The sequence below is a fragment of the Methylobacterium oryzisoli genome (assembly GCF_046557895.1).
Classification (GTDB): Bacteria; Pseudomonadota; Alphaproteobacteria; order Rhizobiales; family Beijerinckiaceae; genus Methylobacterium; species Methylobacterium oryzisoli.
Map to the genome: position 1 here is coordinate 1 of NZ_JBKIBX010000027.1, position 54590 is coordinate 54590.

53 protein-coding genes (1 of these 53 running past the window's edge) are annotated in these 54590 nt (G+C 73.3%); 29 read left to right on the forward strand and 24 right to left on the reverse strand.

The window, feature by feature from the left end:
- Positions 1-234 precede the first annotated feature (234 nt).
- Positions 235-921 carry a phage tail protein gene (locus ACKUB9_RS22120; protein WP_407526691.1) on the reverse strand — a complete coding sequence of 229 codons (687 nt, stop codon included), beginning with the start codon at positions 919-921 and terminating at the stop codon, positions 235-237.
- 638 nt (positions 922-1559) lie between these two features.
- Between ACKUB9_RS22120 and ACKUB9_RS22125 the strand changes: the two genes are divergently transcribed.
- Both ACKUB9_RS22125 and ACKUB9_RS22130 read left to right on the forward strand, forming a co-directional pair.
- Positions 1560-3434 (forward strand): Hint domain-containing protein, encoded by a 1875-nt coding sequence (locus ACKUB9_RS22125; RefSeq protein WP_407526694.1) that lies wholly within the window; start codon positions 1560-1562, stop codon positions 3432-3434.
- A gap of 38 nt (positions 3435-3472) precedes the next feature.
- On the forward strand, positions 3473-4369 hold the full coding sequence (locus ACKUB9_RS22130) for a class I SAM-dependent methyltransferase (RefSeq protein WP_407526696.1): 897 nt from the start codon (positions 3473-3475) through the stop codon (positions 4367-4369).
- 8 nt (positions 4370-4377) lie between these two features.
- On the opposite strand, the gene ACKUB9_RS22135 is transcribed toward ACKUB9_RS22130, so the two are convergent.
- Positions 4378-5583, reverse strand: coding sequence for a Zn-dependent hydrolase (locus tag ACKUB9_RS22135; protein ID WP_407526698.1), 1206 nt, complete (start codon positions 5581-5583; stop codon positions 4378-4380).
- 198 nt (positions 5584-5781) lie between these two features.
- On the opposite strand from ACKUB9_RS22135, the gene ACKUB9_RS22140 reads away from it, so the two are divergent.
- The gene (locus ACKUB9_RS22140) at positions 5782-5991 is read left to right on the forward strand and encodes a hypothetical protein (protein ID WP_407526701.1); all 210 of its coding nucleotides are present in this window, start codon (positions 5782-5784) and stop codon (positions 5989-5991) included.
- 10 nt (positions 5992-6001) lie between these two features.
- Here the strand turns inward: ACKUB9_RS22140 and ACKUB9_RS22145 are convergent, their stop codons facing one another.
- The gene (locus ACKUB9_RS22145; RefSeq protein WP_407526704.1) at positions 6002-6214 is read right to left on the reverse strand and encodes a hypothetical protein; all 213 of its coding nucleotides are present in this window, start codon (positions 6212-6214) and stop codon (positions 6002-6004) included.
- 75 nt (positions 6215-6289) lie between these two features.
- Entirely contained in the window at positions 6290-8485 is a 2196-nt protein-coding gene (locus ACKUB9_RS22150) for an ATP-binding protein (RefSeq protein ID WP_407526707.1), read from the reverse strand.
- Between the two features lie 254 nt (positions 8486-8739).
- On the opposite strand from ACKUB9_RS22150, the gene ACKUB9_RS22155 reads away from it, so the two are divergent.
- From ACKUB9_RS22155 to ACKUB9_RS22175, 5 genes are all read left to right on the forward strand, one after another.
- Complete coding sequence (locus tag ACKUB9_RS22155) at positions 8740-9369, forward strand: gamma-glutamylcyclotransferase (protein ID WP_407526710.1); 630 nt, start codon at positions 8740-8742, stop codon at positions 9367-9369.
- Positions 9370-9684: 315 nt separating this feature from the next.
- Positions 9685-9885 carry a hypothetical protein gene (locus ACKUB9_RS22160; RefSeq protein ID WP_407526713.1) on the forward strand — a complete coding sequence of 67 codons (201 nt, stop codon included), beginning with the start codon at positions 9685-9687 and terminating at the stop codon, positions 9883-9885.
- 261 nt (positions 9886-10146) lie between these two features.
- Positions 10147-10314 carry a hypothetical protein gene (locus ACKUB9_RS22165; RefSeq protein WP_407526716.1) on the forward strand — a complete coding sequence of 56 codons (168 nt, stop codon included), beginning with the start codon at positions 10147-10149 and terminating at the stop codon, positions 10312-10314.
- A gap of 449 nt (positions 10315-10763) precedes the next feature.
- The gene (locus ACKUB9_RS22170) at positions 10764-11354 is read left to right on the forward strand and encodes a TspO/MBR family protein (RefSeq protein WP_407526719.1); all 591 of its coding nucleotides are present in this window, start codon (positions 10764-10766) and stop codon (positions 11352-11354) included.
- On the forward strand, positions 11351-11833 hold the full coding sequence (locus tag ACKUB9_RS22175; protein ID WP_407526722.1) for a DUF3429 domain-containing protein: 483 nt from the start codon (positions 11351-11353) through the stop codon (positions 11831-11833). Before ACKUB9_RS22170 ends, ACKUB9_RS22175 begins: the two co-directional genes overlap by 4 nt.
- Positions 11834-11839: 6 nt before the next feature.
- On the opposite strand, the gene ACKUB9_RS22180 is transcribed toward ACKUB9_RS22175, so the two are convergent.
- Positions 11840-12838, reverse strand: a complete 999-nt coding sequence (locus tag ACKUB9_RS22180; RefSeq protein WP_407526725.1) for a PAS domain-containing protein — start codon at positions 12836-12838, stop codon at positions 11840-11842.
- A gap of 390 nt (positions 12839-13228) precedes the next feature.
- Between ACKUB9_RS22180 and ACKUB9_RS22185 the strand changes: the two genes are divergently transcribed.
- Together ACKUB9_RS22185 and ACKUB9_RS22190 are read left to right on the forward strand one after the other, a co-directional pair.
- Entirely contained in the window at positions 13229-14857 is a 1629-nt protein-coding gene (locus ACKUB9_RS22185) for a long-chain-fatty-acid--CoA ligase (protein ID WP_407526728.1), read from the forward strand.
- 135 nt (positions 14858-14992) lie between these two features.
- The gene (locus ACKUB9_RS22190) at positions 14993-15772 is read left to right on the forward strand and encodes a DUF1499 domain-containing protein (RefSeq protein ID WP_407526731.1); all 780 of its coding nucleotides are present in this window, start codon (positions 14993-14995) and stop codon (positions 15770-15772) included.
- A 121-nt stretch (positions 15773-15893) separates the two neighbouring features.
- On the opposite strand, the gene ACKUB9_RS22195 is transcribed toward ACKUB9_RS22190, so the two are convergent.
- Complete coding sequence (locus tag ACKUB9_RS22195; protein WP_407526734.1) at positions 15894-16679, reverse strand: glycerophosphodiester phosphodiesterase family protein; 786 nt, start codon at positions 16677-16679, stop codon at positions 15894-15896.
- A complete protein-coding gene (locus tag ACKUB9_RS22200) occupies positions 16676-17149 on the reverse strand; it encodes a RidA family protein (protein ID WP_407526737.1) in 474 nt (157 codons plus the stop codon). Before ACKUB9_RS22200 ends, ACKUB9_RS22195 begins: the two co-directional genes overlap by 4 nt.
- Positions 17150-17395: 246 nt before the next feature.
- Between ACKUB9_RS22200 and ACKUB9_RS22205 the strand changes: the two genes are divergently transcribed.
- From ACKUB9_RS22205 to ACKUB9_RS22220, 4 genes are all read left to right on the forward strand, one after another.
- Entirely contained in the window at positions 17396-18589 is a 1194-nt protein-coding gene (locus ACKUB9_RS22205; RefSeq protein WP_407526740.1) for an aspartate aminotransferase family protein, read from the forward strand.
- Positions 18589-19533 (forward strand): ornithine carbamoyltransferase, encoded by a 945-nt coding sequence (gene argF, locus ACKUB9_RS22210; protein ID WP_407526743.1) that lies wholly within the window; start codon positions 18589-18591, stop codon positions 19531-19533. The genes ACKUB9_RS22205 and argF overlap by 1 nt, the downstream gene beginning before the upstream one ends.
- Before the next feature lie 222 nt (positions 19534-19755).
- The gene (locus ACKUB9_RS22215) at positions 19756-20760 is read left to right on the forward strand and encodes an Hsp33 family molecular chaperone (protein ID WP_407526746.1); all 1005 of its coding nucleotides are present in this window, start codon (positions 19756-19758) and stop codon (positions 20758-20760) included.
- Between the two features lie 117 nt (positions 20761-20877).
- Positions 20878-21378: a PRC-barrel domain-containing protein gene (locus ACKUB9_RS22220; protein WP_407526749.1), complete on the forward strand. Its 501-nt coding sequence runs from the start codon at positions 20878-20880 to the stop codon at positions 21376-21378.
- 69 nt (positions 21379-21447) lie between these two features.
- Here the strand turns inward: ACKUB9_RS22220 and ACKUB9_RS22225 are convergent, their stop codons facing one another.
- Positions 21448-22224: an SDR family NAD(P)-dependent oxidoreductase gene (locus ACKUB9_RS22225; protein ID WP_407526752.1), complete on the reverse strand. Its 777-nt coding sequence runs from the start codon at positions 22222-22224 to the stop codon at positions 21448-21450.
- Between the two features lie 235 nt (positions 22225-22459).
- Between ACKUB9_RS22225 and ACKUB9_RS22230 the strand changes: the two genes are divergently transcribed.
- On the forward strand, positions 22460-22711 hold the full coding sequence (locus ACKUB9_RS22230; RefSeq protein ID WP_407526755.1) for a hypothetical protein: 252 nt from the start codon (positions 22460-22462) through the stop codon (positions 22709-22711).
- A gap of 273 nt (positions 22712-22984) precedes the next feature.
- Here the strand turns inward: ACKUB9_RS22230 and ACKUB9_RS22235 are convergent, their stop codons facing one another.
- The gene (locus tag ACKUB9_RS22235; protein WP_407526758.1) at positions 22985-24361 is read right to left on the reverse strand and encodes an adenylate/guanylate cyclase domain-containing protein; all 1377 of its coding nucleotides are present in this window, start codon (positions 24359-24361) and stop codon (positions 22985-22987) included.
- 108 nt (positions 24362-24469) lie between these two features.
- A complete protein-coding gene (locus ACKUB9_RS22240) occupies positions 24470-25327 on the reverse strand; it encodes a GNAT family N-acetyltransferase (RefSeq protein ID WP_407526761.1) in 858 nt (285 codons plus the stop codon).
- A 141-nt stretch (positions 25328-25468) separates the two neighbouring features.
- Here ACKUB9_RS22240 and ACKUB9_RS22245 point away from each other — a divergent pair, with 141 nt between their 5' ends.
- Positions 25469-26512, forward strand: a complete 1044-nt coding sequence (locus ACKUB9_RS22245; protein ID WP_407526763.1) for a DUF2332 domain-containing protein — start codon at positions 25469-25471, stop codon at positions 26510-26512.
- A 115-nt stretch (positions 26513-26627) separates the two neighbouring features.
- On the opposite strand, the gene ACKUB9_RS22250 is transcribed toward ACKUB9_RS22245, so the two are convergent.
- A complete protein-coding gene (locus ACKUB9_RS22250) occupies positions 26628-26795 on the reverse strand; it encodes a hypothetical protein (protein ID WP_407526766.1) in 168 nt (55 codons plus the stop codon).
- Positions 26796-27293: 498 nt separating this feature from the next.
- Here ACKUB9_RS22250 and ACKUB9_RS22255 point away from each other — a divergent pair, with 498 nt between their 5' ends.
- A complete protein-coding gene (locus tag ACKUB9_RS22255; protein WP_407526769.1) occupies positions 27294-28277 on the forward strand; it encodes an ABC transporter substrate-binding protein in 984 nt (327 codons plus the stop codon).
- Positions 28278-28345: 68 nt separating this feature from the next.
- Here the strand turns inward: ACKUB9_RS22255 and ACKUB9_RS22260 are convergent, their stop codons facing one another.
- Positions 28346-29203 carry a branched-chain amino acid aminotransferase gene (locus ACKUB9_RS22260; protein ID WP_407526771.1) on the reverse strand — a complete coding sequence of 286 codons (858 nt, stop codon included), beginning with the start codon at positions 29201-29203 and terminating at the stop codon, positions 28346-28348.
- 55 nt (positions 29204-29258) lie between these two features.
- Complete coding sequence (locus ACKUB9_RS22265) at positions 29259-29711, reverse strand: cupin domain-containing protein (RefSeq protein WP_407526774.1); 453 nt, start codon at positions 29709-29711, stop codon at positions 29259-29261.
- 245 nt (positions 29712-29956) lie between these two features.
- On the opposite strand from ACKUB9_RS22265, the gene ACKUB9_RS22270 reads away from it, so the two are divergent.
- Positions 29957-30922, forward strand: coding sequence for an alpha/beta hydrolase (locus tag ACKUB9_RS22270; protein WP_407526777.1), 966 nt, complete (start codon positions 29957-29959; stop codon positions 30920-30922).
- On the opposite strand, the gene ACKUB9_RS22275 is transcribed toward ACKUB9_RS22270, so the two are convergent.
- The 5 genes from ACKUB9_RS22275 to ACKUB9_RS22295 all read right to left on the reverse strand — a co-directional run bounded on the left by ACKUB9_RS22275 (position 30876) and on the right by ACKUB9_RS22295 (position 36807).
- A complete protein-coding gene (locus ACKUB9_RS22275; RefSeq protein WP_407526780.1) occupies positions 30876-32807 on the reverse strand; it encodes an SDR family NAD(P)-dependent oxidoreductase in 1932 nt (643 codons plus the stop codon). The two genes, ACKUB9_RS22270 and ACKUB9_RS22275, sit on opposite strands and share 47 nt — an antisense overlap.
- Positions 32808-32848: 41 nt before the next feature.
- The gene (locus tag ACKUB9_RS22280) at positions 32849-34240 is read right to left on the reverse strand and encodes an amidase (protein ID WP_407526783.1); all 1392 of its coding nucleotides are present in this window, start codon (positions 34238-34240) and stop codon (positions 32849-32851) included.
- An 11-nt stretch (positions 34241-34251) separates the two neighbouring features.
- Positions 34252-34593, reverse strand: coding sequence for a hypothetical protein (locus ACKUB9_RS22285; protein ID WP_407526786.1), 342 nt, complete (start codon positions 34591-34593; stop codon positions 34252-34254).
- Between the two features lie 15 nt (positions 34594-34608).
- Positions 34609-35175 carry a Uma2 family endonuclease gene (locus ACKUB9_RS22290; protein ID WP_407526789.1) on the reverse strand — a complete coding sequence of 189 codons (567 nt, stop codon included), beginning with the start codon at positions 35173-35175 and terminating at the stop codon, positions 34609-34611.
- A 201-nt stretch (positions 35176-35376) separates the two neighbouring features.
- A complete protein-coding gene (locus ACKUB9_RS22295; protein ID WP_407526791.1) occupies positions 35377-36807 on the reverse strand; it encodes a homospermidine synthase in 1431 nt (476 codons plus the stop codon).
- Positions 36808-37084: 277 nt separating this feature from the next.
- Here ACKUB9_RS22295 and ACKUB9_RS22300 point away from each other — a divergent pair, with 277 nt between their 5' ends.
- Positions 37085-37297 (forward strand): hypothetical protein, encoded by a 213-nt coding sequence (locus ACKUB9_RS22300; RefSeq protein WP_407526794.1) that lies wholly within the window; start codon positions 37085-37087, stop codon positions 37295-37297.
- A gap of 227 nt (positions 37298-37524) precedes the next feature.
- Here the strand turns inward: ACKUB9_RS22300 and recA are convergent, their stop codons facing one another.
- Positions 37525-38616, reverse strand: coding sequence for a recombinase RecA (gene recA, locus ACKUB9_RS22305; protein WP_407526797.1), 1092 nt, complete (start codon positions 38614-38616; stop codon positions 37525-37527).
- Between the two features lie 615 nt (positions 38617-39231).
- On the opposite strand from recA, the gene ACKUB9_RS22310 reads away from it, so the two are divergent.
- Positions 39232-40482, forward strand: coding sequence for a NupC/NupG family nucleoside CNT transporter (locus ACKUB9_RS22310; protein WP_407526800.1), 1251 nt, complete (start codon positions 39232-39234; stop codon positions 40480-40482).
- A gap of 9 nt (positions 40483-40491) precedes the next feature.
- Here ACKUB9_RS22310 and nadC read toward each other — a convergent pair whose 3' ends face one another.
- From nadC to ACKUB9_RS22330, 4 genes are all read right to left on the reverse strand, one after another.
- On the reverse strand, positions 40492-41379 hold the full coding sequence (nadC, locus tag ACKUB9_RS22315) for a carboxylating nicotinate-nucleotide diphosphorylase (RefSeq protein ID WP_407526803.1): 888 nt from the start codon (positions 41377-41379) through the stop codon (positions 40492-40494).
- Positions 41376-42884 (reverse strand): L-aspartate oxidase, encoded by a 1509-nt coding sequence (locus ACKUB9_RS22320; protein ID WP_407526806.1) that lies wholly within the window; start codon positions 42882-42884, stop codon positions 41376-41378. The genes nadC and ACKUB9_RS22320 overlap by 4 nt, the downstream gene beginning before the upstream one ends.
- Positions 42881-43906 (reverse strand): quinolinate synthase NadA, encoded by a 1026-nt coding sequence (nadA, locus tag ACKUB9_RS22325; RefSeq protein ID WP_407526809.1) that lies wholly within the window; start codon positions 43904-43906, stop codon positions 42881-42883. Before nadA ends, ACKUB9_RS22320 begins: the two co-directional genes overlap by 4 nt.
- Before the next feature lie 418 nt (positions 43907-44324).
- Positions 44325-45755, reverse strand: a complete 1431-nt coding sequence (locus ACKUB9_RS22330; protein ID WP_407526812.1) for an FAD-binding oxidoreductase — start codon at positions 45753-45755, stop codon at positions 44325-44327.
- A gap of 252 nt (positions 45756-46007) precedes the next feature.
- On the opposite strand from ACKUB9_RS22330, the gene ACKUB9_RS22335 reads away from it, so the two are divergent.
- The 3 genes from ACKUB9_RS22335 to ACKUB9_RS22345 all read left to right on the forward strand — a co-directional run bounded on the left by ACKUB9_RS22335 (position 46008) and on the right by ACKUB9_RS22345 (position 49481).
- Positions 46008-46571, forward strand: a complete 564-nt coding sequence (locus ACKUB9_RS22335) for a thioesterase family protein (protein ID WP_407526815.1) — start codon at positions 46008-46010, stop codon at positions 46569-46571.
- A gap of 132 nt (positions 46572-46703) precedes the next feature.
- Complete coding sequence (gene glcE / locus ACKUB9_RS22340; protein WP_407526817.1) at positions 46704-47894, forward strand: glycolate oxidase subunit GlcE; 1191 nt, start codon at positions 46704-46706, stop codon at positions 47892-47894.
- A gap of 135 nt (positions 47895-48029) precedes the next feature.
- Complete coding sequence (locus tag ACKUB9_RS22345) at positions 48030-49481, forward strand: pilus assembly protein TadG-related protein (RefSeq protein WP_407526820.1); 1452 nt, start codon at positions 48030-48032, stop codon at positions 49479-49481.
- Positions 49482-49656: 175 nt separating this feature from the next.
- On the opposite strand, the gene ACKUB9_RS22350 is transcribed toward ACKUB9_RS22345, so the two are convergent.
- Positions 49657-50112 (reverse strand): hypothetical protein, encoded by a 456-nt coding sequence (locus ACKUB9_RS22350; RefSeq protein ID WP_407526823.1) that lies wholly within the window; start codon positions 50110-50112, stop codon positions 49657-49659.
- Between the two features lie 142 nt (positions 50113-50254).
- On the opposite strand from ACKUB9_RS22350, the gene ACKUB9_RS22355 reads away from it, so the two are divergent.
- From ACKUB9_RS22355 to ACKUB9_RS22380, 6 genes are all read left to right on the forward strand, one after another.
- Positions 50255-50902, forward strand: a complete 648-nt coding sequence (locus ACKUB9_RS22355; protein WP_407526826.1) for a Maf-like protein — start codon at positions 50255-50257, stop codon at positions 50900-50902.
- Between the two features lie 7 nt (positions 50903-50909).
- Entirely contained in the window at positions 50910-51107 is a 198-nt protein-coding gene (locus ACKUB9_RS22360; protein WP_407526829.1) for a DNA gyrase inhibitor YacG, read from the forward strand.
- 84 nt (positions 51108-51191) lie between these two features.
- A complete protein-coding gene (locus ACKUB9_RS22365) occupies positions 51192-52418 on the forward strand; it encodes an ABC transporter substrate-binding protein (RefSeq protein WP_407526832.1) in 1227 nt (408 codons plus the stop codon).
- Between the two features lie 70 nt (positions 52419-52488).
- Positions 52489-53313 (forward strand): aldo/keto reductase, encoded by an 825-nt coding sequence (locus ACKUB9_RS22370; protein WP_407526834.1) that lies wholly within the window; start codon positions 52489-52491, stop codon positions 53311-53313.
- 140 nt (positions 53314-53453) lie between these two features.
- Positions 53454-53723, forward strand: coding sequence for a hypothetical protein (locus ACKUB9_RS22375; RefSeq protein WP_407526837.1), 270 nt, complete (start codon positions 53454-53456; stop codon positions 53721-53723).
- Between the two features lie 224 nt (positions 53724-53947).
- Positions 53948-54590, forward strand: the 5' portion of a protein-coding gene (locus tag ACKUB9_RS22380) for a hypothetical protein (RefSeq protein ID WP_407526840.1). Its footprint extends 473 nt past the window's final position; 643 of the gene's 1116 nt are visible here — the first part of the coding sequence; its start codon is at positions 53948-53950; its stop codon lies off the right edge, out of view.

The following is a 54590-nucleotide window of genomic DNA, read 5'->3' on the forward strand; positions in this document are numbered from 1 at the left end:
CGCCGAAGCCCTCTCCCCGCACGCGGGGAGAGGAGAACGTGCACGACCCGACGTGTGAATCCGCAAGCCCGCACGGGAGAGGGGTTCCCCGCGCCATCGATTTTCCCCGGACAGCCATGCCCGCACAGGAGAGGGGACCTCCGTCCCGCGCTCGTCCATCGACGGGATCCCGCGCGGCCTGCGCCAACCAGGAGAGCGAGCCCAGCCGGCCGCGGCGGCGGCGCGACGCCCGGCTCAGGGGTGCTGCGGGAAGTTGCCGGTCATCGCGATGATGAAGTTGATGGCGAGCGACGGCTGCATGTTGTTGAACGGCATCGAGCCACCCGCGGGCTGGACCGTCACGGTCCCGCCCGTCACCGTCTGGACGTTCGCCGTGTTGGCCGCCGTGGAGGCGGTGCCCGTGACGCTGGCCGAGGTCCCGCCGAGCGGCACGAGGTTGCTGGTGGTCGTGGGGCCGTAGACCTTCTGTGAGCCACTGCCGGTCGCCGACAGCATGTTGGTCCCGCTCGCCGGCGTCCCGGTCGTCGCGATGGTGCTCGTCGCGTTGACGGTGACGCCGACCTGCAGGTTGCCGGTGGTGGCCGGGATGGCGACCGACTGCGTGCCCAGGGTCGGGGCGAAGCCCGCGGTGTGGATGTGCATCGGCATGTTCGCCGTGGTCAGGGTCACCGCCTCGTTGCCGATCACGGCGCCGATCGGATAGGTGGTGCCGCTCTGCGCCCGGCCGTAGCCGAGCGGCGCCCGCCCCTGCAGGTTCGGCAGCGCGAAGTTCGTCTGCCCGTTGCCGCCATAGGTCGTGCCGAGCAGGCTGAACAGGGCCATGTTCTGGTTGACCGCGATCAACTGCCCCTGGCAGATCGAGAAATTGACGGGAGCCCAGTTGAAGGGGACGATGTAGATCATCCCGAGCATGGTTTCCATGAGATGATCCTCCCGGAATTTGTTTCCGTCATCCGCAGGCGCGTCGGCGCGGATGATGAGCGACTCGCGACACGATGTCGATTAGCAGGCAATCAGAGCGGAAACCAGAGGATTTTCGCGCCTCCGGACAGAAAATGCCGCCGCTCTGACCGAGAGACAACAAGCAATCATAAATTCGCTTTATATGGGATTATCATTTCTTCTGCCCGGTCGAGTCGCGCAGATCGCGTCCTCGTGCAGCAATTCGAGGCGCCGGAAAGGCACGGAGATCGGCGAGAGACTTGGGGAGATCGGCCGAAGGACTTGAAGGCGTGCGGAGATGGCTGGAACGCTCCGTACTAATCCGCCGAGGAGGAAGGGCCTCTCGGTCGGCACGGGGTCGTGCCCGCCCTTCCGAAGCAGCTCCGCTGCGTGGTCCGCGCCGCGCCGAACATTCGCGACGTTGTCGCGATCTGATGCCGAAACGTCACGGCGATCACGATTATTGCGCATAGGAATATCATTCTGCGGTCAGATCTTCTCACCGCCCACGACTCTGTGCCAACCTTCCGCCGTGGCTGTCAGATCTCTGAATTTGCCGGCCGCTGTGAATTCCGGTTCGCCTGCGCCCGTCACTCAGAGGCACTCAGTTCAGCGCCATGGCACAGATTCTCCTGAATTTCACGGGCTCGACTAGTTTCGGCCCTGACGACAACATCAGTATCTACGATGGATCGAGCAATTACCTAGGAACAATACTCACACCTTCGGGAGGCAACGGCCCGCAAGGGACAATAACCGGGCAGTTCACCTTTCAGTATATCGTCGATACGGCGACGTATACGATCACCAGCACGTACCGGGCCTATTCGGCTGGCGGGTCCACCTCCGTCGACGACACCGTGGGCGGCGGCGCGACGACGCAGAACGGGCTGACCTTCGCGGCCAACCAAGTGGCGGTGACCGCCGGCGCGACGGGCGCCACCGGCGCCACGGGGCCGGTCGGCCCCACCGGACCAACGGGTGCGACGGGCGCCACAGGGGCCACCGGACCGACGGGCGCGACCGGACCGACGGGGGCCACCGGCACGGGCGTGACGGGGGCGACCGGGGCCATCGGGCCGACAGGGGCCACCGGGCCGACGGGCGCGACCGGCGCAGGCGCCACGGGCGCAACAGGGGCCACCGGAGCCACGGGCGCGACCGGCGCCACGGGCACGGGGGCCACCGGCGCAACGGGCGCCACAGGGGCGACCGGCGCCGCGGGCGCGACCGGCGCCACGGGCGACACCGGACCGACGGGCGCCACCGGCGCCACCGGACCGACGGGCGCGGGGGCCACCGGCGCCACGGGGGCCACGGGCGCGACCGGCGCCACGGGAGGAACCGGGCCGACGGGGGCGACCGGCGCGACGGGCGCGGGCGCCACAGGGGCGACCGGAGCCGTCGGCGCGACCGGAGCCACGGGCGACACCGGACCGGCCGGTGCGACGGGCGCGACCGGTCCAGTCGGCGCGACGGGCGCCACCGGGCTGGCCGGGGCGACCGGCGCCACGGGCGCGGCCGGACCAGCCGGCGCGACAGGCGCCACGGGCGTCACCGGACTGGCCGGCGCGACAGGGACCACGGGCGCGACCGGACCGGCCGGCGCCACGGGCGCCACCGGTCCGACCGGGGCAGGGGCCACCGGCGCCACGGGGGCAACCGGCGCGGCGGGTGCGACCGGCGCCACAGGCGCGGGTGCCACAGGCGCGACCGGACCGGCCGGCGCCACCGGGGCCACCGGCTCGGGCGCGACCGGGGCCACGGGTCCGACCGGCGCCACCGGTCCGACCGGCGCCACGGGCGCGGCCGGTCCGACCGGGGCCACCGGCCCCACCGGCGACACCGGCCCGGCCCTCTGCTTCGCCACCGGCACCCGCATCCGCACCGCCCGCGGCGACGTCCCGGTCGAACACCTGCGCGTCGGCGACCGCGCCGTCACCGCCTCGGGCGGCCTGCGGCCCATCACCTGGATCGGCCGGCGCGCCGTGCGCTGCCCCGACCGGCCGGACCAAGACGGCCACCCCGTCGGCCTCTGGCCCGTGCGCGTCAGCGCCGGCGCCTTCGGCCACGGCCTGCCCGCCCGCGACCTGCTGCTCTCGCCCGGCCATCCGGTGCTGGTGGAGCAGCACGGCCGCGCCGTGCTGGTGCCGGTCATGTGCCTGATCAACGGCACCTCGGTCGCCCGCCTGCCGGTGCAGGCCCTGACCTACTGGCACGTGGAACTGGACGCCCACGACCTGCTGCTGGCCGAGGGCCTGCCCGCCGAGAGCTACCTCGATCTCGGCACCCGCGACTGGTTCGCGGAGGACGCCGCCCACATGCTGCACCCCGACCTGCTGCCGGCGGACGCGCCCGGGCGCTGCCTGCCGGTGGTGGTGGACGGCCCGCTGGTGGAGGCCGAGCGGCGGCGGCTGGACGGGCTGTTCGCGCTGCGGCTCGGGGCGCAGGGGGGCTGGCCCTCGCTCGACGCCCTGCCGCGGCTGGCATGAGGCGCCTGCGGCGCGCCTTGCAGGGAGTGGTGGCCCGGATGAGCGACCCGCGCGCGCTGGACGAATTCCTCGCCCGGCGCGGACAGGACCGGCGCCTCGCCCGGCTGACGCACGACGTGCCGATGCCGGCCGCCGAGGGATTGGAGTTCGGCGCGCGCGCCGCCCCGACCCGGCTCTCGCGCCTCCACGCGGTGCGCTACGTGGACGATCCCCGCGACCCCGACGCCGCGACGCCGGGCGCCGTGCCCCTCGACGTCGCCTGGACCGGCGCGGGCTCGCTCGCGGCCCTGTGCGGGCGGCGCGACCACTACGACTTCGCCATCGCCGCGGAGGTGATCCACCGGGTGCCGAACCTGCTCGGCTGGGCGCGGGCGGTGGGCGAGGTGCTGCGGCCGGGCGGCGTGCTGAACCTCGCGGTGCCGGACGGCCGCTTCACCGCCGACCTGACGCGCCCGCCGAGCACGCTCGGCGAATTGATCGAGGCCGACCTCCTGGCCTACGACCGGCCCAGCCCGCGCCAGCTCTTCGGCCACCTCGCCGGGGCCGCCGCGGTGGAGACCGGCCGGATCTGGACCGAGGACCTGAACCCCGCCGGCCTGCCGCGCCTGCACGGGCCGCAGGCCCTCGCCCTCGCCCACGCGCAGGCCCGCGCCGCCGCGGCCTCCGGCGCCTACGCGGCCTGCCCGTGCTGGGTGTTCACGCCGCTCTCCTTCCTCGACCTGATCGAGGGGGCGAGCCGGCTCGGGCTGTTTCCCTTCGTGATCAGCCAGTTCTCGGCCACCGAGCCAGGGGAGGGGGTCTTTTACGCCTGCCTGCGCCGCGACGCGGAGCGCGATCCCGAGGCCCTGCTGCGCCTGCAGCTCGGGGCGATCACGCATGTGCGCGCCATCGCCGAGCGCCAGATCCGCGTCGCCCGCCGCCTCGCCGCGGGCTGAGGGCGGGTTCAGCCGGCCGCCAGGATCCGCCGGGCGGCCTCGCCGAGGGTGCGCACGCCGAGCGCGAGGTCCGCCTCGGCGGTGTCCTCCGCCCAATGGTGGCTGATGCCGCCGATCGAGGGCACGAACAGCATCGCGGCCGGCATCACCCGGGCAACGTTCTGCGCGTCGTGCCCCGCGCCGGACGGTAGGGTCCGCCAGCCGCCGGGGCAGACCGCCTCGGCCGCCTCCGAGAGAGCGCGCATCAGCCCCGGGTCGCACAGGGCCGGCACCGCCCGCGAGACCACGGCGAGGTCGGCCGGGCAGCGCTCGCGCCGGTTGCTCTCGCGCACGGTCGCGCGCAGGGTCTCCTCCATCCGCTCCAGCACCGGCATCGCGACGTCGCGGATCTGGAAGAGCACCTCGGCCCGCCCCGGGATGATGCTCGGGGCGCCGGGCTCGAGCCGGATGCGGCCGGTGGTCCAGGTGCTGCGCTCGCCGCAGACCCGCGGCATCGCCGCGTCGAGGGCGGCGAGCAGGCGCACCGCGGTGAGGCCGGCGTCCCGCCGCTCGGCCATGTCGGTGCCGCCCGCATGGTCCTGCTGGCCCTCGACCACGATCCGGTACTGCCAGATCGCGACGATGCCGGTGACCACGCCGAGGTGCAGGCCGGCGCGTTCGAGCTGCGTGCCCTGCTCGATGTGCATCTCGAGGAAGCCGCGGTAGCGCCCCGGATCGAGCCGCCAGCGCGGCAGGCCGGCGAGGCCCGCCGCGGCGAGCGCCTCGCGCAGCGGCGTGCCGTCGGTGCGGTTGCGGCTGGCGTCGATCTCCGCCTCGCTCACCTCGCCCAGCGCCGAGCGGCTGCCGAGGAAGCCGGCATCGAAGTGCCCCTCCTCGTCCGCGAAGGCGCAGACGTCCACCGGCAGCCCGGCGCGCGCGAGCGCCACCCCGGCGACGACCCCGAGCGCCCCGTCGAGCCAGCCCGCCTCGTTCTGGCTCTCGATGTGGCTGCCGACGAGCAGGTGCGGCCCGGGCCCGGGATGGCGCCCGAGCACGCTGCCGACGCCGTCGATCGACGGCTCCAGCCCGCAGGCGGCGAGGCGGTCCATCAGCCAGCGGCGCGCCTCCATGTCGGCGGGCGAGTAGGTCGGCCGGTGCACGCCGGTGCGGAAGCGGCCGATGCCGCGCAAGTCGTGCAGGTCGCGCAGGAACGCGGCGGTGTCGATCTCGGTCATGGCGGGTCTCGTCGGGTCCGCGGGCGCTCTCTCCCTCCGAGCACGCCGCGGCCGGCTCGCGCAAGCCCGGGACCCGCAGGCGCCCGCGGCCGTTGACGGCCTGTGCGCGGACCGGCGCCCGGCCCGTCCGCCCCGAGTCCTGCTCCGCCTCAGCCGCCGCGCCGGGGGATGAGGCCCGGACGATACCGGAGGTCACCCATGGATGCGACGCCCTCGCCACGCCCCGACGTCAAGCCGCCCGTCTCCGCCAAGGGCCTCGTCCTCACGCTGCTCGGGGCGCTCGTCGGCGCGGCGGGTTACTACTGGTCCTACAAGCACCAGACCCCGCTCGGGACGATCGTGGGGATGGTGGGCATCTCGCTGTGCATCCTCGGCACCGCGGCCTCAGAGGGGCCGGTGCACCGCTGAGGCGGGCGGCTCAGGCGGGCTGACGCCCGCGCAGGGCGGGCAGGTCGAACCCGGAGCGCACCGCCGGGGGCCTGCCGGCCAGCAGCCGCGCGGCCCGCGCCATGCGCCGCTCGGCCCGGGCGCGATGCACGTCCGCCGCCTCCCGCAGGGCACCCGCCGCCTCCAGGTCGCGGTCGGCACGGCGCAGGAGCCAGCGCGCCAGAAGTCCCGAGATCAGCCGCATCGTCGTGCCCTGCCTGTGTTGCAGGCGGGAGAATGGGAGGGCGCGCGACGGTCTGCCGTGCGGCCCCGCACGGGATCAGGCGCCCGGGCGCCCGCCCAGCACCTCCCGCAGCTTCGCGGCCATCTGCGCCACCGTAAAGGGCTTGGTGATCAGGTGCGTGCCCGGATCGAGCATGCCGTTGTGCACGATGGCGTTGCGCGTGTAGCCGGTCATGAACAGCACCGTGAGGTCCGGGCGGCGGCGCAGGGCCTCGTCGGCGAGCCGGCGGCCGTCCATGTCGGGCATCACCACGTCGCTGAGCAGGAGGTCGATCTCGGGGTGAAGCGCGAGCAGGTTGAGGGCCGAAGCCGCCCCGTCCGCGTCGAGCACCCGGTAGCCGAGGTCCCGCAGCGCCTCCACGGTGAACTGGCGCACCGCCGCCTCGTCCTCCACCACCAGCACGATGGCGGGGCCGGCGGCCAGCGCCAGCGGGGCGGGGGCTGCGGCGGCCGCGTCCTCCGGCGGGCCGGCGTGGCGGGGCAGGTAGATCTTGACCGTGGTGCCCTGGCCGGGCTCCGAATAGACCGCCACGTGCCCGCCCGACTGGCGCACGAAGCCGTAGACCTGGCTGAGGCCCAGGCCCGTGCCGCGTCCCTGCTCCTTGGTGGTGAAGAAGGGCTCGAAGGCCCGCGCCGCCACCTCGGGGGTCATCCCGGTGCCGTTGTCGGTCACCGCGACCAGCACGTACTGGCCGGCCGCGACCTCGGTCCGGGCGGCCGCGTAGGCCTCGTCGAGGTGGGCGTTGGCGGTCTCGATGGTGAGCCGGCCGCCGCTCTCCGGCAGGGCGTCGCGGGCGTTCACCGCGAGGTTGAGGAGCGCGCTTTCCAGCTGGTTGGGATCCGCGAAGGTCCGCCACAGCCCGCCGGCCAGCACGGTCTCCAGCCGCACCCCCTCGCCGAGGGTCTGGCGCAGCAGCCCGGCCATGCCGGAGACGAGGGCGTTGGCGTCGAGGGGCTTCGGGTCGAGGGGCTGGCGCCGGGCGAAGGCGAGGAGGCGCTGGGTCAGGGCGGCGGCCCGCTGCGCGCCGCCGATCGCGTTGTCGAGCAGCCGGTGCTGGCGCGCGTCGCCCTGCGTCAGGCGGCGCTGCAGCAGTTCGAGGGAGCCCAGCACGATGGTGAGCAGGTTGTTGAAGTCGTGCGCGAGCCCGCCCGTCAGGCGCCCCACCGCGTCCATCTTCTGGGCCTGCCGCAGCTGCTCCTCGCTCGCCTCCCGGCGCAGGATCTCGCCCCGCAGCTGCACCAGCGCCTCGGCCTCCCGGCGGGTGCGCCGCAGCGCCAGCAGCGTGAGGGTCACGAGGCTCGCGGTCGCCGGCAGGCCGAAGACGAGGTGGTTGGCCATGCTCTCGCGCCACTCCGCCAGCACGGTCGCGCGGTCGATGCCCGCCGTGACGTAGACCGGCAGGTCGGGCAGGCTCCGGTAGGCGTAGAGGCGGTCGCGCCCGTCCACGGCGGAGCGGGTGAGATAGAAGCCCCGGTCCTGCGCCGCCGCCACCGAGGTGAGGAAGCCGCTCCCGGCGGGCACGCGCCGGACCGCCGGTTCGCTGGCCGGCGCGCGGGCGAGGATCGCGCCGTCCGCGCGCAGCAGCGCCACGGTGTCCAGCTCGCCCGCGCGCACCTGCGCGTAGAAGGCCTGGAAGTAGTCGGGATCGACCGCCGTCGCGATCACCCCGCGGAAGCCCGGGCCGCTGCGCGCCACGCTCACTTGGAACGCCGCGCCGCCGGCGTCTCCGGGCCGCAGCTCGCCGACATAGGCGCGGCCGGGCGGCCAGGCGTGGTCCCGGTGGACGCGGAAGAACGCCCGGGCGGAAAAATCGCGGTCGCGCGGGGCGGCCTCCGCGGAGGCGACGAGCGGGCGCCCGTCCGCGCCCAGGACCCAGATGGTGCTGATCTGCGGCAGGCGGCCGTCGAGATGGGCGAAGGAGCGCTGCAGCGCCCCCGCCCGCGCCCGGATCTCGTCGTCGGACGCCTCGCCCAGGTCCTGGTCGGCCTGCATCGCCACGAGGTCGGCCGTCTCGAACACCTTGATCGCGTGCTCGCGCACCATGTCGAGGGTGCGCGCCAGGCGATTCTCGGCCTCGCGCCAGTGGCTGCGGTACGAGATCCAGGCCCCGGTGGCGAAGACGAGGAGCGGCAGGCACAGGGCCGCCGCCACGACGAGCTGCAGCGACCGCTCGGCCCCTGAAACGGAGGCGCGCCGGGGAGCCTCGGCGGCGTCGGGTCGGGCTGGCGGCACGGGGAAGCTTCGGCGTGGGCGTGACGCCGTGGCGTACCAGAGACCCCGGCGGGGCGCCAGCGCCCGTGCCGGCTGCGCCGGCCGCTTGCGCGCCGCCGCGGTCTCGGCTGGAGTGAGCGCCTCCTCGACGGGGCCGCACGCCCCGTCCGCATCCGGGAGCCGCCCCCCTGCCCAGCCGGAACCGCCTGCCCGTCCTCACGGAAGCGGCGATCGCCCGCGTCCATCCGGCCCCCGCCGCGGACGAGGAGGCGGCGATGCCGCTCCTGCCCGAGGCCGAGACCGACGCGCGCCTCGACGCGATCCTCGCCGCCAGGCCCGATCCGGTCGGCGCGTCCAGCCCGGCCGGCGGCCTGTGGCTGTTCGCCTACGGCGCCCTGATGTGGCGGCCGGATTTTTCCTTCGCGGAGCGGCGGCCCGCGACGGTGCGGGGCTGGCACCGCCGGTTCTGTCTCTGGCAGTGGCGCTTCCGCGGCACCCGGGCCAATCCGGGCCTGATGCTCGCCCTCGACCGGGGCGGGCGCTGCCGGGGCCTCGTCTACCGGCTGGCCGGCCCCGACCCGCGGGCCGCGCTGCGGCCGGTCTGGCAGCGCGAGATGCGCGGCCGGGGCTATGCCGGGCGCTGGCTCACCGCCCTGACGCCGGAGGGGCCGGTGACGGCGCTCGCCTTCGTGGCGGACCGCACGGGCGGGCGCTACGCCGGACGCCTCACGGAGGCGGAGGCGGCGGAGCGGATCGCGGCGGCCTGCGGCCATATCGGGCCGAACGCGCTCTACCTCCTCAACACCGCGCGGGCCTGCGAGGCGCTGGGCCTGCGCGACCGCCACCTGCGCGTGCTGCAGGGCCTGGTGGCCGAGCGCTTGTCCGAGCGGCCGGCCGAGACCTGACGGAACCGCGCCGGCTCCTCGCGCATTGGATCGACCGGTAGTGCGGCGGACTGTCTCCGGCCCGCCGCAACGCACCGAAAAATGCCGCGACGCGGTCTGCCTCGCTTGACGCGCGACACCTTCGGGCGCATCTCGATCGTGTTCGCGCGACCTGCTTCGGCCGGCCGTGCGGCTCCACCGGAACCACGAACCCGATGTCCAGCGACAGTAGTCGAAGGACCATGCCGCCCTGCGCTCGCCGCGTGAGCCGCGCCTGATCGTGTGATCGGGCTCGCCCGCGACCAGCCTGTGGCGGCTGGTCGAACGAGGTGAGCCATGACCCTGCTTTCCGTACGCGTCCGCGAGGGCGCTGTCCGCCGCGACCAGAGCGTCGCCGTCGCCCTCATCCTGCTCCTCGCGCTCGTCTTCGCGCCGGCCATCGGCCTGCACGTGGCCGCGAGCGCCTATACGCCGCATCCTGCCGCGCCCGACGGCGTCGCCGCGGCTTCCGCCACCGCCAAACCGTCGCGGGGCTGACGGGCCGGGTCGCCTGGGCGGCCCGCCCGTGCTTGAATGATCCGGTCGCGCCGCTCCGGGCCGGATTGCATGAACGACGACCTTCGCGAATCCCGCGGCGCCCTGATCCTGCTCGCCGCCGCCGTCCTCTCGGTGCTGCTCTTCGGCGCCGTCACCCTGCTGGGCCTGTCGGGCTGATCCCGAGCCTCCGTCCGTGAGCGGATCCGGGATGGGAGGAACCGTCGTGCCCTCCCGCGGATGTCCCCTCAGGAGGAGCGCACCATGACGGATACCGATCGCGCCAAGCCCGGCGACGCCGCCCCGCCCGGCACCACCGGCACCGGAGAGAATCTCTGCCGCCGCTGCCAGGGCTCCGGCCGGATCGAAGCCGGCGCCTGCCCCGACTGCGCCGGCACCGGCAAGGTCACGGAGCCGATCGGCGGCGCCTAGAGCCTTGTGCGGCGAAGCGGCCACCGGTTCAGCGCGGGGAACCCCTCTCCCGCGCGGGAGAAGGGCAAGGGTGAGGGCCCAGGTGAGGCTGCAGTAGAGCACGAAGCGTGGTGAGGGGAGCGGGACGCTTCCGGATCAGCCGACCACGTCGGTGCTGGTAGCGGGCACTGTTCAGCCTTCCTGCGGCTCCCTCCCGGGACCCTCACGCGGGATCTCCGATCCCGTGCGGGATCTCCGATCGGAGAGGGGGCGCTGCCTGCGCCTGACCCAGGACCTGACCCAGGATCGGCACATCTCGTCGAGAGCGGGCAGGATCCCCGGAGGCATGCGGACAGAGAAGGCCCGCGGCGCCCGATGGCCGCAGCGAACGGCCGCGCTCGAACAGCCCCGGCATCGTCGCGTTGGAGGGCAGGGCGGCCGGGGGCCGCCGCACAGCCCGGAGCCCGGCGATGCCCACCCGCGACCACGGCCGCCATCCCTCTCCGCGGGACGGGGCGCTCTCGCCCGGCGCCGCGCTGCTCGCGGTCGGAGGGGCGCTCGCGCTCAGCGGGCTGATCAGCCGGCGCTACAGCCCCGATCCGAGCCATCCCGAGATCCGCCGCTGGTACCGCAGCCTGGACGTGCCGTCTTGGAAGCCGCCGGACCCGGTCTTCGCGGGGGGCTGGCCGGTGCTGCTCGGCCTGATGTCGGGAGGGGCCTACCGGCTGATGCGCCATCCGCGCTCCCCGGAGCGGGACCAGGCGCTCGCGCTCTGGGCGCTCACCCTCGGGCTCGTCACCGCCTACAACAAGGTCTTCTTCGGCGAGCGCAGCCTCACGGGGGCCACCGTCGAGGGGGCGCTGGTGCCGGCTGCGGGCGCGGCCTACGTGGCGCGCGCGGCAGCGGTGGATGGCCTCGCGGCGGCGGGCGGAGTGCCGCTCACCCTGTGGTCGGTCTTCGGCAGCGCCCTCAGCGAGACCCTGCGCCGCCGCAACCCTGACCTCGACGGGCGGGACCCGCCCGGCCGCCACCGGGGTCCTCCGCTGGGAGATCCGGCATGAGGCCGCGGCCGGTCCCGCAGGACGCCTCGCCCCGCATCCCCTGGCTCAGCCTGATCTTCGGCTTCGGTCCGATGCTGCCCATCGTGGTCGGCGCCGCGCTGGCCTGGGCGGCGTCGGGCGAGACGCGCGGGCTCGTCGCGACGCTCACCCTGGCGTGGGCCTGCGCCATCCTCACCTTCCTGGCGGGGGTGCGGCGGGGCCTGAGCTTCCGCACGGTCGGCGGGCCGACCGCGGCGCAGATGCTCACCATGATGGGCCTGTTCAGCCTCGGCGTCGCGGCGGTGGCGGCGCTCGTCCTCGGCCGAGACGCCCTCGCCGCGGCGCTGCTCCTCGCGGGCTACGGCGCCCTCGTGGTTCTCGATCCCATCGCGGCGCGCGAGGGCGAGGCACCCCGCCACTTCGCGCGGCTGCGCCCGCTGCAGATCCCGCTCGCGCTGGCGGGCCTCGGGGCGCTCCTCGTTCTCACACTCGCCGCCTGAGCGGCCTCACCGGCCCAGGGCGACCGCCACCGCCTCGCCCTTCACGAGGGTGAAGACCACGCCGGCGCTCCGCAGGGCGTCGAGCACCGCCCGGCGGCTGCGGTGGGAGGCGGCGTCGCTCTCCTCCTCCAGGCGGCGGACCGTGGAGAGCGAGAGTTCGCTCGCCTCGGCGAGGTCCGTGAGCGTCCAGGCGAGGAGGGCGCGCGCCGCGCGGATCTCCCGCCCGCGGATGAGGGAATCCGGGTCCGTCCGGCGGTCGCTCACGTCCGCGACCGGCCAGGGGACGACGAGGCCCGCCCACTCGTCGCCCCCCCGATCCTCCCCGAGAACCGGCGCGCCGCACTCGAAGAACCGGACGGTCTCGCCGGCCGGCAGCCGCGCCGTGAAGCTGTAGCGGTAGGGCCGGCGCGCCGCGATGGCGGCCGCGACCGGCGGCGGGAGGGCGAGGTCTTCCGGGTCGCCGGGGCGCGACCAGCCCTGGTCGATCGTGGCGCGGGCCAACCCGGTGAGCGCCCGCCATTCCGGCAGGTCCAGCACCTCGCCGTGCAGCGCCGCGAAGCCGAAGGCGCTCCCCGTGACGGCGAGCGCATGCTCGCGCGCGGCATGGAAGCGGGCGGCCCGGAGCGCGTGCTCGCGGTCCGTCACGTCGAGCACCACGCCGATCGCCCCCCGCGGGCGTCCGTCGCCGTGGTGCAGCACCTCGCCCCGGGATTCCACCACCCGGAGCGTGCCGTTCGGGCGGATGATGCGGAACCGGTGCTGGCCGAGCGTGCCCGCCCGCACGAGGGTGGGCGCATCGAGCCAGTCGCGGTCCTCCGGGTGGACGAGACGCAGGAACCGGTCGTAGTCGGGCGGGGCGTCCGGCTCGGTCCGACCCAGGAGGCTGCGCAGGCCCGGCGACCAGATCTGGCGGTCCGACTCGAACTCCCACGTCCAGTATCCGGCGAGACCAAACCCCTCGATCATCCGCAGGATGTCGAATTGCGACGACGCTCCGCCAGGCATCCCGATCGCCACCCTTTCGCGCACGTGATCACTGACGCAAGGAACGGTGCTCGTCACAGCATGACATGAGGATTTCCATCTCTCTAACTCAGGGTCATGCGTGATGCAAATACATCCTAATAGGCTTGGCCGCGTCGCAACCCGGCGTCGCGTCGCGGCAACACCCGCGCACGAGGGCGCCCGCCCCGACCCGTCGGCGCGGCCCGCCGCGATCGTCCCCGGCCGGTCCCTTCCGGTCCGAAGGTGCTCTGGGATAAGGTCGACGGCGACGGACGCCCCGGGCTGACACGGGGTCGTCTCCGCGGCTCGCCGGGTACGGAGTCCCAGGCTCGCCCGGGACGGAATCACGAGCGCGCGGTCGCGCGCCGCCACAGGGAAGGACGACACGCCATGCTCGGCCTGATGCAGGACTGGCCCCTCCTCATCCACCGCGTCATCGACTATGCCGGCATCCAGCATCCGGGCCGCCCGGTGATCTCCCGCTCGGTCGAGGGGCCGATGCACCGGACCACCTACGCGGAGATCCGCACGCGGGCGCTGCGCCTCGCCAAGCGGCTGGAGCGGGACGGCATCCGGCTCGGCGACCGCGTGGCGACGCTCGCCTGGAACACGTGGCGCCACCTCGAAGCGTGGTACGGCATCACCGGCCTGGGCGCGATCTACCACACGGTCAACCCGCGGCTGTTCGAGGAGCAGATCGCCTACATCATCAACCACGCCGAGGACCGGATCCTGCTCCTCGACCTCAGCTTCGTGCCGCTGATGGAGCGGCTGGCCGACAAGCTGCCGTCGATCGAGCGCTACGTCATCCTCACCGACGCCGCCCACATGCCGCAGACCTCGCTGCGCAACGCGGTGGCGTACGAGGAGTACCTGGCGGAGGCCGACGCGGACTTCGCCTGGGCCACGTTCGACGAGAATACGGCCGCCGGGCTCTGCTACACCTCCGGCACCACCGGCCATCCGAAGGGGGTGCTCTACTCGCACCGCTCGAACGTGCTGCACGCGATGGCCAACAACAGCCCGGACTATATCGGGCTCGCGAGCCGCGACGTGGCGATGCCGGTGGTGCCGCTGTTCCACGCCAACAGCTGGTCCTTCGCCTTCCTGGCGCCGATGGCGGGGGCGACCCTGGTGCTGCCGGGCGCCAAGCTCGACGGCGCCTCGGTCTACGAGATCCTGGAGACGACCGGCGTGACGGTGACGGCCGCGGTGCCCACCGTCTGGCTCGGCCTGCTCCAGCACCTCGACGCGAAGGGCGTGCGCCTGTCCGCGCTCAAGCGCGTCATCATCGGCGGCTCGGCCTGCCCGCGGGCGATGACCGAGCGCTTCGAGCGCGATTACGGCGTCACCGTCGCGCATGCCTGGGGCATGACCGAGATGAGCCCGATCGGCTCGTTCTGCTCGCTCAAGCCCGAGGTCGAGGGGCTCACGGGCGAGGCCCGCCTCGACCTCAAGATGAAGCAGGGCTTCCCGCCCTTCGGGGTCGAGTTCCGCCTCACCGACGATGCCGAGCGCGACCTGCCCTGGGACGGGGAGACCTTCGGGCGCCTCAAGGTGGCCGGACCGGCCGTCGCCAAGGCCTATTTCCGGGACGAGAGCCGCATCCTCGACGAGCGCGGCTTCTTCGACACCGGCGACATCGCGACCATCGATCCGAACGGCTACATGACGGTGACGGACCGCTCCAAGGACGTGATCAAGTCGGGCGGCGAGTGGATCTCCTCGATCGAGCTGGAGAACCTCGCCATCGGCCATCCGGACGTGGCCGAGGCCGCGGTGATCGGCATCGCGCATCCGAAATGGGACGAGCGCCCGCTCCTCGTGGTGGTGCCCAAGGCCGGGCGCACGCCCGACAAGGCCGACATCCTCGACTTCATGCGCCCGCGCATCGCCAAGTGGTGGATGCCGGACGACGTGGTGCTGGTGTCGGAGATCCCGCACACGGCCACCGGCAAGATCCAGAAGACGGCCCTGCGCGAGCGTTTTCGCGATTACCGGCTGCCCGGGGCGGCGTGAGGCGGCAGGCGGCCCCGTGCCGCGCGGCGGCTGCGCGCTGCCGCCGGCTACCCCCACGCGCCCGGGTGCGTTAAGGCGTCCGGGTCCGTCCGCCGCGCGGTCGCGCGGCGGGCAGGGGAGCATGCAGCAGGATCGATGCGCCGCCTGATCGCCGAAGAGCCCGTCACCCGGGCGGCCCCGTGGTCCCTGCGCTTGGCGTGGTTCGCGGTGGCGGTGGTGGGCCTGTCGCTCCTGCTGGTGCGCGATCCCCGCGCCCAGACCGGGCCGGCGCTGGTGGCCCTCGCCGCCGGCGTCGCGGTGGCGGTGCTGGCGGTGCTGCTCGCGGTCGGGGCCTTCGTGCGGATCTGGCAGGAGGGCGCGCGGGGCCTGGGCACCGCGGTGGGCGGCCTCCTCGTGGCGGCGCTCGTCCTGGCCTATCCGGGCTACATGGCGGCGCGCGGCGCCCTGCTGCCGAAGCTTACCGACGTGGCGACCGACATCGACAACCCGCCCGCCTTCTCGCGCTCGCGGGCCGCGGACGCCGCGCGGGGCGGGCGCCTGCCGCCGGAGGTGAGCCCGGCCGACCGGGCGCTGCAGCGCGAATCCTACCCGCAGGTCGCGCCGCTCACCCTCGACCTCGGCGCCGACGAGGCCTTCCAGCTCGCCCTCAAGGCCGCCGCGAACCGCCGCTGGCAGGTGATCGAGGCGCAGAAGCCCGGCGGCCGGATCGGCAACGGGCGCATCGAGGCGGTGGTGCGCTCGCGCCTGCTCGGCCTGCCCTACGACGTCACCGTCCGCATCCGGCCGCGGGCGGACGGCGCCCGCATCGACGTGCGCGCCGCCTCCCGCTACGGCGACCGCGACTTCGGCCAGAACGCGGATCACGTCCGGTCCTACCTCGAGGAGCTGTCGAACCTCGCGCTGGCGGTGAAGTGAGGGGGGAGGCGGGCGCGGATCGGGCTTCGCGACGGATCGGCGCTCTGGTGACAGATGCCGAGACGGCGAAGGGTGGACCGTTCACGCCCAGCCGGAAGCGGGAATCCGCGCCCCGGCAGGCTCAATCCGGCCGGAACCCCTCAAAAACCATCTGGTCCGCGTGCCGGCGCGCCCGCTCCACCTGATCGGGCGTGCGCACCGTCCAGGTCATCACCGGGCGCCGGCCGAGCAGGCGGGCGAGGTGGGTCGCGGCGTTCGGCAGGTCGTCCACGCGCCAGGACAGGAAGTCGGGCCGGCTCTCGGCGAAGTGGAGCAGGTGGGCGAGCGCGTGCCGGGCTTCCGAAGTCAGGGCCGCGTAGGCGGGATCGTCCTGGCGGCTCTCGGCGACGATGCCGCGGGGCAGGCCCGGGGCGAGGGCGGCGAGGGCCGCGACGATCAGCGGATCGAAGGACTTGAGCGCCACCGGGCCGGCGTAGCCCGCCACCGCCGCGGCGGTCCGGCGCGCGAGCGCAAGGTCGCCGTCGTGGCGCGACTTCACCTCGATGACGAGGGGCGTGCGCCCGGCGATGGCGCCGAGGAACTCCGGCAGGGTGGGCACCCGCTCGGGCGATCCCGCCACCGCGAGCCGCTGCAGGTCGGCCGCTTTGCGCTCGCGGACCAAGCCGCTCTCGCCGGTGAGGCGGCCCAGGCCCTCGTCGTGGAAGACCATCGCCTCGCCGTCCGCGCTGAGCTGGACGTCGCACTCGATGGCGTAGCCGCGCGCGATCGCGGCCTCGGCCGCCCCGAGGGTATTCTCCGGCAGGCCCGCCGCGCGGTCGTGCAGGCCGCGATGGGCGATCGGGCGGGCGGTGAGCCAGCCGGGGGCGTTGGGAGCGTCGATCCGGGGGGCGTCCATCGGGGCGCTCATCGCACCTCGAACATCCCCTCGACCTCCACCACCGCGTCGAGCGGCAGTTCGGCGACGCCCACCGTCGAGCGGGCGTGGCGGCCGCGGTCGCCCAGCACCGCCACCATCAGGTCGGAGGCGCCGTTCATGATCCCGGCCACGGCCGAGAAGCCGGGCGCCGTGTTGATGAAGCCGCCGAGCCGGATGCAGCTCACCACCGCGTCGTCGAGGTTGCCGACCGCGGCGCTGAGCTGGGCCAGCACGTTGAGCGCGCAATGGCGCGCCGCCTCGGCCGCGATCTCCGGGGTGACCGTGGCGCCGACCTTGCCCTTGTGGCGCGCGTCGAGCTGGCCGTCCGGCCCGAAGCAGAGCTGGCCGGAGATCACCACGAGGTTGCCGGCCCGCTTGAACGGCACGTAGTTCGCGACCGGGCTGGCGGCCGGCGGCAGGACGTGGCCGAGGTCCTTGAGGCGGTCGAGCGTGGCGCTCATGCGCGGTCTCCTCTGGGATGCGATCGCCCGCGATGTGGCCCAAGCCGGGCCGTCATGGCAACCCCGCCACAGGCAAGGGCGCAGGCAAGGGCCGAGACGCCCGGCGCGCCGCTCATCCCCCGGAGGGTGTCCCGAACGTTGACAGGCCGGCCGCCTTCCATAGTATTCGCGCACGTGCCGCCCCCTTAAGAGGCGGCGCTTTCTTTTTGGCCGTCCCTCTCGGGCGGCCGCGATGGAGACGGGATCGTGACGTCCGCCCTCTTGCCGACCTACGCCAGGGCCAAGGTGTCGTTCGAACGCGGGGAGGGCGCGTGGCTCGTCGCCCGCGACGGGTCGCGATACCTCGACTTCGGCGCCGGCATTGCCGTCAACGGTCTCGGCCACGCCCATCCGCACCTCGTCGCCGCGCTCACCGAGCAGGCGCAGAAGGTCTGGCACGTCTCGAACCTGTTCGAGATCCCGGAGGGCGAGCGCTTCGGGCAGCGCCTCGTGGACGCCACCTTCGCGGACGTGGCGTTCTTCGCCAATTCCGGCGCGGAGGCGAACGAGGCCGCCATCAAGATGGCGCGCAAGTACCACGCGGCGGGCGGCCACCCGGAGCGGTTCCGCGTCATCACCTTCGAGGGCGCCTTCCACGGCCGGACGCTCGCCACCATCGCGGCGGGCGGGCAGCAGAAGTACATCGACGGCTTCGGCCCGAAGGTCGACGGCTTCGACCAGGTGCCCTACGGCGACCTCGACGCGCTCAAGGCCGCGATCACGCCGGAGACCGCCGCCCTGATGATCGAGCCGATCCAGGGCGAGGGCGGCGTGCGCGTGGTGGCGCCCGAGTGGCTGCGCACCCTGCGGCGGGTCTGCGACGAGCACGGCCTGCTCCTGATCCTCGACGAGGTCCAGAGCGGCGTCGGGCGCACCGGCAAGCTCTTCGCCTACGAGTGGTCCGGCATCACCCCCGACATCCTGTCGACCGCCAAGGGCATCGGCGGCGGCTTCCCGCTCGGCGTCTGCCTCGCCACCGCGGAGGCCGCGCGCGGCATGACCGCGGGCAGCCACGGCACCACCTTCGGCGGCAACCCGCTGGCGATGGCGGTGGGCAACGCCGTGCTCGACATCCTGCTGGCGCCGGGCTTCCTCGACCGCGTGCGGGAGACCGGCCTCCTGCTCAAGCAGCGCCTCGCCGCCCTCAAGGACCGGCACCCGGGCGTGATCGGCGAGATCCGCGGCGAGGGCCTGATGATGGGCCTGCGCCTGGAGGTGCCGAACACCGAGTTCGCCGCCGCCGCCCGGGACGCGCACCTGATCGTGATCCCGGCGGGCGACAACGTGGTGCGCCTGCTGCCGCCGCTCATCGTCGGCGAGGCCGAGGTGGCCGAGGCGGTGAACCGGCTGGAGGCCGCCGCCTCCCGCTTCGAGGCCGCCGCGCGGGGAGCCGCCGAGTGATGAACGCCCCCGTCAAGACCGGTCCCCGGCACTTCCTCGACCTCACCGACCTCTCGGGCGGGCAGCTGCGCACGGTGCTGGACGCCTGCGCGGAGATGAAGCGCCACCGCCGCAAGGGCGAGCCGCCGGCCACCCGCCCGCTCGCCGGGCGGATGCTCGCGATGGTGTTCGACCGCCCCTCCACGCGCACCCGCGTCTCCTTCGACGTGGCCATGCGCGAACTCGGCGGCGAGACGCTGATGCTGACCGGCAAGGAGATGCAGCTCGGGCGCGGCGAGACCGTCGCGGACACCGCCCGGGTGCTCTCCCGCTACGTCGACGCGATCATGATCCGCATCCTCGACCACGGGATGATGCTCGAACTCGCCCGGTACGCCGAAGTGCCGGTGATCAACGGGCTCACCAAGGTCTCGCATCCCTGCCAGATCATGGCGGACGTGCTGACCTTCGAGGAGCACCGCGGCCCGATCCGGGGGCGCACGGTCGCGTGGTCGGGGGACGCCAACAACGTGCTGGCCTCCTGGGCGCACGCGGCGGCGCGTTTCGGGTTCCGCCTCAACGTCGCGGCCCCGCCGCAGCTCGGGGCGCGGCAGGATCTGCTCGACTGGGCCAGGGCCGAGGGGGCGGACGTGCACGTCACCACCGATCCCTTCGAGGCGGTGGCCGGCGCCGACGCGGTCGTCACCGATTGCTGGGTCTCGATGGGCGACGAGGACGAGACCAACCGCCACAACCTGCTGATGCCCTACCAGGTGAACGCCAAGCTGATGGCGGCGGCGGCCAAGGACGCGATCTTCATGCATTGCCTGCCGGCCCATCGCGGCGAGGAGGTCACCGCCGAGGTGATCGACGGGCCGCGATCGGTGGTGTTCGACGAGGCCGAGAACCGCCTGCACGCCCAGAAGGGCATCCTGGCGTGGTGCCTCGGCGCCGTGGAGGCGTGAGACGCCGGGAGGCGTGAAAAGCCGGCGCGCCCTCCCCATATCGGAGGGGACCGCCGGTCTCTCGACGCGGCGGTTCCCCTGCTCGCGACCGATCCTCCGGTTCCGCAGCCAGCCTGCGGGCCTCGGCCCGCGAGCGCACGGGGAACCGCGCCGCCGGGAGACCCTGATTCCCGCTCGAGAGAGCCGGCCGGGACCGCCGCGTCCCCCGGCCCGGGAGAGGACATGAGCCCCGATTCCATCGCCATCGACCTGTCCGCGGGCGGCCGCGACGACGTCGTCCTGCCCTTCGCGGTCGAGGCCCTCGACGTGCGCGGGCGCGTCGTGCGGCTCGGCCCCGCCCTCGACCTGATCCTGCGCCGCCACGGCTACCCCGAGCCGGTCGCCCGCGCCCTCGGCGAGGCGGCGGCCCTCACCGTGCTGCTCGGCGCCTCGCTCAAGTTCGAGGGCCGCTTCCAGCTCCAGACCAAGACCGACGGCCCGGTCGACATGGTGGTGGTCGATTTCGAGGCGCCCGACCGCCTGCGCGCCACCGCCCGCTTCGATGCCGCGCGGGTCGCGGGCTTGCGCAGCCCCGGCACCGCCGACCTCCTCGGCCACGGCCACCTCGCCATGACCATCGACCAGGGCTCGGCCCAGAGCCGCTACCAGGGCGTCGTCGCCCTCGACGGCCAGGGCTTCGAGGAGGCGGCCCACCAGTATTTCCGCCAGTCCGAGCAGATCCCCACCAAGGTGCGCCTCGCGGTGGCCGAGCAGCTGGAGGAGGGGGAGCGCCGCTGGCGGGCCGGCGGCCTGCTGGTGCAGTTCCTGCCCCAGTCGCCCGAGCGCGCCCGCTCGGCCGACCTGCCCCCGGGCGACATCCCGGAGGGCCACGCGCGGCTCGACGAGGGCCAGGTCGCGGAGGACGACGCGTGGCTGGAGGCGAAGTCGCTCGTCGCCACCACCGAGGACCACGAACTCGTCGACCCGACCGTGTCGAGCGAGCGCCTGCTCTACCGGCTCTTCCACGAGCGCGGCGTGCGGGTGTTCGAAGGGCAGGGGGTGCACGAATCCTGCCGCTGCTCGCGCGAGCGGGTGATGGGCATGATCCGCCGCTTCTCGGACGACGACCGCCGCCACATGGTGGGCGAGGACGGCCGGATCGGCATCACCTGCGAGTTCTGCTCGCGCCACTACGACCTCGATCCGGGGGAGGTGGAGGCGGAGCTGGCGGGCGGCGCGCGCCACTGATCCCGGCCGGCCGGACCCACGCTTTCGGGAAGCTTGAGGGGGAACTTTGGGGAAGATCGCCCTTTGATAGGGCGCTTGCCGCCCGACGGCGGCGTTCGGTTCGCTCCGGAGCCCTCGATGCCCCGCCTTCCCCTCGCCGCCGCGCTGCTCCTCGCGGGCGCGCTCTCGGCTCACGCCCAGACCACGCCGAGCCAGGAGCCCGCTGCGCCGGCCCCGGCCCCCGCGCCGGCCGCACCGGCGCCGGCCCCCGCCGCCCCCGCCACCCTCAGCGACGGCCTGCGGCCGACCTTCGTGGCCCAGCAGCCCGACCAGATGGTGGCCTCGAAGCTGATCGGGCTCTCGATCCAGAACGGCGCCAACGAGACCATCGGCTCGGTGGCCGACCTCGTGCTCGACCCGAATTCCAGCGTGACGTCCTACGTGGTCGGCGTGGGCGGCTTCCTCGGCATCGGCACCAAGTACGTCTCGATCGCCCGCGAGGCGGTGACGATCACGCGCGTCGACGACAAGACCCTCAAGGCGGTGATCCAGACCGACCGGGACCAGCTCCGCGCCGCGCCCGAGTACATCTATCTCGGCCAGCCGCAGCCCGACCGGACCGGCAGCACGGCGAAGTAGCGCAGCACGGCCAAGCAGCGATGGAGCGGGGTCCGGTCTCGGCCGATGACATGATCGGCCGATTCCCGTTCAGACCCCGCCCGCGAGGTAACCGCCGTCCACGTTGAGCACGGCTCCCGTGGTGAAGCTCGCCGCGGGCGAGGCGAGGTAGAGGGCGGCGCCGACCAGTTCCTGCAGGTCGCCGAAGCGGCCGGCGGGGCTGCGGGCGAGCGCCGCATCCTTGCGGGCCTGGGGCATCTTCTCGCGGTTGAGGTCCGTCATGAAGAAGCCCGGCGAGATCGCGTTGACCCGCACGCCGTGCGCCGCCCATTCGGCAGCCAGCGAGGTGGTGAGCCCGACGATGCCGTGCTTGGCCACCGCGTACGGGCAGGCATTCGGCCACCCGCGATGCGCGGCGAGCGACGCGATGGTGATGATGGCGCCGCTGCCGCGCGCCACCATCGGCCGGCCGAAGGCTTGGCAGGCGTGAAAGACACTGGTGAGGTTCGTGGCGATCACCTGCGCGAACTCGTCGGGCGAGAACTCGAGCGCCGGCTTGATGATCGTCATGCCCTGGCACGCCATCAGCACGTCGATCGCGCCGAGATCCGCGTGGACGCGGTCGGCGAGCGCCTGCACGGCGCCCGGCCCCGTCACGTCGGCCGCGTAGGCGCGCGCCTCGGGACAGACGGTGAGGAGCCGCTGCAGCGCCCCGTCGAGCTTGGCCTGGCGGCGCGCCGCGATGGCGACGCGCGCTCCCGCCCGGGCGAAGCCGTGCGCGGCCGCCTCGCCGATGCCGCTCGATCCGCCGATCACCAGGATGGTGAGGCCTTCGAGCGAGAGAGAGGGCGAGCCGACGCGGAGCATGGTCGAATCCTGAATGCGGAACCTGGAAGCCGCACGAGGCTAGCCCGGCAGCCTCGGCCACTCCACCACCCTCGGCGCTCGCCGCGGCCCGATCGCGGCCGGGTGAGCCTCGGAGGACTCTTGGAGGACGGCGCGGACGGTGCTGCACGGCACCCAAGGATCCGCTCCGTTCGCGCATCACAGGAGGCAGGCGACCGCCGGGGGGTCCGACCCCTCGCGCGGAATGGAGGAGCCCATGTCCACGTCACCGGCGCGCACCGGCCTCTCGGTCCTGGTGCTGACGTTCATCGGAATCGGCGCGGGGGCCGCGCGGGCCGCCGAGGCCGATCCGTCCACCTCCGCCGTCGATCCGGTCGCGGCCCGCACGCTCGTGAGCGAGCGGCAGGCGAATGCGCGCCGCCAGCACGACGGGCGCCCCGCGGTGTGGATGCTCGTGCCGCGAGGACCGAAGGCCGGCCCGGACGGGCCGGCGCGATCGGCGGAGTGACGCCTTCGTTCACGGTGGCGCGGGCAGGTCGGCGTCGTACGGTTTACACTTGATCCGTTCGAGTAAAGAGAAGGCGCCTCTCCCCTCTCCCGAGTGGGAGAGGGGCCGGGGGTGAGGGTGGCGACGGTTCAGGATAGAACTCGACTGTAGGGCTACCAGCACAATGGTCTGAGTTTCACTCAGAAACGTCCCACCCTCACCCCCTACCCCTCTCCCACCCGGGAGAGGGGATCCCGCGCTTTATTGGATTTCGGATCAGATCAGGAAATCGCATCATCCGTCGCCCGGCGTCGCGTCGACCGCCGGGGCGAAGATCGCGATGGGTTCCTTGCGTCCGGCCAGGGGCTCCTGGCCGACCAGCCGCCACGCGGCCCGGTCCGACGAGCCTTCGACGGCCGCGCCGGAGGCCAGGATCATCCCGCCGTAGCGCTTCGTGGCCTGTTCGAGGCGGGAGGCGACGTTCACCGCATCGCCCAGCACCGTGAACTCCATCCGCTCGTCGTCGCCGACGATGCCGCAAAACACCTCGCCGGCATGGATGCCGATGCCGATCCGCACGGTGTGGGGCAGTTCGCGCGTCGCGTTCCAGGCCTCGACGATGCCGACGAGGTCGTGCGCGAAGGCGAGGGCGCGCGCCGCGTCGTCGCCGCCCTCGTCCGGCACACCGAACAGGACCAGGGCGCCGTCGCCGATGAACTTGTCGACGAAGCCGCGGTGCCGGCGCACGCAGGCGAGGATCCGCGTCCGGAAGGCGGTGAAGAACTGCGACAGGCGCTCCGGATCCATGCCCTCGGCCATGCCGGTCGAGTCGCGGATGTCGACGAAGACGATGACGGCCCGCTGGCGGCGTCCGCGGCGGAGCGCGGCGTCGCCCGACGCCACCCGGGGCGCGATCTCGGCCGGGAGGAACCGCGCGAGGCTGGCGCGTCCCACCGCGTCCTTGACGGCGGAGGACAGGAGGCGGCGCGAGCGGACGATGCCGAAGGCCGTGGCCGCCCCCGCCAGGAGGACCATCTCCAGCCGCAGCAGGTTGATCGGCATCGAGAACAGCTGGCGCCATGGGGACCCGTCCGCGACCGCGGCATCCAGGACCAGGCGATGGTCGAGGGCGACGGCGATCCCGACGAGGCCGAGCGCCAGCAGGGCGATCGCCGTGAGCTGAACCACGACGTCGTAGCGCAGGGCGCCGACCGCCAGGACCAGCGGCGCCGCCCAGACGATCGGCGCCGAGGGCAGGGCGTTGCCGGGCAGCCCGCGCTCGCTGACGGCGAGCCACGCGATGACGAGCACCAGCCCAACGTCCAGCACCATGAACAGGTAGGCGAAGCCGTGCCGCCAGCGCTGCGGCTCCGCGAGCGCGATGCTGGCGGCGCCGACCAGCAGGAAGCCGAGGGAGGCCACCCAGGCATTGCGCTCGAACAGGTCGAGCGACACGCCCGTCAGCCGGTGCAGGACCCGGTCGGCGGCGATCACCGTCACGAAGACGCCGAGGCCGATCGCCACCCGCAGCCAGCCGATCAGCCGCTCCGCCGCGACCTCGTGGCGGCGCATGAGCGAGGCGACGAGGTCGCCCTCCAGCGGGCGGGCGGGAATGCTGATGAAGGGCGGCGCCTCCCGGGACGGACCCTTCGCGCGCGGATCTGACCGCACGGCGGCCTCCTCGCTTCTTGGGCCCGGCCTTCAGGCGAGCCGCGGCCGGATTACAGCATGGGCGCCCCGGCGCGGCCAGAGGACGAGGTTACCCGCCTCCGAGGAATCCTATCCCAGCTCGAAGGTGGAGATCCCGTAGATCGCGGCGAGCGGCAGGTCCGGCGGCGCACCCCGGTACATCCGGGCCGTCTCGAACACCGGCGACAGACCGTAGGACGCCGCGAGCCGGAGCGCCGGCTGGTTCGGCTCGGGCGTGTCGAGGAAGACGGGAGCACCCCCAGCCGCGGAGGCGAGCGCCCGAAACAGCAGGTCGGCCTCGCGCGCGCCGTCGGCGAAGAGCGGCCCGATCTTGTGGCCGCTGCGGCAGGCGCGGATGACGCCGTAGCCCCGCACGGCCCCGTCCTCCACGACCGCGAGGGCGGTGCGGGTGTCGGGCGCGAGCCAGCAGCGCAGGAAGCGCTCGCGCGGCGCGGCGAAGACCGGCCGGTCATAGGCCAGGACGGCCTCGATGAGGCCGGCCTCGACCGGCCTCAGGCGCGCGTCGCGGGGGGCCTCGATGCGCGGGCTGCCGCCGAAGCGCACGTTGCGATGGGCGAGGACGAAGCCGGCCCGGGCGTAGTTCTCTTGCTGGGCCACCACGCCGTCGAGGCCGACCGTGCGGTCCCCGAGCGCGTCCAGGCCGGCCTGCCAGAGGCGGCGGCCGAAGCCGCGCCCGCGCCGGTCCGGCCGGACGATGTAGAAGCCGAGGAAGCCGAACCTGGCGGAGTAGCGGACGACCGAGATCGAGGCGACCGGCTCGCCGCCGTGGCAGCCGATGAGAAACCCCCCCGGGTCGGTGGCCTGGAAGCACGCGGCATCCTGGAGGCCCGGGTTCCAGCCCTCCGCCGCCGCCCAGTCGATCGCCCGGCGCAGGTCGTCGCCCGTCATGACGCGGACCGTCAGCGCATCGGAAGCGTCGGGTGTCACGCGCGACCTCGCCATTCCGTCGACCCGGCGCGAGAATAGGGAGGGCGACGGGCGAGGCAAGGACGCTGCGCCGCCGGCCGGTCCGCGGCGCGTGACGCGCGGCCCGTCCGATGGCACGACACCACGGCGCGGAGCGGGACGATGACGGAGCGGGTGCGGCTTTCCTTCGCGGTCCAGGCGGGCCATTGCGAGCGGCTCGGCTCCCCCTTCACGGCGGCGCTGCTCAGGCTCGTCGCCGCGCGGCTGACCGGCGAGACCGCGCTCGGGCGCCGGATCCTCGACTGGCCGGGCGACCCGGAGGCGGACGCCCTGCCGCTGCGCCTCGCGGGCGGCCTGCACGCCCTGGTGCGCCGCAACCGGCTGCCGGACCTCGCCGCCCTCTATCCGCCGGCCGCGCCCGACCCGGAGGCGCTGTGGGCCGCCCTCGCCGACGCCTTCGCGGCGCCCGACCTCGATCCCTGGCTGGATTCGGCCCCGCAGACGAACGAGGTCGCGCGCTCCGGCGTGCTGATGCCGGGGCTGATGGCCGTGGCGGCGCTGACCGGATCGCGGCCGATCGTGCTGTGGGAGATCGGCGCCAGCGCCGGCCTCAACCTCGTCCTCGACGCCTACGCCTACGATCTCGGCGGCCGCGCCGCCGGCCGGACCGGAGCGGCCCTGCGCCTCGCGCCCGACTGGACGGGTCCCCCGCCGCCGGACGCGCCGGTGCGGATCGCCGCACGCCGGGGCGTCGACCTCAACCCGCTCGACGTGACCGATCCGCAGCATCGCGAGCGGCTGACCGCCTACGTCTGGCCCGACCAGACCGCACGCCTCGTCCGGCTGGAAGCCGCCCTGGCGCTCGCCGCCGCCGATCCGCCGCCCCTCGACCGCGGCGACGCGGTGGCGTGGCTCGCCGGCCGCCTCGCCGAACCGCCGCGGCCGGGACGGGTGCGGGTGGTGCAGCATTCGATCGCGCTGCAATACCTGCCGATCCAGGGGCAGGCGCAGGTCGCGGCGCTCCTCGGCGAGGCGGGCGCCCGCGCGACGCCCGACACGCCGCTCGCGTGGCTCGCCTACGAGTTCGAGGGCGGTCCCGCCAGCTTGCGCCTCACGCTGTGGCCGGGCGGGGAGACGCACCAGCTCGCCACTGCCCATCCGCACGGGCAATGGGTGCGCTGGGAGGGGCTGCCGGTCTCCCCCTGAAGCGCGGGCCGGGACGGGGTCAAGACGAAGAAAACCCGCCCGTGCGGAGCAGGGCGGGTCGTCGGCGCGCCCGAGGGGCGCGGGGAAGAGGCGCCGGGAGGGCGGCGCCGGCTGATCAGGCGGCGCTGCGGCGGGCGACGTCGGCGTTGTCGTTGACGGCCACGAACATGCCGGCGGCAGCCTGCTCGGCCGGAGCCGCGAGGCCCAGACGGTCGGTGAGGATGGCGAGAGCCGGACCGACGGCGACGGCAGCGAGACCGGCGAGGAAGAGAGCGATCGTCATGGTGAGGCGTCCCGTGGTGTGTGCAACTGCGATGAGCCGAATATCGCACCGCACCACGAGCTTTGGTATACCACATCCCACAGATCGGTCATGCGTCAAACACATGGATCTTCCGCGGATGGCCGGCGCGTCCCCCGCAAGACGATCCTCGGAGGACCTCCCGACGCGGCCCGGACGCATGGCGGACGTTCGTGCCGACGGCGGAGCTTCGCGGCTGAACACCCCCTTCTCCGGCTGATGCGACGCGGCCGATGCTGCAGCGCACGCTGCGCCTCGGGCCGTGAGTCAACCCATACCGCCGGCCCGATCACCGACCGCGGGGGAACGCCACGATCCCTCATCCAGACCCGCTCGGCCCGCAGGCTCGCCCCGACCGGCATGAACCGGCCGAGTGGCGGTTTAGCGAAGACCTGAGCCGAAGGCCGATTTCGCGTATAGTGAGCGGCGAGCGCACCTGACGGGGCATTCAGGCGTCGCACGGGGCCGCGGATGATCCGGATGAGGCGGCGATCCTTCCTGTCCGGCCTAGCCGGCGCGGCTGCATTCTTTCCGCGCGCGTCCGCGGCACAGCAGCCGGCGCTGCCGATCATCGGATTCCTCAGCAGCCGGTCGTCCAGTGCGGATGCCAGCCTGATCAGCGCGTTCAAGCGGGGCCTCGCCGCGGCCGGCTTCACCGAAGGCAAGAACGTCGCCATCGATTATCGGTGGGCGAACGGCGATTACAGCCTGCTGCGCGGTCTGGCGGATGATCTCGTCAGGAAGCCGGTGTCGGTGCTGGTCTCCACCGGCGGAACGCCGGCGGCCCAGGCCGCGAAGGCGGCGACCCGCACCGTTCCGATCGTCTTCACGACCGCGGATGATCCGGTCAAGGTCGGGCTCGTCGCCAGCCTTCAGCGCCCAGGCGGAAACCTGACCGGCATCACCGCCTCGTTCGTCGAGACCGCGTCGAAGCGCCTGGAGCTGCTTCAGGACCTTCTGCCGAAAGCATCCCGTATCGGGCTCCTCGTCAATCCTCTCAATCCCGCCACCATTCGGGAGGCTGCGCGCATCCAGGAGGCCGCTCAGGAGACCGGACAACACGTCGACATCTTCAACGCCAGCGACCCACGCGAGATCGCCGAGATCTACGCCAATCTCAAGCGAAAAGACATCGACGCCGTCATCGTCGCGCCCGATCCGTACTTCTTCCTGCAGGCAGATCATCTGATCGGACTGGAGCGGAAGCATTCCAGCCCGACCTTGTATTTCCGCCGCGAGTTCGTCGTCGCAGGCGGCCTGCTGTCGTACGGATCGGATTTCGCCGAGCATTTCCGGATCGTCGGAACCTATGCCGGCCGGATTCTCCATGGCGCGCAGCCGGCCGGCATGCCCGTCCAGCAGCCATCCACGTTCGAGCTCGTGCTCAACCTCAGGACCGCCAGGGCGCTCGGGCTCGATATCCCGACGGCCTTCCTCGTGCGCGCCGACGAGATCATCGAGTAGAGGCCGGGCGCCGTCCTTGCGCGCCGCCGCCGAACCCCGCCGGGGAGGCCCACGTCGTTGCCGCGCTCTCAGCGCCCGTGCGCGTAGGCCCAGTAGAGGTCGCGCGCCTGCTGGTAGAACGGTCCCGGCTCCAGGGCGCGGCCGTCGATGCCGGTGACGGGCATCACCTTCGAATAGTTGCCGGTCGAGAAGATTTCGTCGGCCGCCGCGAAATCCGCGTAGGTCAGGGTCGTCTCCTGCACGGCGACGCCCGCCTTCCGCAGCAGGTCGATCACCCGCGTGCGGGTGACGCCGGCCAGGAAGGTGCCGTTCGGGGCCGGGGTGTAGACCACGCCGTCGCGGGCCATGAGGACGTTGGCGTTGGCAAGTTCGGCGATGTTGCCGAGGGCGTCGCGCACGAGGCAGTTGCCGAAGCCGCGCTCCTGCGCCTCGGCCAGCGCCCGGGCGCCGTTGGGGTAGAGGCAGCCGGCCTTGGCCTCGACGGGCGCCGATTCGGCGGTGGGCCGCCGGTAGGGCGAGAGGGTGATGGAGAGCCGGCCCGGCACCGGCATCGGCGCCTCGTAGAGGCACAGGCACCAGTTGGTGGAATCGGGGTCGAAGCGCACCCCGCCCGCGTAGCCGCTCTCGGCCCAGTACATCGGCCGGATGTAGAGGGCGGCGTCGGGCGCGAAGCGGCGCAGGCCCTCGCGCACGAGGTCGCCCCAGGTGGCGACCTCCACCACCGGCTTGAGGCCCAGCGCCGCGGCCGAGCGGTTCACCCGGGCGAGGTGGAGGTCGAGGTCGGGCGTCACGCCCTCGAAGGCCCGCGCCCCGTCGAACACCGTGGAGCCGAGCCACGCGCCGTGGGTGCGCGGCCCCATCATCCGCACGTTGCCCGGGTGCCACGCCCCCTCGAAGAAGGTCCAGGTCGACTCAGCCTCGCCCATCGTCGCGTCTCCCTCTCGCGCCGCCGTGCCGGTGTAGCCGGCCGTGCCGGTGTGGTCAGCCGCCGAGCGACATCGCGGGCGCCGCCGCACCGCGCCCGGTGAGGAGCCGCTTGGCGAAGGACGCCGCGCGCAGGGCCTGGCCGATCACCTTCGGCTGCACCCGGCGGCAAAAGGCCACCTTCTTGACGTAGCTCTCCACGTGCCAGTTGGCCACCGACCCCTTGGGCAGGAAGAGCACGTCGCCCGCCACGAAGCGGCGCGGCGAGGTGCCGGCGTCGCCGATGATTGCGGAACCTTCGAGGAAGTAGATCGTCTCGTCGATGTCGTAGTGCCAGACGAATTCGCCGGCCGAGCAGTCCCACAGGATGGTGCTGGCGGTGCCGTCGGCACTGCGCGACAGCACGACGTTGCGGGCCTCCGGGTTGCCCACCCGCACCCAGTGCGGGTTGATCGGCGCCGCCTTGAGGGGGACGTCGGTGGGGCAGAAGACGATCGGCGGCAGGGACACGGCGGGAACTCCTCGGCTGTACGGTTAAGGATCCGTCCTCGTGTCAGCGGCCCATCCGGGCGGCCGGGACGGTTGTTTCCAAGACGGCCTCCCTAACAGGCCCGGGTTGACGCAAGTTGAATCCGACCTCGGAAGGCCCGCGCATCTCATCAGGCTTTCGCAATCAATTTGAGGGCTGATGCCGGACGCGGCCCGGGATGTTCAGGGGCCGGTGTGCTGACTTCCCCCGCCACGGACGCCGCCCGATGCCGCTCGACCCGCAGGTCCGCCGCTACCTCCAGATGGCCGCGATCCTGGGAGAAGGTCCGCCGACCCTGGAGGGCCGCCGGGCGGGCCTGGACGGGCTCGGGCGCCTCACGGGACCGCCGGTGCCGGTGGCGGCGGTCGAGCCCCTGGCGCTCCCGGGAGCGGCCGGCCTGCTGCCGGCCCGCCTCTACCGGCCGCTCGGCCGAGCGGACGGGACTTGCCTCCTCTACCTTCACGGCGGCGGCTTCGTCGGGGGCGGCCTCGACGCGCATGACGGCATCTGCCGGGCGCTCGCCGCCGCGAGCGGCTGCACCTTGGTGGCGGCGACCTACCGGCTCGCGCCCGAGCATCCCTTCCCGGCGGCGGTGGAGGACGTGCGGGCCACGCTCGCCGCATTCGCCGGCGAGGCGGCCTCCCTCGGCCTCGATCCCGGGCGCCTCGCCGTCGGGGGCGATTCCGCGGGCGCGAACCTCGCGGCGGGTCTGTGCCTGTGGGCGCGGGGCCGGATCGCCGTGGCGGCGCAGCTCCTGCTCTGCCCGGTCCTCGACGCGGCGGGCGAGGGAGAATCCTACCGCACCCTCGCGGCCGGCTACGGCCTCGACCGCGCCACCCTGGAGCGCGACCTCGCGCATTACGCGGGGTGCGCCGACCCCGGCGATCCGCGCCTCTCGCCCCTGCGCGCGCCCGCGCTGGCGGGCCTGCCGCCGACCCTGATCCACACCGCCGCCTACGACATGGTGCGGGACGACGGCGCCGCCTTCGCGGCGCGGCTCGCGGCCGAGGGCGTGCCCGTGCGCCACACCTGCCATCCGGGCATGATCCACCACTTCTACGGCATGGGCGGCCTCATCCCGTACGCCCGCGAGGCGCTGCGGGCGATCGGGGCGGAGCTGCGCGAGGTGCTGGATGCGGCGCCCGCTACCCCTGCGCGGCCACCGCCCGCGGTGGCACCCCCGGCCGCCTGAGGAAGTCGGGCACCGCCTCGCCGAACACCGCGTCGGCGGCCGCGCGGTCGTCGGTGGCCACGGCGTGGCGCAGGCGCGCGAGCCAGCGCTCCAGCTGCGCCCGGTCGGCGAAGACGGGCTTGGCGGCCATCACGCCGTCGATGCCGGCGAGGTTCACCATCGGCTCGTCGCGGGCGAACAGGATCTCGTTCAGGCGCTCGCCCGGGCGGGCGCCCGTGACGGCGATCTCGATGTCCTCGCCCGGCTCGAAGCCGGCGAGCCGGATCATCCGCTCGGCGAGGTCGCGGATGCGCACCGGCTGGCCCATCTTCAGCACGTAGACGGCGGCGCGCTGGTCGCCCGCCGCGGGGTCGCGGCCCTCGCGGTCGGCATGCGCGGCGGCGGTGAGCACGAGATCGCAGGCCTCGCGCACGGTCATGAAGTAGCGCACCATGTCGGGATGCGTGACCGTCACGGGGCCGCCCCGGGCGATCTGCGCCTTGAACACCGGCACCACCGAGCCGACCGAGCCCAGCACGTTGCCGAAGCGCACCGCGACGAGCCGCGCCGTGCCGCCCGCGGCATCGAGGGCCTGGGCGTACATCTCGGCGAAGCGCTTGGTGACGCCGAGCTGCGAGACGGGCTCGATCGCCTTGTCGGTGGAGATCATCACCAGCGCGCGCGCGCCCGCGGCGAGGGCCGCATCCGCCACGTTCACCGAGCCGAAGACGTTGGTCTTGATGCCCTCCGCCCAGTCGCGCTCCAGATAGGGCACCTGCTTGAGGGCCGCCGCGTGGAAGACCGCGTCGGGCCGGAAGTCGCGCAGGACCGCGACGAGCCGGTCGCGGTCGCGGATGTCGGCCAGCACGCCCGTCACCTCGGCCTCGCTCTCGGCGAGCACCGGCCGGGTCAGGATGCCGTGCAGCGCCGGTTCCGAGTTCTCGATCACCAAGAGCGACGCCGCGCCGAAGGCGACGGCCCGGGCGCAGATCTCCGAGCCGATCGAGCCGCCCCCGCCCGTCACCACGATGCGCTGGCCGGTGAGGAACCGCTCCAGGCGCGGCCGGTCGATGGCGACGGTGGGGCGCAGCAGCAGGTCCTCGATCTCCAGCGGAGCGAGTTCCGCGTCGCGCATGCCCTCGCCGAGCGTGGTGACCCGGGCGAGCGGCAGGCCGAGGCGGCGGGCGCGCGCGATCAGGTCGTCGGGATGGGCCTCGGGCGCCAGCGCGCTCGGCGTCGCGACGAGGCGGCGCACCGGCACGCCGCGGGCGGCGAGATCCGCCACCGCCTGTTCGAGATCGGAAAATCCCCCGAGCACCGGCACGCCGCGCATGGTCTGGCCCTGCTCCTCGGCGCGCGGCGAGAGGATGCCCTCGGGCCTGAGCTTGCGGACGGTGCCGGACTCGATGGCGCGCAGCACCACCTCGATGTCGTGCCCGCGCCCGAGCAGCAGCGTCGGCGTGGTGGCGGTGCGGGCGAGGCTCTGGCGCGAGCGGCTGTACTTCAGGTAGCGGAAGGCCAGCCGCGGACCGCCGAGCAGGAAGACCTGCAGCACGAAGTAGAGGCCGATCGCCACCTTGCCGAAGAAGTAGATGCCGAACAGGACCGGCGAGACCAGCACGTAGTCGAGGACGAGCAGCGCCAGCGTCAGCACCGCGACCGCGCGCACGATGGAGGCGAGGTCCGGCAGCGAGGCGAAGCGCCACTTCGAGCGGTAGAGGCCGAACCAGCCGTAGACGAGCCCGGCGAAGACCAGGAAGGGCGGCAGCAGCACCGGCAGGTGCGCCACCCGCTCGGCGAGCAGCGCGCCGTCGAAGCGGATCCGGAAGGTGAGGAGGACGGCCAGCGCCGTCGCCACGAGGTCGTGGGCGATGATCGCGGCGGTCTTGAGGGTGGGTCTGCGCATCGTGGAGCCGGCCCGGGGTATCGGCCGGGGCTCCGGTGGTGTCAACGCACGGGGAAGGGCGGCAGGGCCGGGCGGATCCTTTCCACGAGCCGGGCGAGGCGCAGCACGCCGTGGTCGTCGAAGCGGTGGCCGATGATCTGCAGGCCCACCGGCCACCCCTCCGGCGTGACGCCGGCCGGGACCGAGACCGCCGGCTGCTCCGACATGTTGAAGGCCACCGTGTAGCCGATGTGCTCGAAGGGACGCTGCGGGTCGTTGGTCGGGGAGGGCAGTTCGGCCGGGAAGGCCGGCACCGGGGCGACCGGCGCGATCAGGAAATCGAAGGGCCGCGTCGCCGCGAGCGCGGCATCGCGCATCCGCGCCATCTGGCTCATCCCGGCGAAGACCGCGGCGCCGCTCAGGGTGCGCGCCGTCTCCGCCCAGGCCCGGATGTAGGGCAGCACCGCCGCCTGCCGCTCCGGGGCGAGGCCGCCGATGTCCGACCAGGCGCGCTGGCGCCAGAAGACGTCGAGCCCGTCGAGCATCTCCCGGGTGAGGATCGGTCCCACCGGCTCGACCACGGCGCCGGCCTCTGCCAGCCGGCGGGCCGCCTCTTCCACGACGGCGCGCACCGCCGGTTCGAGCGGCAGGCCGACGCCCGCCTCCAGCATCAGCCCGAGCCGCAGGCCCTTCGGGTCGAGGCCGTCGAGGGCGAGCCAGTCGATCGCCGCCGGGGGCAGGGCGGTGCCGTCGCGGGGGTCCGGCCGGCTGAGTTCGCGCATGGCGAGCGCCGCATCGGTCACCGTGCGGGTCATCGGCCCGGCGCAGCGCCCGTAATAGGGCGGGTCGACCGGCACCCGGCCGTTGCTGGGCTTGAGCCCGACGACGCCGCACCAGCCGGCGGGCAGCCGCACCGAGCCGCCGATGTCGGTGCCCAGATGCAGCGGGCCGTAGCCCGCCGCCGCCGCCGCGCCCGCGCCCGCCGAGGAGCCGCCCGGGGTGCGCGAGAGGTCCCAGGGATTGCGGGTGAGCGGATGGAAGCTCGACAGGCCCGACGAGAGCATGCCGTAATCCGGCATGGTGGTGCGCGCGAAGATGACGGCGCCGGCCTCGCGCAGGCGCGCCGTGGACGGGGCATCCGCCGCGGCCGGCGGGGCGTCGCGCCGCGCGGCGGTGCCGAGCGGCATCGGCACGCCGCGCGTGGCGAGGTTCTCCTTCACGGTCGCCGGCACACCGTCGAGGGGCAGCGCCTCGCCGCGCCGCCAGCGCGCCTCGGAGGCGCGGGCCGCCGCGCGGGCGCCCTCGGCATCCGGCGCGTAGAGGGCGCAGAGCGCCGGCTCCCGCGCCTCGGCCCGGGCGATCACCGCGTCGAGCACCTCGACCGGGGAGAGCGCGCCCTCGGCGTAGGCGCAGAGGAGGTCGGCGGCGCCGAGGTCGGCCGGGGAATCGGACATCGCAGGCCCCCTCAGCCGCCGTCCCGCGCCGGCTTGCCGGCGAGCGCCACGTAGAAGCCGAGCCCGTCCTGGGCCGGCAGCGTCTGGAGCCGGTCGACCCAGCCGCGGCGCTTGGCCTCCAGCAGCAGGCGGCCCACCGGCTGAAACAGGGTCTCGCCGCCGCCGGGCGCCGGCCCGTCGAGGCGCACCGCCACGGTCTTGCCCTTGGCGAAGCGGCTGCGCTCCAGCATGTCGGTGAGCGAGGCTTCCGCCTTGGGCCGCGCGGTGCCGCGCAGGTCGAGCACCGATTCGGCATCCGTGACGCCGAGGGTGCCGCGCAGCTTGTTGGCGTAGAACTCGTCGAAATGGGGCAAGGGCGGACCTGGGGCTCAGAGGGGGATGCCGGCGTAGAGGGCGGCGACCGGCACGCTGCCGGCGAGGTCGGGCAGCGGAAGGGTGTCGTCGAGCCCGAGCGCCCGCACGCTCCAGTCGGGTCCGTTGCCCCGCTGCCAGACCTCCACCCGCGGCTCGTCCTGGTAGACGATCAGGAAGGTGCGCAGGGTCTGGAGCGACTGGTAGAAGGCGGCCTTGCGCCCGCGGTCGTTGTGCATGGTCGAGGGCGAGAGCACCTCCGCCACCAGGATCGGGTCGCGGGCGTAGCCGTCCGGCAGGAGCGGGCCGCAGCGGACCACGATGTCGGGGATCGGCGCGTAATCGTCCACGAACTCGTTGCGCAGTCCCAGCCCCGGCAGGGCGCGGCAGCCGAGCCGGTCGGCGAGAGGACCGATCTGCCGGATGAGGTTGCCGACGATCTGCTGGTGGCGCTCGCTCTGCGGCGCCATCAGGATCGGCTCCCCGTCGAGGAGTTCCCAGCGCTCGTCGTCCGGGCGGGCGCGGATCATGGCGAGGAAATCGGCGAACCGCAGGCGCGGCTCGCGGCGCAGCGCGAGGGTCATCGCAGCTCCTGTCCGGTGCCGCGATGCTAGCACCGGGCGCGCGGGCGCGACAGTCCGCCGGGCCTCACCTGGGCTGCACGAAGAGCGGGCACGGTGCTTCGATCAGCGCCGGACGAGGCGGCCGCGCCCGCGGCGCGTCCGCCTCTCAGTCTGGCTTCTGCATCCTCCTCGCCGGAGCCGGCGGCGAGGAGGCGCGGCGGCTCAGACGCGCACCAGCACGTTGCGGAACTGCCAGGGATCGCCGGCGTCGATGTCCTCCGGGAAGAGCCCCGGACGGTCGGCGAGCGGCGTCCAGTCCGTGTAGACCCCGACCACCGGGCCGAGATACGGCATCTGGACCTCCAGGCAGCGGCGGAAATCGACCTCGTCCGCCTCGACGATGCCGGCCTGCGGGTTCTCCAGCGCCCAGACCATCCCGGCGAGCACCGCCGAGGTCACCTGGAGGCCGGTGGCGTTCTGGTAGGGGGCGATGCGGCGGGTTTCTTCGATGGAGAGCTGCGAGCCGTACCAGTAGGCGTTCCTGCCGTGGCCGTAGAGGAGCACGCCGAGCTCGTCGATGCCGTCGACGATCTCGTTCTCGTCGAGGATGTGGTGCTTCTCCTGCACGCGCCCGGCCTGCCCGAACATCTCGTGCAGCGACAGCACCGCCTCGTTGCAGGGGTGGTAGGCGTAGTGGCAGGTCGGCCGGTAGATCGCCTTGCCGCCCTCGCGCACCGAGTAGTAGTCGGCGATCGAGATCGCCTCGTTGTGGGTGACGAGGAAGCCGAACTGCGCCTTGGCGGTGGGCGTCCACGAGCGCACGCGGGTGTCGGCGCCGGGCTGGAGCAGGTAGATCGCGGGCGCGTCCCCCGGATGGGTGCGGGCGTTCTCCGGCATCCAGGTCTCGTGCGTGCCCCAGCCGAGCTCGGCCGGCTGGTTGCCCTCGGAGACGAAGCCTTCCACCGACCACGTGTTCACGAACACGCCCATCGGCTTCTCGGACTTGGCGCGCTGGGTGTCGCGCTCGGCGATGTGGATGCCCTTGACGCCGACCTTGCGCATCAGCGCGGCCCATTCCTCGCGGGTCTTCGGTTCCGGGTCGGTCAGGCCGAGATCGCCCGCCACGTTGAGGAGCGCCTGCTTGACGAACCACGACACCATGCCGGGATTGGCGCCGCAGCAGGACACCGCGGTGGTGCCGCCCGGGTTGCGGCGGCGGGCGTCGAGGATCTGCTCGCGCAGGGCGTAGTTGGTGCGGTCGCCCGGGCCGGCGTTCTTGTCGAAGTAAAAACCCGGCCACGGCTCGGCGACCGTGTCGATGTAGAGCGCGCCGATCTCGCGGCAGAGCTCCATGATGTGGCGCGAGGAGGTGTCGACCGACAGGTTGACGCAGAAACCCTGACCGCCGCCCTCGGTAAGGAGGGGGGTGAGCACCTCGCGGTAATTGTCGCGGGTGAGCGCCACCTGCTCGAAGCGCAGGCCGTGCCGGTCGGCCAGCGCCTTGTGGGCGTCCGAGGGCTCGATCACGGTGAACCGGGCCTTGTCGTAGGTGAAGTGGCGCTCGATCAGGGGCAGGGTGCCCCGGCCGATCGAGCCGAAGCCGATCATCACGATGGGGCCGCTGATGTGGCCGTGGACGGGCCAGTCGGTCATGGTGGAACCCTTCTCGGTGCGTTTCGGGTGCGCGTCGTTAGCCGAATTCGGTGACGGGCCGGCGACGGGGTGATTGGCCCCTCCGCCGCACCGGGTCAACCGGGCGTCCGGGTAAAGAATCGATTGGCGCCGCCATGCCTTGGCCGCATGGCGCGGCTGCGGCCGCGGCGCTTGAGTGCGGCGCAACAACACCCATATTGCAATGCAACACAGTCGGGAACCAGAAGCCGACGCCGAAGGAAGAAACGCCCGCGCGCAGTTCTCACAGGAGATCATCATGCTCGCGGTTCTCAGCCACTCCCTCTCCAGCCTGTCCTCCGCGCCGTCCCGCGACGAGCCCGGCTTCCTCGCCCTGGTCGGGCGGATCGCCCAGGCGGTCCACGCCGAGCGCCAGCGCCGCCGGGACGACCGGATCGCGGCCTTCATCGAGTCCCGCGGCGGGCGCATCACCGACGACCTGGAGCGGCAGATCGGCAACTACTTCTGCTGAGGCACGACCGGCGTCCGGGGACGGTCAGAGCATTGTCCGACGAAGTGGATACCGCTTCGTCGCCGACAATGCGGCAATCGAAGACTAAGAGCCGCGCCCGATGGCAACGCGATCGGGCGCTGCTCTGGGCGTCCTCCGGCGCTCCGGACCAATCTGCCCGATACGAGAAAAGCCGCCGCGGAGGCCCCGCGGCGGCTTTTCTCGTGTGCGAAGACCGGGTGCGCGGCTCAGGCCGCCCCCTCGTCCATGTCCTCGGCGGTCGGGACCGCGTTCTCCAGGATCTTGTCGGCGACGAGGCCCATGTTCTGGCGGATCGCCTGCTCGATCCGCTGGGCGATGTCCGGGTTGTCGCGCAGGAAGCCCTTCGAGTTCTCGCGGCCCTGGCCGAGGCGCTGGCTGTCGTAGGAGAACCACGCGCCCGACTTCTCGACGATGCCGGCCTTGACGCCGAGGTCGATGAGTTCGCCGACCTTCGACACGCCCTCGCCGAACATGATGTCGAACTCGACCTGCTTGAAGGGCGGGGCCACCTTGTTCTTGACCACCTTGACCCGGACGCTGTTGCCGATCGGCTCGTCGCGGTCCTTCAGGGTCGAGATGCGGCGGATGTCGAGGCGGACCGAGGCGTAGAACTTCAGCGCGTTGCCGCCCGTGGTGGTCTCAGGGCTTCCGTACATCACGCCGATCTTCATCCGGATCTGGTTGATGAAGATCACCATGCAGTTCGAGCGCGAGATCGAGCCGGTGAGCTTGCGCAGCGCCTGGCTCATCAGGCGGGCCTGGAGGCCGGGCTGCTGGTCGCCCATCTCGCCCTCGATCTCGGCGCGCGGCGTCAGCGCGGCGACCGAATCGACCACCAGCACGTCGATGGCGCCCGAGCGCACCAGCGTGTCGGTGATCTCCAGCGCCTGCTCGCCGGTGTCGGGCTGGGAGATCAGCAGGTCGTCGAGGTTGACGCCGAGCTTGCGGGCGTAGACCGGGTCGAGCGCGTGCTCGGCATCCACGAAGGCGCAGACGCCGCCCTTCTTCTGGGCCTCCGCGATGGTGTGGAGCGCCAGCGTGGTTTTCCCCGAGGATTCCGGGCCGTAGATCTCGATCACCCGGCCCCGCGGCAGACCGCCCACGCCGAGCGCGATGTCGAGGCCCAGCGAACCGGTCGAGATGGTCTCGACCTCCTGCACCTTGTCGCCCTTGCCCAGGCGCATGATCGAGCCCTTGCCGAAGGCGCGCTCGATCTGGGCGAGCGCGGCATCGATCGCCTTCGACTTGTCTTTGTCCATGGTCGGGTTTTCCACCAGTCGCAGGGGGGACTGAGCCATCTGAGCGGTCCTTATGGCACGGGGTCGGCGGGATTCTCAATGCGCGCGGGCCTGCCGTATGTACTTGTTTTGTTCTCAGCCGACAAGGGTCGGAACGGTCGCAGGGCGGGGATATCCGGTGCGCATTCCGGCAGTCCGGGGGCGTCAGGTCCGGTCTCGGAACAAGGCGCAGGGGAACCCCTCTCCCGTCCGGGAGAGGGGATCCCGCGCTGGTCCGCGCTATGAACGGCCCGGCCGTCCGGCATCGCGCTTGCTCGCCGGCGGACCGAGGGAGTCCCAATGGCCGCCACGATCCTGCACCTCGCGCTCAGCCTGATCCTGTTTCTCGGCATCGCNCAGGGGATCGAAGATCCCGCGTGAGGGTCCCGGAAGGGAGCCGCAGTGAAGCTGAAACGGTGGTGAGGGGAGCGGGACGGGTCAGGTTTCATCGCTGACCGTCGTGCTGGCAGCGGGCAGCCTCGCGACTGCTTGGTGCACCCTCCCGCACCCTCAAGCGGGATCTTCGATCCCCTGCCCCTCTCCCACTCGGGAGAGGGGATCCCGCGCTGGTCCGCGCTATGAACGGCCCGGCCGTCCGGCATCGCGCTTGCTCGCCGGCGGACCGAGGGAGTCCCAATGGCCGCCACGATCCTGCACCTCGCGCTCAGCCTGATCCTGTTTCTCGGCATCGCGATCCTGTTCTCCAGCGACCGGCGGGCGATCCGGCCGCGGGTGGTGCTGGCGGCGCTGGCCCTGCAGATCCTGATCGGGGCCGTGGTCCTGTTCCTGCCCGCGGGCCGGCGGGTGCTCGGGGCGGTGGCGGAGGCGGTGGGCGCGGTGCTGGCCTACGGCGACAAAGGCGCGGCCTTCCTGTTCGGCAGCCTCGTCGAGCCGCGGATGATGGAGCTGTTCGGGGCGGGCGGCTTCGTGCTCGCCTTCCGGGTGCTGCCCCAGATCGTCTACGTCTCAGCGCTGATCGGCGTGCTGTACCATCTCGGCCTGATGCAGGCGCTCGCCCGCTGGATCGGGGCGGCGCTGCATCGGGTGCTCGGCACCTCGCGGATCGAGACGTTTTCGGCGGTCGCCACGATCTTCATCGGCCAGAGCGAGATCGCGGTGGCTTTGCGCCCGTATCTGACGCTCCTCACCGGCGCCGAACTCTTCGCCGTGATGACGAGCGGGGCGGCCTCCACCGCCGGGTCGATCCTCGCCGGCTACGCGGCCCTGGGCGTGCCGATGGACTATCTCCTCGCCGCCTCCTTCATGGCGATCCCCGGCGGGCTCCTCTACGCCAAGATCCTCGTGCCCACGACGGAGCCGACCCGCGTCGTCAGCACGCGGGCGGAGTTCGGCGAGCGGCGCGCCGTCAACATCATCGAGGCGGCGGCCGAGGGCACCCAGAAGGGGCTCGCGGTCGCGGTGGCGGTGGGCGCGATGCTGATCGCCTTCGTGGGGCTGATCGCGCTCGCCAACGGCCTCGTCGGCTGGGCGGGCGGCCTCGCGGGGGTGCCGGGCCTGACCATCGAGGGGATCCTGGGTGTGGCCTTCAGCCCGCTGGCCTACCTGCTCGGCGTGCCCTGGGAGCAGGCCGGGCTGGTGGGCGCGGCGATCGGCCAGAAGATCGCCTTCAACGAGTTCCTGGCCTACGCCACCGTCTCGCCGCTGCTCAAGGACGGCTCGCTCGGCCCCCGCACCACGGCGATCCTGTGCTTCGCGCTCTGCGGCTTCGCCAACCTGACCTCGATCGCCATCCAGCTCGCGAGCTTTTCCAGCCTCGTGCCCGAGCGCCGGGCCGAGGTGGCGGCCTTCGGCCTGCGCGCCGTCCTGGCCGGCACGCTGTCGAACTTCACCAGCGCGGCCATCGCGGGCGCCTTCATCGGCGGCTGAACCGGGCCATCATCCTACGTCGAGCCCGAGATCGATGATCGGCGCGCTGTGGGTGATCCAGCCGGCGGAGATCAGGTCGACGCCCGCGGCCGCGACCGCGCCGACCGTCTCGGCCGTGATGCGCCCCGACGCCTCGCTGATCGCCCGGCCGTCGATGGCCGCCACCGCGCGGGCGAGGTCGGCCGGCGTCATGTTGTCGAGGAGCACCGCATCGGCCCCCTCCGCCAGCGCCTCGTCGAGCTGCGCCAGGGTGTCGACCTCGACCTCGATCCTCACGAGGTGGCCCGCGCCGGCCCGGGCGCGGCGGATCGCCGGCCGGATGCCGCCCGCCACCGCCACGTGGTTGTCCTTGATGAGCACGGCGTCGTCGAGGCCGAAGCGGTGGTTCGCGCCGCCCCCGGCCCGCACCGCGCGTTTTTCCAGGGCGCGCAGGCCCGGCGTGGTCTTGCGCGTGCACACGATGGCGGCCCGGCCGTGCGGGCGCGCCGCCGCGACCAGGGAGGCCGTCGCGGTCGCGACGCCCGAGAGCCGGCAGAGCAGGTTGAGCGCCACCCGCTCGGCCGACAGGATGGCCCGGGCCGGCCCGTCGAGGCGGATCACCGCGTCGCCCGGGCCGACCCGGGTGCCGTCCGGGCAGGCGACGCGCACCGCCACGGCGGGGTCGAGCAGCCCGAAGGCCAGCGCCGCCGCGTCGGTGCCCGCGACCACGCCCGCCTGCCGGGCGACGATCGCGCCGGTGAAGCGGGCCTCGGCGGGCACGATCGCGTCGGTGGTGAGGTCGCCCGCGCGGCCGAGATCCTCCAGCAGGGCCGCGCGCACGACCGGCTCCACCATCAGAACGGGCAGGGGGGTGAGGGGCAGGGCGTCGGTCGTCGAAGCAGTCATCGAAGCGGTCATGGGACCTCCTGGAGCGCGGGAGCGAGCCCGGCCGCGGCCTGGCTGGCCTGCGCGAGGGTGATGTCGGCGTGGCGGGGCGCCGCCTGTTCCGGATGGTCGGCCCGCCAGTGGGCGCCGCGGCTCTCGCGCCGCCGCAGCGCCGCCACCGCGACGAGGAGCGCGGTCTCGGCCTCGGGCGAGCCCGACCGTGCGAGCGCGCCGAGGCGCGCCGCCGCCCGGGTCAGGCCCGCCTCGTCGCGCACGAGGCCGACCTCGGCCTCCATGATCCGCTGGATCTCGGCAAGGATGGTGGCGGACGGGGCGGGGGGCCAGGGCCCGGCCGCGCGCGGCGGGCCGGCCGCCTGCGCGCCCCGGATGTCCCGCGCGATCAGCGCCGCGAAGGCCAGCGCTTCGAGGAGCGAGTTGCTGGCGAGGCGGTTCGCCCCGTGCAGCCCGGTCGCCGCGGCCTCGCCGCAGGCCCAGAGCCCGGGCAGCGAGGCGCGGCCGCGCCCGTCCACCCGGATCCCGCCCATGTGGTAGTGCGCCGCCGGGCAGACCGGGATCGGGAATGCGGCCGGGTCGAGGCCCGCCGCCCGGCAATGCGCCGCCACGGTGGGGAAGCGGCGCGCCACGTCGAGATGCCTCGCATCGAGGAAGACCCGCTCGCCCCGCGCGGTCCGGGAGAAAATCGCCCGGGCGACGACGTCGCGCGGGGCGAGGTCGGCGCCCGCGACGCCCGCCATCACCCGGCCGCCCGCCGCGTCGACCAGCACCGCGCCCTCGCCGCGCAGGGCCTCGGTGGCGAGCGGGAGCGGCCCCGCGGCCCGCACCGCGATGGCGGTGGGGTGGAACTGCACGAACTCGACGTCGCGCAGCACCGCCCCGGCCCGGGCCGCCAGCGCGAGGCCGGAGCCGACCGCGCCGGGCGGGTTGGTGGTGGCGCGGTAGAGGGCGCCGAGGCCCCCGCTGGCCAGCACGACGGCGCGGGCCGGGAGCATCACCGTCTCGCCGCCGATGGCGACCGCGAGGCCCGCGACGGCGCCGCGCTCGTCGCGCAGGAGGCCGGTCGCCCGGCCCACCACCCTGGTGATCCGAGGGGCCGCCGCGGCGGCGCGCGCGAGCGTGTCGAGCACCCGCGCGCCTGTGGCGTCGCCCCCGGCCTTGACGATGCGGCGCCGGCCGTGGGCGGCCTCCAGGCCGAGGGCGAGCGCGCCGGCCGCATCCCGGTCGAAGGCGGTGCCGAGGCCGGCGAGCCACGCCACCGCGCCGGGGCCGGCCTCGGTCACGACGCGCGCCACCTCCGGGTCGCTCAGGCCCGCCCCGGCGGCGAGCGTGTCGGCCGCGTGGAGCGACGGGTCGTCGTCCGTGCCGAGGGCCGCCGCGATGCCGCCCTGCGCCCAGGCGGTGGCGGTGCCCTCGCCGAGGGCGGCGGTGCTGACGAGCGTCACCGGCAGCGGCGCGAGGCGCAGCGCCGTGGCGAGGCCGGCGACGCCGGCGCCCACCACGATCACGGAGGCGCCGCTCACGGCCGCACCGCCAGCATGCGCTCGACCGCCCGGCGGGCCGGGGCGATCAGCTCGGCCGGCACCGTGACCTCGTGGGTCATCGTCTCCAGCGCCCGCCGGATGCCGCCGAGCGTGATCCGCTTCATATGCGGGCAGAGGTTGCACGGCTTGACGAACGCGACGTCCGGATTGCGCACCGCGAGGTTGTCGGCCATCGAGCACTCGGTGATCATCACCACCTGCGCGGGCCGGCGCGTCTCCACGAAAACCTGCATCATCGCGGTCGAGCCCGCGAAATCGGCCTCCGCCACCACCGCGGGCGGGCATTCGGGATGGGCGAGCACCGCGACGCCCGGATAGGCCTCGCGCACCTCGCGGATATCGGCGGGCGTGAAGCGCTCGTGCACCTCGCAATGGCCGGCCCAGGACAGGATCTCGATTCCCGGCAGCTCGGCCTGGATGTTCTGCGCGAGGTACTCGTCCGGGATCATCAGCACGCGCGGCACGCCGAGCGACTCCACCACCGCCCGGGCGTTGCCCGACGTGCAGCAGAGGTCCGACTCCGCCTTCACGGCCGCCGAGGTGTTGACGTAGGTGACGACCGGCACGCCGGGATGGCGGCGGCGCAGGGCCCGCACGTCCGCGGCGGTGATCGAGTCGGCGAGCGAGCAGCCGGCGCCGAGGTCCGGGATCAGCACGGTCTTGTCGGGGTTCAGGAGCTTGGCGGTCTCGGCCATGAAGTGGACGCCCGCGAGCACGATCACGTCCGCGTCGGTGCGGGCCGCCTCGCGGGCGAGCGCGAGGCTGTCGCCGACGATGTCCGCCACCGTGTGGAAGATCTCCGGCGCCTGGTAGTTGTGGGCCAGCACCACGGCGTTGCGCGCGCGCTTGAGCGCCTGGATCGCCGCGACGTCGCCGGCCAGCGCCGGCCACTCGATGGCCGGGACGTGGGCACTCACGCGGGCGTAGAGATCGGCCAAGGGCATCGCGATGGGCATTGCGGCGGGCAGCGCGTCGCGGGACGGACCGGGGGATTCGGCCATGCTCGTCTCCCATATGCTCAGAATGAGCATTTACCCGGCTAGCCTACGCGCCGATTCGCAGCCTGTCCAGATATGCTGGAATTGAGCATAAGGGTGGGGGAGGGGGAGATCGGTTTGCCCTGGTGAGCACGCGCTCAAGGGTGCCGCGTAGAGCGCGGGATCCCCTCTCCCGTGCGGGAGAGGGGTAGGGGTGAGGGTCCCGGGAGGGTGCAGCAAGAAGGCGGGACGGTGCCCGCCACCAGCACGACCGTTAGAGTTTAACCCTGACCCGTTCCGCTCCCCTCACCACGTTCACCGCTTCACTGCGGTACCACCTAGACCCTCACCCCTGCCCCTCTCCCGTGCGGGAGAGGGGTTCCCCGCGCCTTACGCAGTGACCGCCGCGCCAACTCTCCGGCCCCGGCCCCGTCCCCCGCCGTCAGACCGCCACCACCTTGCCGGGATTCATGATCCCGTCGGGATCGAGGGTGCGCTTGAGGGCGCGCATCATCTCCAGCGCTGCCGGGCCGTGCTCGATCTCCATGAAGCGCATCTTCTTCTGGCCGATGCCGTGCTCGCCCGTGCAGGTGCCCTCCATGGCGAGCGCCCGCGCCACGAGGCGCTCGATGAAGCCGGTGACGCGGGCGATCTCGTCGGGATCGTCCATCATCACGAGCGGCGAGGTGTGGAAGTTGCCGTCGCCGACATGGCCGGCGATCGGCGCGGTGATGCCGCTTGCCACGATGTCGCGCTTGGTCTCATCCACGCACTCGGCCAGCCGCGAGATCGGCACGCAGACGTCGGTGGCGATGACGCGGGCGCCCGGGCGCAGGGCGACGGCGGCCCAGTAGACGTCGTGGCGCGCCTGCCAGAGCCGGGTGCGGTCCTCCGCCTTCGTGGCCCACTCGTAGGGGCCGCCGCCGAACTCGGCCGCGATCTCGCCGAAGCGCTCGGCCTGCTCGGCGACGCCCGCCTCCGAGCCGTGGAACTCGACCAGCAGCATCGGGATCTCGGGCAGGGCGAGCTTCGAGTAGGCGTTGCAGGCCGCCACCTGCACCTCGTCGAGGAGTTCGATCCGGGCCACCGGGATCCCCGACTGGATCGTCATGATCACCGCGTCGCAGGCCGCCTTGATGGTCGGGAACGGGCAGATGCCGGCCGAGATCGCCTCCGGGATGCCCGAGAGCCGCAGCGTCAGCTCGGTGATGATGCCGAGCGTCCCCTCCGAGCCGATGAGGAGCCGCGTGAGGTCGTAGCCGGCCGAGCTTTTCCGCGCGCGCGAGCCGGTGCGGACGATCTCGCCGTTGGGCAGCACGGCGGTGAGCGCCAGCACGTTGTCCTTCATCGTCCCGTAGCGCACCGCGTTGGTGCCGGAGGCCCGCGTCGCCGCCATGCCGCCGAGCGAGGCGTCGGCCCCGGGATCGATGGGGAAGAAGAGGCCCTGGTCGCGCAGGTGCTCGTTGAGCGCCTTGCGGGTCACGCCGGGCTGGACCACGCAGTCGAGATCCTCGGCGTGGACCGCGAGCACGCGGTTCATCTCCGAGAGGTCGATCGACACCCCGCCGTAGGGGGCGTTGACGTGGCCCTCCAGCGAGGTGCCGGTGCCGAAGGCCACCACCGGCATCCGATGGGCGGCGCAGATCCGCACCGCCGCCTGCACGTCCTCGGTGCTGCGGGCGAAGACCACCGCGTCCGGCGGCTGGTTCGGCACCCAGGTGAGCGTGCTGCCGTGCTGCTCGCGCACCGCCTGCGCGGTGACGAGGCGGTTGCCGAAGGCCGCGGCGAGCTCCCGCACGACCGCGGCGACCGTCTCGGGCGACGGACGCGCGCGCGCTGGAGAGGGGGCGGGCGCGGAGGGATGGGCGTTCATGGTGTCTCGGAGCCTCCCGGACGGGATCGAAGGCCGGCTCGCCCGGCGCTTGTCGGGTTCGTCCTAGCACCATCCGGGCGCCGCCACACGGCCCCGCGGCGCGCGCCTGCCCTGCCCGGACCCCACGGTCAAGCTTTTATTGCCCAAGATTCGCTCAAGGCTTGGACTTCCAGGGGGTGGACCTTTCGGCGAAGCATGCTACTCCGGGGGCCGGTATCCTCAGATGCCGCCGCGCTTGCCAGGAGCCGAACCATGGCAGACGAGCGTCCCGCATCGGTCTTCTTCTTCGCGCCCTTCGTCTCCTCGACGATGCCGATCGAACAGGGCTGGATCGACTACAACGGCCACCTCAACATGGCCTACTACCACGTGCTCTTCGACCGGGCGGTGGACGAGGCGTTCAGCATCGTCGGACTGGGACCCGATTACGTGGCGGAGCGGCAGGCCACGTATTTCGCCGCCGAGGTGCACGTGCGCTACCGGCGGGAACTGACGCTCGACGACCGCGTGCGCGTGACCCTGCAGCTCGTCGATTTCGACGAGAAGCGGGTGCATTTCTACACCGAGATCCGCCACGCCCTGGAGGGCTGGGTGGCGGCCACATCCGAGAACCTGTCGCTGCACGTCGACGCGGCCACCCGGCGGGTCGCGCCCTTCCCGGACGACATCCTCGACAACCTCGCGGTGATGCGCTCCTGCCACGCGCGGCTGCCGCGCCCGGCCGATCTCGGCCGCGTCATCGGCGTCCCGCGGCGCGGCCTGCGGCGCGAGGGCGAGCCGGTGGCGCTCGCCGGAGGCGCGCGGGCGCGGCACTGACGCCCGGGCGGACCGGAGCGCGCCTGCCGGGCGACCTTGCCGGGCGCCTCCCTCGACCGACCTTGCCAAGCGGACCGACTTCGCCCCATTCATCCGCGAGGGCCGCATGGCGGCCGGACGGAATCCTGCGCGATGCCCACTTACGAGCCCCGGAACGAGGCGGAGGCGGCCGAGATCGTGGCGGCGGCGGCGGCCCGGGGGGAGCGGCTGCGGGTCGTGGGCGGCGGCACCAAGGCGGCCCTCGGGCGCCCGGCCCAGGACGAGGCGACGCTCTCGGCGGCGGGCCTCACCGGCATCACGCTCTACGAGCCGGCCGAGCTGGTGATCGGCGCCCGCGCCGGCACGCCGCTGGCGGAGGTGGAGGCGCGCCTCGCCGAGCGGCGCCAGATGCTGCCGTTCGAGCCGATGGACTACCGCGCCCTCCTGGGCTCCTCGGGCGAGCCGACGATCGGCGCGGTGGCGGCCGGCAACGTCTCGGGTCCCCGCCGGATCAGCGCGGGCGCGGCCCGCGACAGCCTGATCGGCGTGCGCTTCGTCAACGGCCGCGGCGAGGCGGTGAAGTCGGGCGGCCGTGTGATGAAGAACGTCACCGGGCTCGACCTCGTGAAGCTGATGGCGGGCTCCTGGGGCACGCTCGGCCTGCTCACCGAGGTGATCTTCAAGGTCCTGCCGACGCCCGAGCGCGCCGCCACGCTGGTCTTCGCCGGCCTCGACGACGCGCGGGCCGTCGAGGCGATGAGTCTCGGCCTCGGCTCGCCGTTCGAGATCACCGGTGCGGCGCACTGGCCTGCGGGCGTCGGGGCCGGGGAGGCGCGCACGTTCCTGCGCATCGAGGGCTTCGCGGCCTCCATCGACTACCGGCTCGGCGAGCTGCGCCGCCTGCTGCGCCGCTACGGGAATCCGGAGATCACGGACGGCGAGGACGCGGCCTCCCTCTGGGCGGCCGTGCGGGACGCCGCGCCCTTCGCGGCCGGCCAGGCCGAGGGCGCCGTGTGGCGCATCTCCACGGCGCCGGGCCAGGGTCCGGCCCTCACGGCGGCGGTGGCGGCCCGGCGCGCCGCCCGCTGGTTCTACGACTGGGGCGGCGGCCTGGTCTGGCTGCTGACCGATGCCACGGGCGATGCCGGCGCCGAAGCGGTGCGGGCCGCCGTGGCGCAGGCGGGCGGCCACGCCACGCTGGTGCGCGCGCCGGAGGCGGTGCGCGCCGCGGTGCCGGTCTTCGAGCCGCTGCCCGAGCCGCTGATGCGTCTCACCGCCGGCGTCAAGGCCGCGCATGACCCCGCCGGGCTGTTCAACCCCGGCAGGATGTACGCCGGCATCTAGACAACCTGCGAGATCTGTTCCGGGCCGGTCGAGTCGCCTCATCCCGCGCGATCGCCACAACGGGGCGTTAGGAAAGGCGTGGTTGCATCGCGCCGCGGGCGCGGGACGGCTCCGCGACGGCGGGAACCCGGCGGAATGGTCCGAGATGGTCTTGCGGCCCTGCGGCGCTTCGCGCGCGAGCGCGCCGCCAACGTGGCCCTGATCTTCGCCCTGTCGCTGCCGCTCCTGTTCGGCGCCGTGGGCCTGACGGTGGATTACGTCTCGTGGCAGGCGCAGGCCCAGCGGCTGCAGAAGGCCGCCGACGCCGCCGCCCTCGCGGTCGTCTCCGACATGCAGGTCTCGTCCGCCAGCCAGGAGCGCATCCAGTCGGTGGCCGAGGCGCAGGTGCGCGATCAGGTGCGGCTCGCCGAGGGCGACGGGCCGGTGGCCGTGCACACGCTGCCGGTGTCCCGCACCCGCCCCAACGGACCGTTCGAACCGGCCTTCGCGGACGGCCGCGCCCGGCCGCCGAGCGGCGTCACCGTCACGCTCACCCAGCCCCGGCGCGCGCTCATGAGCCGCTTCGTGACGCCGCATCTCGCCGACATCGCGGCCTCGGCCACCGCCGAGGCGCTCGGGGCCGTGAAGGTCTGCGTCGTCGCGCTCGACGCCGCGGGGGCGGAGGCGGTGCGCCTCAGGAACCTCGCCCGGATCGAGGCGGGGGGCTGCTCGGTCTACGCCCTGTCCTCCAGCGCCTCCGCCCTCAAGGCCGAGGATCTCGCGGTCGTCACCTCCGCCAAGGCCTGCGCGGTGGGCGGCTACGCGGGCGGCACCCACAATTTCCGGCCCGCGCCGGTGACGGCCTGCCCGCCGATCAAGGACCCGCTGGCCGAGCGCGTGGCGCCCCCGGTCGGCGGCTGCACCCACACCAACCTCAAGGTCACCGGCGAGGTGCGGACGCTCTCGCCCGGCACCTATTGCGGCGGGCTCACCATCGACCAGGGCGCCCAGGTCACGCTCAACCCGGGCGTCTACGTCATCAAGGACGGGCCGCTCGTCGTCGGCCCCGGCGATCTGAACGTCGGCGTCACCCTGCTGGGTGCCGCGGGGAGCTGCAGCGGGCGCGAGGTGCAGGTCAGCGTCGGCCTCGGCTGCCTCGCGAAGGTGACGCTCGACACGATCGGCTCGATGAAGGGCACGCAGGTCGGCTTCTACTTCACCGGCACGGTGCCGCCCGACCCGGACGGGGTGGTGCGCCCGCTCCAGTTCCGGCAGCGCTCGGTGGTGGAGATCACGGCGCCGCTGCGCGGCGACATGGCGGGCCTGCTCTTTCACGAGGACCGCGGCGCCGCGCCCGGCCGGCTCTTCGAGGTCAAGAGCGACAGCGCCCGGCGCCTCGTCGGGACGATCTACCTCCCGCGCGGCACCTTCGTGGTCAACGCCAATCAGGTGGTGGCGGACCAGTCCGAGTACACCGCGGTGGTGGCGCGCCGCATCGACCTCTCGCAGGCGCCGCGCCTCGTCATCAACACCAATTACGGCGGCACCGACGTGCCGGTGCCGAAGGGCCTCGGCCCGTGGAGCGCGAGCGCGGCCTTGACGGAGTGATACCAACGGTCATTTCCAATGACCGTTGGTTCCGCTCTCGAATTTTCGCCAAGCCCTTGGCTTGATGTCGAAAATTCGAGATGGCTCAACGGCCCGATGCGTCAGCATCCTGGGCCGTTGGTATGAGGATGGCGCGGCCGCCTCCGGCCGGTACGCCGTCAGGGCCGGGATGCCCTCAGGGTTTGGGTTCGGCGGACGGCTCGGCGTCGGCGCGCGGCTCGGCGGTGGCCAGGGCCTTGGTCTGCAGGAGCGGGGCGAGCCGCACCTCCAGCTCGCGGCCGAGGTGGCGCGTGTAGGCACCCCGGAAGTAGCGCCAGCCGGCGCCCTCGCCGTAGCGGGCGTCGTGCGCCCGCATCATCGCATCGACCTCGGGCCGGCACAGGAAGCCGATCACGCCCGCCGCCTCGTACCAGTGCCCGGTCCGGGCATGGGCCAGCGCCGCCGCGTTGTTGCCGATGGTCTCGGCGAAGCAGTCGGTCGCCGCCCGCTCGAGGGGAACGAGGGCGGCGGGCCGCACCTCGCGGGCGAGGGCAGGCGCGGCCGTGGTCAGGGCGCAGAGGATGCCGCAGAGCAGGGATCTCATCATCCGGGGTTCCGGCCGGTTCGAGCGGATCTGGAGGATCGGCAGCATCCCCCGCCTCCGGGGCGAATCTGCGGCGGAATCCGGCCGAGCGCGGGATCGGTGAAAGGCGCCGGCCCGTCTGGACGCAGGGCGCCAGATAGGGCACCTCCCGCACGCGACCTTACCCAACCCGCAGGAGCCCGGGCGCACCATGACCGATGCTTCCCCGCCCCCGCCGGACGCGCGGCCCAAGCTCGTGCTCGCCTCCGGCTCGCCGCGGCGCTTGGCGCTGCTGCAGCAGGCGGGCCTCGAACCGGACGCGCTCCTGCCGGCCGATCTCGACGAGACGCCGCTCAAGGCCGAGCGCCCGCGGGAGCTGGTGCGCCGGCTCGCCCGCGCCAAGCTGGACGTGGCGCTCGCCGCGGCCCGGCACGGCGAGGACCTGCGGGGCGCCTACGTGGTGGCGGCCGACACGGTGGTGGCGGTGGGCCGGCGCATCCTGCCCAAGCCCGAGGTCGCCGACGAGGCCGCCGCCTGCATGCGCCTCCTCTCCGGGCGCACGCACCGGGTCTACACCGCCGTCTGCCTCGCCGGCCCCCGGGACCGGTCGCGCGAGCGCCTCGTGGAGACGCGGGTGCGTTTCAAGCGCCTCGCCGCCCGGGAGATCGACGCCTACGTCGCCAGTGGCGAGTGGCGGGGCAAGGCGGGCGGCTACGCCATCCAGGGCCTCGCCGGCGGGTTCGTGGTGAAGCTGGTCGGCTCCTACAGCGCGGTGGTGGGGCTGCCGCTCTACGAGACCATCGCGCTCCTCGAAGGGGAGGGGTTCCCCGTCCGCGCCGCCTGGCGCGCCGCCGCGTGAGGGCGCCGTGACCGCCGACACGCCCTCCGGGACGGAGGTCCCGCCGCCCTGTCCGATCTGCGGCAAGCCCGCGGCGCCGGCCTTCCGGCCGTTCTGCTCGAAGCGCTGCGCCGACGTGGACCTGCAGCGCTGGTTCAGCGGGCGCTACGCCATCCCCGGCCGCCCGGAGGATGCGGTGGCGGACGGCGAGGAGCCCGAGGCCTGAAATCCCATCGACGCCGCGGGCGCAGCCTGACATAGGGTATCGCACGGCCGGACGCCGGCCCTGCTCACCTCGGAGAGGATCCCGATGTCGTCCCGCTCGCCGCTGCGCGGAGCCGCTGCCGCCGGCCTCGCCCTCCTGTCGGCCCTCGCCGCGGTTGCCCCCGCCGCCGCCCAGGATGCCGTCGGCCCGGTCAAGATCGGGGTGCTGAGCGACATGAGCGGTCCCTTCGCGGACCAGGCCGGCACCGGATCGGTCGTGGCCGCCCAGCTCGCCGCCGAGGACTTCGCCAAGGAGGCGGGCGACATCAAGGTCGAGATCGTCTCCGCCGACCACCAGAACAAGCCCGATATCGGGCTCGGCACCGCCCGGCGCTGGCTCGACCAGGAGGGCGTCTCGACCATCGTCGACCTGCCGAACTCCGCGGTGGCGCTGGCGGTGGCCAACCTCATGCGCGAGCGCCACCGGGTCGCGCTCGCGTCGAGTTCGATGACCTCGGACCTCACCGGCAAGGCCTGCGCGCCCACCACCGTGCAGTGGGTCTCCGACACCTGGGCGCAGGGCTCGGCCACCGCCCGTGCCATCACGGCCCGGGGCCTCAAGTCGTGGTACTTCCTCACCGTCGACTACGCGCTCGGCCACGCGCTGGAGCGCGACGCGACCGCGGCCCTCAAGGCGTCGGGCGGCAGCGTGAAGGGCTCGACCAAGCACCCGCTGAACGCGGGCGACTTCGCCTCGCCGCTGCTGGCCGCGCAAGGGTCGGGCGCCCAGGTGCTGGCGCTGGCCGATACCGGCGCCGACATGATCAACGCGGTCAAGCAGGCGGCCGAGTTCGGCCTGATGCCGGACATGCGCGTGGCGGCCCTGTTCGTGCAGCTCTCCGACATCCACGCGCTCGGCCTCAAGGCCGCGCAGGGCCTGCAATTCGCCAGCGGCTTCTACTGGGACCGCACCGACGCGACCCGCGCCTTCGCCAAGCGCTTCGGCGAGCGGATGGGCGGGCGCATGCCCACCGAGAACCACGCGGGCGTCTATTCGAGCACGCTCGCCTACCTGCGCGGCGTGCGCGACGCGGGCACGGTCGAGGGCGAGAAGGTGCTGGCGGTGCTGCGCGACAAGCCGATCAACGACCCCCTGTTCGGCCCCACCACCATCCGCCAGGACGGGCGGGCCGTGCACGACCTCTTCCTGTTCGAGGTCAAGACCCCGGCCGAGAGCAAGGGGCCGTACGACTACTACAAGCTGCTGGCCACCGTGCCGGGCGATCAGGCCTTCCGGCCGATGGCCGAGGGCGGCTGCCCGCTCGTGAAGTAGGCGGCGCCTCGACAGGGGCGCCCGGAGCGCCAGATCGGACGGGTCGCCCCCCGCGATCCGAGGATCCCCGATGACGCAGCCCCGCGTGACGCTCAATGACGGCCGGCGCATTCCGCAGCTCGGCTTCGGCGTCTGGAAGCTCGCCGACGAGACGGTGCCCGCCCTCGTCGGCGTCGCCCTGGAGGCGGGCTACCGCTCCATCGACACGGCGGCGGCCTACGGCAACGAGGTGGGGGTCGGCCGCGCCATCGCGGCCTCGGGGCTGCCGCGGGAGGACCTGTTCGTCACCACCAAGCTGTGGAACGACGGCCACGGCTTCGACGCGGCGCTGCGGGCCTTCGACGCCTCGCTCCAGCGCCTCGGCCTCGACCATGTCGACCTCTACCTCGTGCACTGGCCGGTGCCGCGCCAGGACGCCTTCGTGGAGACCTGGCGGGCGCTGATGCGCCTGCGCGAGGAGGGCCGCGCCCGCTCGATCGGCGTGTCGAACTTCACGGTGGCGCAGCTCACGCGGCTGATCGACGAGACCGGCTCGTCGCCGTCCGTCAACCAGATCGAGTTGCACCCCGGCTTCCAGCAATCGGCCCTGCGCGCCTTCCACGCCGAGACCGGGATCGTCACCGAGGCCTGGAGCCCGCTCGGCCAGGGCGGGGCGCTCGCCCATCCGGTGATCGCGGCGATCGCCGCCAAGCACGGGCGGAGCCCGGCCCAGGTGGTGCTGCGCTGGCACCTCGACCTCGGCCACGTGGCGATCCCCAAATCCGCGACCCCCGACCGCATCCGCGAGAATGCCGACCTGTTCGGCTTCCACCTCGACCCCGACGACCACGCGCGGATTGCCGGCCTCGACGCGCCGGACGGCCGGATCGGGCCCGACCCCGACACCTTCGGCTGAGCGTCGCGCACCGGCGCGGCGCTCGGGCCGCCGCGGCCTCGCCGCCGGAGCCGTCCCGGGCCACGCCGCTGCGGATCGAACCGATCCCGCCGCACGGCGTTGCACCCTCTTCGCGCCATCGCCGAGGAGAACGGGAGAGGATGATGCGAACCTACGCCCTGGCCTTCGCCGAGGTGCTGTTCGCCTGCGTGCCGGACAGCGAGGACATCGACCGCATCCTCGAGGGCGAGGCGTGCGTCGGCGGCGCCGAGAACGATCCCGGCGAGGTGCGGGTGGTGCGCGGCCTCACCCTCACGGCCCGCCCCGCCGCCGGCGACGAGGTGGTGTGGCGCGCCGGCCCGGACGGCGATCTGATCGACGAGAGCGGGCGGGCCTACCCCTACGCGGTGAGGCGCGGCGGATCGCCGTGACCGCGAGGGCCGAAGCCCCCGCGACACGACCCGCCCTGAGGCAGCGGTGGTGTGCCGCCCGCGAACGGTTCCGCGCCGCTCTCCCGCTCTACCCTTTGACCTGGTGCGCCCAACTCAGCCGAGCCTTGCCGTGCAAGTTACCCCGCCTCATGGAAAAGAGATTTCCGCCTATCGTTAAGCAATGATTATCGCTTTACGCTGTCACATACCTGTGTAATTTGCGCATGTTTTTCCAGGAATACCGGCACATGAATCTGGATGGGGCGCGAAACGCCAAAGCGGAAGTTTTCGAGGAGGTTTTTCATTATCAGGCCGCACCGACAGCCGCGGTCGAAGGTCGATCCAGTCCTCTGTTCCTGCCGATGCAGAAAACCTCTGCGCATAAGAACATCGTCGATGGCCGGAAAAGAAAGCGACGCGACGCGCGAGATCTGATCTCACTCGGAATTCTGGCGCCGGAGAACCATAACCGAAATCCGAACGATCTGCAGCTCGGAATCTTCATCCAGCGCGACGACCTGCGGCAGCATCCGATCGTCGAAGCGGCCCAGCGCCACGCCCGGGGCGAGGCCCAGGTCATCTACACCGGCCGAATCCGGCGGCGCGCCGTGAATCCCGGCCGTTGCCGTCCCCTGCGGATCGGCGCATCCGTGGGCCACTACCGCGTGTCGGCCGGGACCATCGGCTGCTTCTGCAAGCATGAAGGCGGCGGGATCGGCATCCTTTCGAACAACCACATCCTGGCCGATACCAATCAGGCGAGTCGCGGCGACATCATCCTGCAGCAGGCGCGCAAAGACGGCGGAAACCGGAAGGACGCCGAAAGTCGGGCGGCGACCCTGTTCGATTTCGTGCCGATTGATTTCG

What these genes read in the sequence shown, in the direction of transcription:
- ACKUB9_RS22120 (WP_407526691.1), bottom strand. Translation starts at nt 921, where the DNA reads ATGGAAACCATGCTCGGGATGATCTACATCGTCCCCTTCAACTGGGCT.
- ACKUB9_RS22125 (WP_407526694.1), top strand. Translation starts at nt 1,560, where the DNA reads ATGGCACAGATTCTCCTGAATTTCACGGGCTCGACTAGTTTCGGCCCT.
- ACKUB9_RS22130 (WP_407526696.1), top strand. Translation starts at nt 3,473, where the DNA reads ATGAGCGACCCGCGCGCGCTGGACGAATTCCTCGCCCGGCGCGGACAG.
- ACKUB9_RS22135 (WP_407526698.1), bottom strand. Translation starts at nt 5,583, where the DNA reads ATGACCGAGATCGACACCGCCGCGTTCCTGCGCGACCTGCACGACTTG.
- ACKUB9_RS22140 (WP_407526701.1), top strand. Translation starts at nt 5,782, where the DNA reads ATGGATGCGACGCCCTCGCCACGCCCCGACGTCAAGCCGCCCGTCTCC.
- ACKUB9_RS22145 (WP_407526704.1), bottom strand. Translation starts at nt 6,214, where the DNA reads ATGCGGCTGATCTCGGGACTTCTGGCGCGCTGGCTCCTGCGCCGTGCC.
- ACKUB9_RS22155 (WP_407526710.1), top strand. Translation starts at nt 8,740, where the DNA reads ATGCCGCTCCTGCCCGAGGCCGAGACCGACGCGCGCCTCGACGCGATC.
- ACKUB9_RS22160 (WP_407526713.1), top strand. Translation starts at nt 9,685, where the DNA reads ATGACCCTGCTTTCCGTACGCGTCCGCGAGGGCGCTGTCCGCCGCGAC.
- ACKUB9_RS22165 (WP_407526716.1), top strand. Translation starts at nt 10,147, where the DNA reads ATGACGGATACCGATCGCGCCAAGCCCGGCGACGCCGCCCCGCCCGGC.
- ACKUB9_RS22170 (WP_407526719.1), top strand. Translation starts at nt 10,764, where the DNA reads ATGCCCACCCGCGACCACGGCCGCCATCCCTCTCCGCGGGACGGGGCG.
- ACKUB9_RS22175 (WP_407526722.1), top strand. Translation starts at nt 11,351, where the DNA reads ATGAGGCCGCGGCCGGTCCCGCAGGACGCCTCGCCCCGCATCCCCTGG.
- ACKUB9_RS22180 (WP_407526725.1), bottom strand. Translation starts at nt 12,838, where the DNA reads ATGCCTGGCGGAGCGTCGTCGCAATTCGACATCCTGCGGATGATCGAG.
- ACKUB9_RS22185 (WP_407526728.1), top strand. Translation starts at nt 13,229, where the DNA reads ATGCTCGGCCTGATGCAGGACTGGCCCCTCCTCATCCACCGCGTCATC.
- ACKUB9_RS22190 (WP_407526731.1), top strand. Translation starts at nt 14,993, where the DNA reads ATGCGCCGCCTGATCGCCGAAGAGCCCGTCACCCGGGCGGCCCCGTGG.
- ACKUB9_RS22195 (WP_407526734.1), bottom strand. Translation starts at nt 16,679, where the DNA reads ATGAGCGCCCCGATGGACGCCCCCCGGATCGACGCTCCCAACGCCCCC.
- ACKUB9_RS22200 (WP_407526737.1), bottom strand. Translation starts at nt 17,149, where the DNA reads ATGAGCGCCACGCTCGACCGCCTCAAGGACCTCGGCCACGTCCTGCCG.
- argF (WP_407526743.1), top strand. Translation starts at nt 18,589, where the DNA reads ATGAACGCCCCCGTCAAGACCGGTCCCCGGCACTTCCTCGACCTCACC.
- ACKUB9_RS22215 (WP_407526746.1), top strand. Translation starts at nt 19,756, where the DNA reads ATGAGCCCCGATTCCATCGCCATCGACCTGTCCGCGGGCGGCCGCGAC.
- ACKUB9_RS22220 (WP_407526749.1), top strand. Translation starts at nt 20,878, where the DNA reads ATGCCCCGCCTTCCCCTCGCCGCCGCGCTGCTCCTCGCGGGCGCGCTC.
- ACKUB9_RS22225 (WP_407526752.1), bottom strand. Translation starts at nt 22,224, where the DNA reads ATGCTCCGCGTCGGCTCGCCCTCTCTCTCGCTCGAAGGCCTCACCATC.
- ACKUB9_RS22230 (WP_407526755.1), top strand. Translation starts at nt 22,460, where the DNA reads ATGTCCACGTCACCGGCGCGCACCGGCCTCTCGGTCCTGGTGCTGACG.
- ACKUB9_RS22245 (WP_407526763.1), top strand. Translation starts at nt 25,469, where the DNA reads ATGACGGAGCGGGTGCGGCTTTCCTTCGCGGTCCAGGCGGGCCATTGC.
- ACKUB9_RS22250 (WP_407526766.1), bottom strand. Translation starts at nt 26,795, where the DNA reads ATGACGATCGCTCTCTTCCTCGCCGGTCTCGCTGCCGTCGCCGTCGGT.
- ACKUB9_RS22255 (WP_407526769.1), top strand. Translation starts at nt 27,294, where the DNA reads ATGAGGCGGCGATCCTTCCTGTCCGGCCTAGCCGGCGCGGCTGCATTC.
- ACKUB9_RS22260 (WP_407526771.1), bottom strand. Translation starts at nt 29,203, where the DNA reads ATGGGCGAGGCTGAGTCGACCTGGACCTTCTTCGAGGGGGCGTGGCAC.
- ACKUB9_RS22270 (WP_407526777.1), top strand. Translation starts at nt 29,957, where the DNA reads ATGCCGCTCGACCCGCAGGTCCGCCGCTACCTCCAGATGGCCGCGATC.
- ACKUB9_RS22275 (WP_407526780.1), bottom strand. Translation starts at nt 32,807, where the DNA reads ATGCGCAGACCCACCCTCAAGACCGCCGCGATCATCGCCCACGACCTC.
- ACKUB9_RS22280 (WP_407526783.1), bottom strand. Translation starts at nt 34,240, where the DNA reads ATGTCCGATTCCCCGGCCGACCTCGGCGCCGCCGACCTCCTCTGCGCC.
- ACKUB9_RS22290 (WP_407526789.1), bottom strand. Translation starts at nt 35,175, where the DNA reads ATGACCCTCGCGCTGCGCCGCGAGCCGCGCCTGCGGTTCGCCGATTTC.
- ACKUB9_RS22295 (WP_407526791.1), bottom strand. Translation starts at nt 36,807, where the DNA reads ATGACCGACTGGCCCGTCCACGGCCACATCAGCGGCCCCATCGTGATG.
- ACKUB9_RS22300 (WP_407526794.1), top strand. Translation starts at nt 37,085, where the DNA reads ATGCTCGCGGTTCTCAGCCACTCCCTCTCCAGCCTGTCCTCCGCGCCG.
- recA (WP_407526797.1), bottom strand. Translation starts at nt 38,616, where the DNA reads ATGGCTCAGTCCCCCCTGCGACTGGTGGAAAACCCGACCATGGACAAA.
- ACKUB9_RS22310 (WP_407526800.1), top strand. Translation starts at nt 39,232, where the DNA reads ATGGCCGCCACGATCCTGCACCTCGCGCTCAGCCTGATCCTGTTTCTC.
- nadC (WP_407526803.1), bottom strand. Translation starts at nt 41,379, where the DNA reads ATGACCGCTTCGATGACTGCTTCGACGACCGACGCCCTGCCCCTCACC.
- nadA (WP_407526809.1), bottom strand. Translation starts at nt 43,906, where the DNA reads ATGGCCGAATCCCCCGGTCCGTCCCGCGACGCGCTGCCCGCCGCAATG.
- ACKUB9_RS22330 (WP_407526812.1), bottom strand. Translation starts at nt 45,755, where the DNA reads ATGAACGCCCATCCCTCCGCGCCCGCCCCCTCTCCAGCGCGCGCGCGT.
- ACKUB9_RS22335 (WP_407526815.1), top strand. Translation starts at nt 46,008, where the DNA reads ATGGCAGACGAGCGTCCCGCATCGGTCTTCTTCTTCGCGCCCTTCGTC.
- glcE (WP_407526817.1), top strand. Translation starts at nt 46,704, where the DNA reads ATGCCCACTTACGAGCCCCGGAACGAGGCGGAGGCGGCCGAGATCGTG.
- ACKUB9_RS22345 (WP_407526820.1), top strand. Translation starts at nt 48,030, where the DNA reads ATGGTCCGAGATGGTCTTGCGGCCCTGCGGCGCTTCGCGCGCGAGCGC.
- ACKUB9_RS22350 (WP_407526823.1), bottom strand. Translation starts at nt 50,112, where the DNA reads ATGCTGCCGATCCTCCAGATCCGCTCGAACCGGCCGGAACCCCGGATG.
- ACKUB9_RS22355 (WP_407526826.1), top strand. Translation starts at nt 50,255, where the DNA reads ATGACCGATGCTTCCCCGCCCCCGCCGGACGCGCGGCCCAAGCTCGTG.
- ACKUB9_RS22365 (WP_407526832.1), top strand. Translation starts at nt 51,192, where the DNA reads ATGTCGTCCCGCTCGCCGCTGCGCGGAGCCGCTGCCGCCGGCCTCGCC.
- ACKUB9_RS22370 (WP_407526834.1), top strand. Translation starts at nt 52,489, where the DNA reads ATGACGCAGCCCCGCGTGACGCTCAATGACGGCCGGCGCATTCCGCAG.
- ACKUB9_RS22375 (WP_407526837.1), top strand. Translation starts at nt 53,454, where the DNA reads ATGATGCGAACCTACGCCCTGGCCTTCGCCGAGGTGCTGTTCGCCTGC.